This is a genomic window from Janthinobacterium sp. 13 (genome assembly GCF_002749695.1).
GTDB lineage: Bacteria > Pseudomonadota > Gammaproteobacteria > Burkholderiales > Burkholderiaceae_D > Janthinobacterium > Janthinobacterium kumbetense.
The window spans coordinates 2,231,953-2,288,866 of sequence record NZ_PEEQ01000001.1; the positions used below are offsets into that span (position 1 = coordinate 2,231,953).

The 56,914-nt window shown below is 62.9% G+C and carries 51 protein-coding genes and 1 riboswitch (2 of these 52 running past the window's edge); of the genes, 15 read left to right on the forward strand and 36 right to left on the reverse strand.

All coding sequences use genetic code 11. From position 1 onward, the window contains the following. Nucleotides 1–514: the 3' portion of a GNAT family N-acetyltransferase gene (locus CLU94_RS09770; protein WP_099665496.1), read on the forward strand. 11 nt of this gene lie to the left of the window's left edge; 514 of the gene's 525 nt are visible here — the last part of the coding sequence; the start codon falls outside the window, past its left edge; the stop codon is at nt 512–514. Between the two features lie 13 nt (nt 515–527). On the opposite strand, the gene CLU94_RS09775 is transcribed toward CLU94_RS09770, so the two are convergent. The 12 genes from CLU94_RS09775 to CLU94_RS09830 form a co-directional block, all read right to left on the reverse strand. Next, nucleotides 528–1,382, reverse strand: coding sequence for a hypothetical protein (locus CLU94_RS09775; RefSeq protein WP_143451388.1), 855 nt, complete (start codon nt 1,380–1,382; stop codon nt 528–530). Nucleotides 1,383–1,581: 199 nt separating this feature from the next. Next, nucleotides 1,582–2,688 (reverse strand): S-(hydroxymethyl)glutathione dehydrogenase/class III alcohol dehydrogenase, encoded by a 1,107-nt coding sequence (locus tag CLU94_RS09780; RefSeq protein ID WP_034749160.1) that lies wholly within the window; start codon nt 2,686–2,688, stop codon nt 1,582–1,584. A 126-nt stretch (nt 2,689–2,814) separates the two neighbouring features. After that, nucleotides 2,815–3,447 (reverse strand): ANTAR domain-containing response regulator, encoded by a 633-nt coding sequence (locus tag CLU94_RS09785; RefSeq protein ID WP_034749164.1) that lies wholly within the window; start codon nt 3,445–3,447, stop codon nt 2,815–2,817. Between the two features lie 67 nt (nt 3,448–3,514). Continuing rightward, a complete protein-coding gene (thiE, locus tag CLU94_RS09790; protein WP_099668243.1) occupies nt 3,515–4,150 on the reverse strand; it encodes a thiamine phosphate synthase in 636 nt (211 codons plus the stop codon). A 10-nt stretch (nt 4,151–4,160) separates the two neighbouring features. After that, complete coding sequence (gene thiD / locus CLU94_RS09795; protein ID WP_099665498.1) at nt 4,161–4,925, reverse strand: bifunctional hydroxymethylpyrimidine kinase/phosphomethylpyrimidine kinase; 765 nt, start codon at nt 4,923–4,925, stop codon at nt 4,161–4,163. After that, nucleotides 4,925–5,719 carry a thiazole synthase gene (locus tag CLU94_RS09800; RefSeq protein WP_099665499.1) on the reverse strand — a complete coding sequence of 265 codons (795 nt, stop codon included), beginning with the start codon at nt 5,717–5,719 and terminating at the stop codon, nt 4,925–4,927. The genes thiD and CLU94_RS09800 overlap by 1 nt, the downstream gene beginning before the upstream one ends. 25 nt (nt 5,720–5,744) lie before the next feature. Then, on the reverse strand, nt 5,745–5,948 hold the full coding sequence (gene thiS / locus CLU94_RS09805; RefSeq protein WP_099668244.1) for a sulfur carrier protein ThiS: 204 nt from the start codon (nt 5,946–5,948) through the stop codon (nt 5,745–5,747). A 20-nt stretch (nt 5,949–5,968) separates the two neighbouring features. Further along, nucleotides 5,969–7,882: a phosphomethylpyrimidine synthase ThiC gene (thiC, locus tag CLU94_RS09810; protein WP_099665500.1), complete on the reverse strand. Its 1,914-nt coding sequence runs from the start codon at nt 7,880–7,882 to the stop codon at nt 5,969–5,971. Between the two features lie 79 nt (nt 7,883–7,961). Next, a riboswitch (TPP riboswitch) is annotated at nt 7,962–8,077 on the reverse strand. Between the two features lie 108 nt (nt 8,078–8,185). After that, complete coding sequence (locus tag CLU94_RS09815) at nt 8,186–8,440, reverse strand: hypothetical protein (RefSeq protein ID WP_099665501.1); 255 nt, start codon at nt 8,438–8,440, stop codon at nt 8,186–8,188. 38 nt (nt 8,441–8,478) lie between these two features. Further along, nucleotides 8,479–9,285: a response regulator gene (locus tag CLU94_RS09820; RefSeq protein ID WP_099665502.1), complete on the reverse strand. Its 807-nt coding sequence runs from the start codon at nt 9,283–9,285 to the stop codon at nt 8,479–8,481. Nucleotides 9,286–9,313: 28 nt separating this feature from the next. Further along, the gene (locus tag CLU94_RS09825) at nt 9,314–11,218 is read right to left on the reverse strand and encodes a hybrid sensor histidine kinase/response regulator (protein WP_257218745.1); all 1,905 of its coding nucleotides are present in this window, start codon (nt 11,216–11,218) and stop codon (nt 9,314–9,316) included. A gap of 49 nt (nt 11,219–11,267) precedes the next feature. Next, complete coding sequence (locus tag CLU94_RS09830) at nt 11,268–12,008, reverse strand: Crp/Fnr family transcriptional regulator (protein WP_099665503.1); 741 nt, start codon at nt 12,006–12,008, stop codon at nt 11,268–11,270. 237 nt (nt 12,009–12,245) lie between these two features. On the opposite strand from CLU94_RS09830, the gene CLU94_RS09835 reads away from it, so the two are divergent. Then, nucleotides 12,246–14,330 carry a putative bifunctional diguanylate cyclase/phosphodiesterase gene (locus CLU94_RS09835; protein WP_099665504.1) on the forward strand — a complete coding sequence of 695 codons (2,085 nt, stop codon included), beginning with the start codon at nt 12,246–12,248 and terminating at the stop codon, nt 14,328–14,330. Here CLU94_RS09835 and CLU94_RS09840 read toward each other — a convergent pair. Continuing rightward, nucleotides 14,327–15,406 carry a porin gene (locus CLU94_RS09840; protein ID WP_099665505.1) on the reverse strand — a complete coding sequence of 360 codons (1,080 nt, stop codon included), beginning with the start codon at nt 15,404–15,406 and terminating at the stop codon, nt 14,327–14,329. The genes CLU94_RS09835 and CLU94_RS09840 overlap by 4 nt on opposite strands. Before the next feature lie 488 nt (nt 15,407–15,894). Next, a complete protein-coding gene (locus CLU94_RS09845) occupies nt 15,895–19,710 on the reverse strand; it encodes an ankyrin repeat domain-containing protein (RefSeq protein ID WP_143451389.1) in 3,816 nt (1,271 codons plus the stop codon). 170 nt (nt 19,711–19,880) lie between these two features. Here CLU94_RS09845 and CLU94_RS09850 point away from each other — a divergent pair, with 170 nt between their 5' ends. The 4 genes from CLU94_RS09850 (at nt 19,881) to CLU94_RS09865 (ending at nt 26,216) form a co-directional block, all read left to right on the forward strand. Continuing rightward, nucleotides 19,881–22,688, forward strand: coding sequence for a valine--tRNA ligase (locus CLU94_RS09850; protein ID WP_099665507.1), 2,808 nt, complete (start codon nt 19,881–19,883; stop codon nt 22,686–22,688). 115 nt (nt 22,689–22,803) lie between these two features. Next, complete coding sequence (locus tag CLU94_RS09855) at nt 22,804–23,271, forward strand: DUF2147 domain-containing protein (RefSeq protein ID WP_099665508.1); 468 nt, start codon at nt 22,804–22,806, stop codon at nt 23,269–23,271. Nucleotides 23,272–23,545: 274 nt separating this feature from the next. Beyond that, nucleotides 23,546–25,063, forward strand: a complete 1,518-nt coding sequence (locus CLU94_RS09860; RefSeq protein WP_099665509.1) for an ice-binding family protein — start codon at nt 23,546–23,548, stop codon at nt 25,061–25,063. A gap of 13 nt (nt 25,064–25,076) precedes the next feature. Then, entirely contained in the window at nt 25,077–26,216 is a 1,140-nt protein-coding gene (locus tag CLU94_RS09865; protein WP_099668246.1) for an OmpA family protein, read from the forward strand. A gap of 54 nt (nt 26,217–26,270) precedes the next feature. Here the strand turns inward: CLU94_RS09865 and CLU94_RS09870 are convergent, their stop codons facing one another. From CLU94_RS09870 to tyrS, 11 genes are all read right to left on the reverse strand, one after another. Next, nucleotides 26,271–26,729 carry a YaiI/YqxD family protein gene (locus tag CLU94_RS09870; protein WP_099668247.1) on the reverse strand — a complete coding sequence of 153 codons (459 nt, stop codon included), beginning with the start codon at nt 26,727–26,729 and terminating at the stop codon, nt 26,271–26,273. A 32-nt stretch (nt 26,730–26,761) separates the two neighbouring features. After that, nucleotides 26,762–27,817 carry a Holliday junction branch migration DNA helicase RuvB gene (ruvB, locus tag CLU94_RS09875; protein WP_034749202.1) on the reverse strand — a complete coding sequence of 352 codons (1,056 nt, stop codon included), beginning with the start codon at nt 27,815–27,817 and terminating at the stop codon, nt 26,762–26,764. Nucleotides 27,818–27,823: 6 nt separating this feature from the next. Beyond that, entirely contained in the window at nt 27,824–28,402 is a 579-nt protein-coding gene (gene ruvA / locus CLU94_RS09880) for a Holliday junction branch migration protein RuvA (protein ID WP_034784779.1), read from the reverse strand. Between the two features lie 61 nt (nt 28,403–28,463). After that, nucleotides 28,464–29,003: a crossover junction endodeoxyribonuclease RuvC gene (gene ruvC / locus CLU94_RS09885; RefSeq protein WP_099665510.1), complete on the reverse strand. Its 540-nt coding sequence runs from the start codon at nt 29,001–29,003 to the stop codon at nt 28,464–28,466. Nucleotides 29,004–29,102: 99 nt separating this feature from the next. Further along, nucleotides 29,103–30,689 (reverse strand): bifunctional phosphoribosylaminoimidazolecarboxamide formyltransferase/IMP cyclohydrolase, encoded by a 1,587-nt coding sequence (gene purH / locus CLU94_RS09890; RefSeq protein WP_099665511.1) that lies wholly within the window; start codon nt 30,687–30,689, stop codon nt 29,103–29,105. Nucleotides 30,690–30,791: 102 nt separating this feature from the next. Next, nucleotides 30,792–31,025, reverse strand: a complete 234-nt coding sequence (locus CLU94_RS09895) for a helix-turn-helix domain-containing protein (protein ID WP_008445162.1) — start codon at nt 31,023–31,025, stop codon at nt 30,792–30,794. 170 nt (nt 31,026–31,195) lie between these two features. Next, a complete protein-coding gene (dusB, locus tag CLU94_RS09900) occupies nt 31,196–32,248 on the reverse strand; it encodes a tRNA dihydrouridine synthase DusB (protein WP_099665512.1) in 1,053 nt (350 codons plus the stop codon). 105 nt (nt 32,249–32,353) lie between these two features. Further along, nucleotides 32,354–32,998, reverse strand: a complete 645-nt coding sequence (locus CLU94_RS09905) for a histidine phosphatase family protein (protein ID WP_099665513.1) — start codon at nt 32,996–32,998, stop codon at nt 32,354–32,356. A gap of 3 nt (nt 32,999–33,001) precedes the next feature. Beyond that, complete coding sequence (locus CLU94_RS09910; RefSeq protein ID WP_099665514.1) at nt 33,002–33,640, reverse strand: YbhB/YbcL family Raf kinase inhibitor-like protein; 639 nt, start codon at nt 33,638–33,640, stop codon at nt 33,002–33,004. A gap of 18 nt (nt 33,641–33,658) precedes the next feature. Continuing rightward, nucleotides 33,659–34,108: a D-aminoacyl-tRNA deacylase gene (dtd, locus tag CLU94_RS09915; RefSeq protein WP_099665515.1), complete on the reverse strand. Its 450-nt coding sequence runs from the start codon at nt 34,106–34,108 to the stop codon at nt 33,659–33,661. After that, a complete protein-coding gene (gene tyrS, locus CLU94_RS09920) occupies nt 34,105–35,370 on the reverse strand; it encodes a tyrosine--tRNA ligase (protein ID WP_099665516.1) in 1,266 nt (421 codons plus the stop codon). Before tyrS ends, dtd begins: the two co-directional genes overlap by 4 nt. A gap of 154 nt (nt 35,371–35,524) precedes the next feature. Here tyrS and CLU94_RS09925 point away from each other — a divergent pair, with 154 nt between their 5' ends. After that, nucleotides 35,525–36,892: a M23 family metallopeptidase gene (locus CLU94_RS09925; RefSeq protein ID WP_099379945.1), complete on the forward strand. Its 1,368-nt coding sequence runs from the start codon at nt 35,525–35,527 to the stop codon at nt 36,890–36,892. A gap of 157 nt (nt 36,893–37,049) precedes the next feature. Further along, complete coding sequence (locus CLU94_RS09930) at nt 37,050–38,141, forward strand: anhydro-N-acetylmuramic acid kinase (RefSeq protein ID WP_099665517.1); 1,092 nt, start codon at nt 37,050–37,052, stop codon at nt 38,139–38,141. 185 nt (nt 38,142–38,326) lie between these two features. Here the strand turns inward: CLU94_RS09930 and erpA are convergent, their stop codons facing one another. The 5 genes from erpA to rplM all read right to left on the reverse strand — a co-directional run bounded on the left by erpA (nt 38,327) and on the right by rplM (nt 41,301). Further along, entirely contained in the window at nt 38,327–38,689 is a 363-nt protein-coding gene (gene erpA, locus CLU94_RS09935; protein ID WP_029496047.1) for an iron-sulfur cluster insertion protein ErpA, read from the reverse strand. Nucleotides 38,690–38,783: 94 nt separating this feature from the next. Next, complete coding sequence (locus CLU94_RS09940) at nt 38,784–39,173, reverse strand: bactofilin family protein (RefSeq protein ID WP_077408960.1); 390 nt, start codon at nt 39,171–39,173, stop codon at nt 38,784–38,786. A 90-nt stretch (nt 39,174–39,263) separates the two neighbouring features. Then, nucleotides 39,264–40,301, reverse strand: coding sequence for an N-acetyl-gamma-glutamyl-phosphate reductase (gene argC / locus CLU94_RS09945; protein WP_099665518.1), 1,038 nt, complete (start codon nt 40,299–40,301; stop codon nt 39,264–39,266). Between the two features lie 169 nt (nt 40,302–40,470). Continuing rightward, a complete protein-coding gene (gene rpsI / locus CLU94_RS09950) occupies nt 40,471–40,863 on the reverse strand; it encodes a 30S ribosomal protein S9 (RefSeq protein WP_010393285.1) in 393 nt (130 codons plus the stop codon). Between the two features lie 9 nt (nt 40,864–40,872). After that, a complete protein-coding gene (gene rplM, locus CLU94_RS09955) occupies nt 40,873–41,301 on the reverse strand; it encodes a 50S ribosomal protein L13 (RefSeq protein ID WP_010393282.1) in 429 nt (142 codons plus the stop codon). Between the two features lie 225 nt (nt 41,302–41,526). On the opposite strand from rplM, the gene CLU94_RS09960 reads away from it, so the two are divergent. Next, nucleotides 41,527–41,955: an OsmC family protein gene (locus CLU94_RS09960; RefSeq protein ID WP_070278278.1), complete on the forward strand. Its 429-nt coding sequence runs from the start codon at nt 41,527–41,529 to the stop codon at nt 41,953–41,955. A 160-nt stretch (nt 41,956–42,115) separates the two neighbouring features. Here the strand turns inward: CLU94_RS09960 and coq7 are convergent, their stop codons facing one another. Together coq7 and CLU94_RS09970 are read right to left on the reverse strand one after the other, a co-directional pair. Next, nucleotides 42,116–42,760 (reverse strand): 2-polyprenyl-3-methyl-6-methoxy-1,4-benzoquinone monooxygenase, encoded by a 645-nt coding sequence (gene coq7, locus CLU94_RS09965; protein WP_099665519.1) that lies wholly within the window; start codon nt 42,758–42,760, stop codon nt 42,116–42,118. A gap of 85 nt (nt 42,761–42,845) precedes the next feature. Beyond that, nucleotides 42,846–43,277, reverse strand: coding sequence for a hypothetical protein (locus CLU94_RS09970; protein ID WP_077399521.1), 432 nt, complete (start codon nt 43,275–43,277; stop codon nt 42,846–42,848). A gap of 148 nt (nt 43,278–43,425) precedes the next feature. Here CLU94_RS09970 and CLU94_RS09975 point away from each other — a divergent pair, with 148 nt between their 5' ends. The 4 genes from CLU94_RS09975 (at nt 43,426) to CLU94_RS09990 (ending at nt 50,091) form a co-directional block, all read left to right on the forward strand. Beyond that, the gene (locus tag CLU94_RS09975; RefSeq protein WP_099668248.1) at nt 43,426–44,205 is read left to right on the forward strand and encodes an ABC transporter ATP-binding protein; all 780 of its coding nucleotides are present in this window, start codon (nt 43,426–43,428) and stop codon (nt 44,203–44,205) included. Nucleotides 44,206–44,208: 3 nt separating this feature from the next. Continuing rightward, nucleotides 44,209–45,405, forward strand: a complete 1,197-nt coding sequence (locus tag CLU94_RS09980) for an ABC transporter permease (protein ID WP_077399518.1) — start codon at nt 44,209–44,211, stop codon at nt 45,403–45,405. Nucleotides 45,406–45,608: 203 nt separating this feature from the next. After that, nucleotides 45,609–46,502: an ABC transporter ATP-binding protein gene (locus CLU94_RS09985; RefSeq protein ID WP_035824559.1), complete on the forward strand. Its 894-nt coding sequence runs from the start codon at nt 45,609–45,611 to the stop codon at nt 46,500–46,502. Between the two features lie 10 nt (nt 46,503–46,512). Further along, nucleotides 46,513–50,091: an ABC transporter permease/M1 family aminopeptidase gene (locus CLU94_RS09990; RefSeq protein WP_099668249.1), complete on the forward strand. Its 3,579-nt coding sequence runs from the start codon at nt 46,513–46,515 to the stop codon at nt 50,089–50,091. Nucleotides 50,092–50,144: 53 nt separating this feature from the next. On the opposite strand, the gene CLU94_RS09995 is transcribed toward CLU94_RS09990, so the two are convergent. From CLU94_RS09995 to CLU94_RS10010, 4 genes are all read right to left on the reverse strand, one after another. After that, a complete protein-coding gene (locus CLU94_RS09995; RefSeq protein ID WP_099665520.1) occupies nt 50,145–50,528 on the reverse strand; it encodes a hypothetical protein in 384 nt (127 codons plus the stop codon). Between the two features lie 170 nt (nt 50,529–50,698). After that, nucleotides 50,699–52,162, reverse strand: coding sequence for a catalase (locus CLU94_RS10000; protein WP_099665521.1), 1,464 nt, complete (start codon nt 52,160–52,162; stop codon nt 50,699–50,701). Nucleotides 52,163–52,255: 93 nt separating this feature from the next. After that, nucleotides 52,256–52,912, reverse strand: coding sequence for a DsbA family protein (locus CLU94_RS10005; RefSeq protein ID WP_099665522.1), 657 nt, complete (start codon nt 52,910–52,912; stop codon nt 52,256–52,258). 20 nt (nt 52,913–52,932) lie between these two features. After that, nucleotides 52,933–53,802, reverse strand: a complete 870-nt coding sequence (locus CLU94_RS10010; RefSeq protein ID WP_180278626.1) for an MBL fold metallo-hydrolase — start codon at nt 53,800–53,802, stop codon at nt 52,933–52,935. Between the two features lie 269 nt (nt 53,803–54,071). On the opposite strand from CLU94_RS10010, the gene CLU94_RS10015 reads away from it, so the two are divergent. Together CLU94_RS10015 and CLU94_RS10020 are read left to right on the forward strand one after the other, a co-directional pair. After that, nucleotides 54,072–55,523: an alkaline phosphatase gene (locus CLU94_RS10015; protein ID WP_180278627.1), complete on the forward strand. Its 1,452-nt coding sequence runs from the start codon at nt 54,072–54,074 to the stop codon at nt 55,521–55,523. 80 nt (nt 55,524–55,603) lie between these two features. Beyond that, nucleotides 55,604–56,914 carry the 5' portion of an alkaline phosphatase gene (locus CLU94_RS10020; RefSeq protein ID WP_257219059.1) on the forward strand. Its footprint extends 63 nt past the window's final position, so 1,311 of the gene's 1,374 nt are visible here — the first part of the coding sequence; it begins with the start codon at nt 55,604–55,606; its stop codon lies off the right edge, out of view.

Here is a 56,914-nt window from a genome sequence, read left to right on the forward strand (position 1 = left end):
CATCCGCACAGCCAGCAGCGCCGACCTGCCCCTGCTGGCCCAGGTCGAGCGCAGCGCCGCGGCCCTGTTTGCGCAGGCCGGCCCCGGACTGGCGTGGCTGGCGCAGGGAGAACCCTTACCATTGAGCACCTTACAGGCGCTGCAGCGCGAGGGCGGCGTATGGGTGGCCGCCGATGAGCACGCTGCGCCGGCAGGCTTCCTGGCCGCCGAACCGCTCGACGGGCAACTGTTCATCGTGGAATTGTCCGTTGCCCTGCCGCATCAACGGCAGGGCGTGGGCGCGCGCTTGCTCGACGCGGCAGCGGCCCATGCCCGGGCGCAGGGCTGCGCCGGCCTGACGCTCAGCACGTATCGCCACCTGCCATGGAACGCACCCTACTATGCGCGCCATGGTTTCAGCGAAATCGGGGCCGCGGCGCTGGGCGCAGGCCACGCGCTCAAGCTGGCGCGCGAAGCGCAGGACGGACACGATCCGGCGCTGCGCTGCCTGATGCGCAAGCCACTGGCCTGCTAATTGAGCACATCCTTCAGCGCACCAGCTTGGCCTTGCCCTCGCTGAGCGCCTGGGCGATCACCTGGCGCGTGGTCTTGTCCGCGATCTTGACGACTTTTTCCTGCTGGCGGCCCAGGTCGCCCATTTGCTTGCCCAGCGCTTCCATCGGCTTGCCGCGCTGCTCCATCTGGCGCGACATCTGCTCCATTTTCTCGGCCTCCCGCTCGTGTACGTCGGCGATGCGGTCGTTGATCTCTTCCATTTTGTCCTGCGCATCTTCCATCTGCTGCTGCAGGCCTTCCACGTCGCGCTCGGCCGCGCGACGCGCCGTGTCGCTCGTCGCCAGCGCCTGGCGGCGCGAGGCGTCGCCGAGCTTGCGGCCCAGCTCCTGCTGCTGGCGGCCCAGCAAGCGCAGCTGTTCCGATTCGCGCGCGCTACCCTTTTCCAGGCTGCGGGCGCCCATCTTGCGGCCCATTTCACCCATGGCCTTGCCATGCGCGCCCATTTGATCGCCAAGCGCGCTCATCTCCTTGCCCAGCTGTTTCGAGGGTTCCCATGCCGTGCGCACCTTGCCCAGCAAGGCCGCATCCTGCAGCACATAGGCCTGCCCCTGGTCGCGGAACCACAGGAACGGCCCCTTGATCGAGCGCTTGAGTTTTTCCACCTGCTCCGAGTGAATATCGCTGTCGATGACGATGACGCCCTCGCTATCCCTGGTGCCATCGACCAGCGCATAGCTTTCGCCCTTGTCGAGCGAACGGCTGACCTGCACGCTGGGCGCGGCCGGCGGGGCCGGGGGCGCGGGCGGTTGCGGCGGCTGCACGGCCAGCGCGCTGCCGCCAAGCAGGATACCGGCCAGGCTGAGGATCAAACGATGGGAAGTGGTCATGGCTGCCTCGTCGCAAAAGTGGTGGAGCGTTGACTGTAGCGGCAAGCGGACCTGGCCTCCAGCGCCGTGCGACAGGCTGCAAAAAGGCCTGCCTGGATGGCAAGCACGGACGATGGATGGCATCCGGACAAAAAAAACGGAGGCCGCAGCCTCCGCAAAAACGCCGTGGTACGGCGTATTTCAATTAAATTTCAATTAATTAATACAGCACGACGGAGCGGATCGATTCACCGCTCTTCATCAAGTCGAAACCTTGATTGATATCATCGAGCTTCAGCCTGTGTGTGATCAAATCATCGATATTGAGCTTGCCTTCCATGTACCAGTCGACGATCTTCGGCACGTCCGTGCGGCCGCGCGCGCCGCCGAAGGCGGAACCTTTCCACACGCGCCCCGTCACCAGCTGGAACGGACGCGTGGAAATTTCCTGGCCGGCCGCCGCCACGCCGATGATGATGGACTGGCCCCAGCCCTTGTGGCAGCACTCGAGCGACTGGCGCATGGTGGTGGTGTTGCCGATGCATTCGAACGAATAGTCGGCGCCGCCGTCCGTCAGCTGCACGATGGTATCGACAACGTTTTCCACCTCGTTGGCGTTGACGAAATGCGTCATGCCGAACTTGCGCGCGATGGCCTGGCGCGCCGGGTTGATGTCCACGCCGATAATTTTGTCGGCGCCGACCATCTTGGCCGCCTGGATCACGTTCAAGCCGATGCCGCCCAGGCCGAACACGACCACGTTGGCGCCCGCCTCGACCTTGGCCGTGAACAGCACGGCGCCCACGCCCGTCGTCACGCCGCAGCCGATGTAGCAGACTTTATCGAAAGGCGCGTCTTCGCGGATCTTCGCCAGGGCGATTTCCGGCACGACGATGTAGTTCGAGAAGGTGGACGTGCCCATGTAGTGGAAGATGGGCTTGCCGTCGATGGAAAAGCGCGACGTCGCGTCCGGCATCAGGCCGCGGCCCTGGGTCGAGCGGATCGACTGGCACAGGTTGGTCTTTTGCGACAGGCAGAATTTGCACTGGCGGCATTCCGGCGTGTACAGGGGGATGACGTGGTCATCCTTCTTCAGGCTTTTCACGCCAGGACCCACGTCGACGACGATGCCCGCGCCTTCATGGCCGAGGATGGATGGGAAGATGCCTTCCGGATCGGCGCCCGACAGGGTGTAGTAATCGGTGTGGCAAATGCCGGTGGCCTTGATCTCGACCAGTACCTCGCCCTCGCGCGGGCCGGCCAGGTCGACTTCCTCGATGGTCAAAGGCGCGCCCGCCTTCCATGCAATCGCTGCTTTGGTTTTCATGTGTGTCCTGTGTATGGTTGAACCAGGCGCGCCAGCGCGCCGTATCGTCACATCATAACAAGGCAGGCGCCGACGTGCCACGCCGGCGCCGGTGCAACGCTTACTTGAAACACTTACTTGAAACTCTTACTTGGTTTTCGCCCGGTTCAAAAACGCGCCGTGCAAGCCGTTCAGGGTTTCCTCGGCCAGCAGCAGCTGGCTGGCGATTTCATTGATCTTGCGGCGGCTGGAGCGGGCGTGGTCGCGCAGCACTTCGAACGCCGTGTTGCGGTCCGTCTGGAACTTGCCCATCAGCAAACCGACGGCCAGGCTCGTTTCGCGGCCGGCGGCCAGGGCCGCATTCAGGTTCAGCTCGGTGCGGCGCAGCTGGCGGATTTCATCGGCGCGCGCCAGGCCCGCTTCGAACGCCGGCATCAAGCGGCCTTCGTCGACGGGTTTGACGACATAGCCGACGGCGCCGTAGGCGGCCGCCTGCTTGCCCGATTCGCTGTCGCCGCTGCCGGACAGGAACATGAATGGCACGGCCGTTTCGCCGTGCAGGCGCTTGGCCAGTTCCAGGCCGGACATACCCGGCATGTGGATGTCGAGCAAGGCCAGGTCAGGCTCGCGCTGGGCGATCAGCTGCAGCGCCACTTCGGCCGAATGGGCCAGGGCCGTCTCGTAGCCGGCATGGCGCAGGACTTCGCCAAGGAATTCCAACAGGAGCTGGTCATCGTCAACGATCAGGATAAGGCGTTTCGCGGCGGCTGGCTGACTCATGGGTAAAGGGACCTCGGTAATGAATGATGCCCTTATTATATGCCGATTATTCGCCAAATCCGCCCCCTCACGCCTCCCCGGCCTGCGCAAACAGCAGATTGAATTGCTGCACTGCAATATCCACATCGTCCGCCTGATATCCCTTGCCAAATACGCTGCTGATCGCCGCCACCATGTCGGCCCCGCGCGCGACCAGCGGCGCCGCGTTCTCCGGCGTCATGCCGCCGATCACCACGCAGGGCAAGGCGATTTCGCGTTTCGCCTGCAGCACGATATCCAGGGGCGTCGTCACCGGATACTTTTTCACCAGCGATGGATAAAAGCCGCCGAAGGCCACGTAGCTGGCGCCGCCCTCTGCTGCCGTGCGCGCCAGGGCCATGTCGCCATAGCAGGAAGCGCCGACGATCTTGCCGCTCCCCAGGCGCGCGCGTACCTGCGCCACGGACGCATCCGTGCCGCCCACGTGCACGCCGTCCGCGTCCAGCTCTTCGCACAGCTCGAGAAAATCGTTGACGATGAAAGGCACGCCATACTTGCGGGCCAGGGCCAGCAAGGCGCCCGCCTGTTCGCGCCGCTGGTCCGCGTCGGCGCTCTTGTGGCGGTATTGCAGCAGGGCCACGCCGCCGTGCAAAGCCTGCTCCGTGATATCGAGCAGGCGGTCGGTGTCATCCCAGTTCGGGGTGACCAGATACAGTCCACGCATGATGTTTTCCTTATTCAATGAATCGTTGCGGCATGAGTTGACCTGGCGCAATCGCATACGCGCCGGCCAAGGCCGCATGGCAATAGCTTTGCGCGCCATCAAGCGCTTCGGGCAATGCCTGGCCCAGCGCCAGGCGCGCCGCGATGGCGGACGCCAACGTGCAGCCGCTGCCGTGGAATTCGCCGGGCAGGCGCGGCCAGCGCCACTCGCGCGCGCGCCCGTCACCGTCCAGCCAGCGGTTGACGATCTCCTCGCCGTCGCCATGGCCGCCCGTCACCAGCACGTGTCCACAGCCTTGCGCGCGCAAGTTGTCTGCGCCGCCGAGGGCCAGCGCTTCCGGCCCGTTCGGTACGATGACGGTCGTCACGGGCAGCAAGGGCGCCAGCGCCAGCACGGCGTCGTCCCGGCTGAGCACGTCGCCATGGCCGCTGGCCAGCACGGGATCGAGCACGACGGGCAAGCTTGGGCGGGACAACCGCAATTGGGCGATCAGTTGCGCGATGACGGCCGCATTCGCCGCGCTGCCGGGGATGCCGATTTTCACGGCATCGATGGCGACCTTGGCGATCAGCGCCTGCGCCTGTCGGCGCAGCAATTCCGGCGCCACAGGCTCGACAGCAAACACGCGGTCGTTGTCCTGCACCGTCAGCGCCGTGATGACGGGCAAGGCATGCGCGCCCTGCGCCGCAATCGCTAGAATATCGGCGGCGATGCCGGCGCCGCCCGACGGGTCGGCGCCGGCAAACACGAGCACGGTGCGACGTTGCAGCGCCATCACGCCAGCCGGCCCGCCATCGGCGACGAAGGCGAGGCGGCGAACTTGCGCGGCATGCGCCCCGCCAAAAACGCTTCGCGCCCGGCCCGCACAGCCAGCTTCATCGCATGCGCCATGCGCACGGGGTCGCGCGCGCCGGCAATCGCTGTATTCATCAGCACGCCATCGCAACCGAGTTCCATGGCGATGGCCGCGTCCGACGCCGTGCCCACGCCCGCATCGACGAGCACGGGCACTTTCGCCTGGTCTATGATCAAGGACAAGTTCCACGGATTCAAGATGCCCATGCCCGAGCCGATCAGTGACGCCAGCGGCATGACGGCCACGCAGCCGATGTCTTCCAGAATCTTCGCCTGGATGGGGTCGTCGCTGCAGTAGACCATCACGTCGAAGCCATCCTTGACCAGCGCTTCGGCCGCGACCAGGGTTTCCGGCATGTGCGGAAACAGCGTCTTTTCATCGCCCAGCACTTCCAGTTTCACCAGATTGCGCCCGCCCAGGAGTTCGCGCGCCAGTTGCAGGGTGTACACGGCATCCTTGGCGTTGTAGCAGCCGGCCGTGTTCGGCAAAATCGTGTACTGGTCGGGCGGCACGAAATCGAGCAGGCTGGGCGCGTTCGGATCTTGCCCGATATTCACCCTGCGGATCGCCACCGTGATGATCTGCGCCTCGGCCGCGTCCGTTGCCTCGCGCGTCTGCGGCAAATCCTTGTACTTGCCGCTGCCCACCAGCAGGCGCGATCGATACTGTTTTCCCGCGATGGTCAGCAGGTCGTTGTTTGTTGCGGTATTCATGTGCGTTTCCTTGTCTATTCTCAACTTAACCGCCGCCAATCGCGCGTACGATTTCCACCTGGTCTTGAATTTCCAGGACCCGGTCGTGCCACGCCTTGCGCGGCACGACGCTGCGGTTGACGGCCAGCGCCAGCGCCTGGTTTTCCAGCGACAACGCGGCGATCAATTGGTCCAGGGTTTGCCCCGGCGGCACCTGGTGCGGCGCGCCGTTGAGCGTGATGTCGATCAATGCAGTCATCACGCCCTCCTTCAGACCTTGCGGTACAGCTCGGCGCCGTTCTTGATGAATTCGATGGCTTTCACCTCCATCCCCTGCTGCAGCGCCTTGTCTTCCGCGATGCCCATGCCGGCCGCGTATTCGCGCACTTCCTGCGTGATCTTCATCGAGCAGAAATGCGGGCCGCACATGGAGCAGAAATGCGCCACCTTGGCCGAATCCTTGGGCAAGGTTTCATCGTGGAATTCGCGCGCCTTGTCCGGGTCCAGGCCGATGTTGAACTGGTCGTCCCAGCGGAATTCGAAACGGGCTTTCGACAGCGCGTTGTCGCGGATTTGCGCGCCCGGATGGCCTTTCGCCAGGTCGGCCGCGTGCGCGGCGATCTTGTACGTGATGATGCCGTCCTTGACGTCCGCCTTGTTCGGCAAGCCCAGGTGTTCCTTCGGCGTCACGTAACACAGCATGGCCGTGCCATACCAGCCGATCATGGCCGCGCCGATGCCCGAGGTGATGTGGTCGTAGCCGGGCGCGATATCCGTCGTCAGCGGCCCCAAGGTGTAGAACGGCGCCTCGCCGCACTGTTCCAGCTGCAAGTCCATGTTTTCCTTGATCAATTGCATGGGCACGTGGCCCGGACCTTCGATCATCACTTGCACGTCGTGCTTCCAGGCAACTTGCGTCAGCTCGCCCAGGGTTTTCAGTTCGCCCAGCTGCGCTTCGTCGTTGGCGTCGTAGATGGAGCCGGGGCGCAAGCCGTCACCCAGCGAGAACGACACGTCATACGCCTTCATGATTTCGCAAATTTCTTCGAAATGCGTGTAGAGGAACGATTCCTGGTGGTGCGCCAGACACCATTTCGCCATGATGGAGCCGCCGCGCGAAACGATGCCCGTCAGGCGCTTGGCTGTCATCGGCACATAGCGCAGCAGCACGCCCGCGTGGATGGTGAAATAATCGACGCCCTGCTCGGCCTGCTCGATCAGGGTGTCGCGGAAGATTTCCCACGTCAGATCTTCCGCCTTGCCATTGACCTTTTCCAGCGCCTGGTAGATGGGCACGGTGCCGATGGGCACGGGGCTGTTGCGCACGATCCATTCGCGCGTCTCGTGGATGTGCTTGCCGGTCGACAAGTCCATCACGTTATCGCCGCCCCAGCGGATGGCCCAGGTCATCTTTTCCACTTCCTCGCCGATGGAAGAGGTTACGGCGGAATTGCCGATATTCGCATTGATTTTCACCAGGAAATTGCGGCCGATAATCATCGGCTCCACTTCCGGGTGATTGATATTGGCGGGGATGATGGCGCGGCCGCGGGCGATTTCCTCGCGCACGAATTCCGGCGTGATTTCGACCGGGATGCTGGCGCCGAAGGACTGGCCCGGATGCTGGCGGCCCATCAGGTCGGCCAGGCGCTCGCCCATGGGGCCGGAAGCCTTGAGCTCGCGCAAATACTCCTGGCGGCGCATGTTTTCGCGGATGGCGACGAATTCCATTTCCGGCGTGATGATGCCTTGGCGCGCGTAATGCATCTGCGTCACGTTCTTGCCGGCGATGGCGCGGCGCGGCTTGCGGTGCAAATTGAAACGCAGCTCGGCCAGCTTCGGGTCCGCCAGGCGGGCGATGCCGTAGTCGGAAGTGGGACCGGGCAATTCTTCCGTGTCGGCACGCTCCATGATCCATGGCAGGCGCGGCGTATCGAGGCCGGAGCGGATGTCGATGTTCACGTCCGGGTCCGTGTACGGGCCGGATGTGTCGTAGACGTAGATCGGCGGATTCTTTTCGCCGCCGAACGACGCTTCCGTGTCGGACTGGCTGATCTCGCGCATGGGCACGCGGATGTCGGGACGGCTGCCTTGCACGTAAATCTTGCGCGAATTGGGCAGCGGCGCGATGGCGGCTTCGTCGACCGTGGCGGTGGCGGAGAGGAATTTCGGGTTGGCGTTCATTTTGGCTCCTTGGCTAGACTATTTTTAAGCCTGGAGCCAGCTAAGGAGGTTCGGAATTGCGCACGCGGAAAAGCGGGGTGCAGTCATCCTAAAGCTTCCCTTCGCTGGCATTATCCAGATCAGGTTCGGAGGGTATTTCTCACCCGCGCTTGCACCGTGTTTCCACAGCGAAAGGCAGGACCCCTAGCGTTTGCCGCCTTGCGGCAGCGAGCCAATTATACGCGGTTCGCGCCGCGTGGCCAGATGATTTCTTGCAGGTGTCGTCTTTGCGCATCTGCTGCATTGCAACAGACGGCAGCGCGCTTATTTCTTCTTGCCCCAGCGCCAGCTGGTCGGTTCGCCCTTCAGCTGGCAGATGAAAATGAGCACGGCAACGATGGCCACTTCATAGACGATGTAGCCGACCAGCATGGTTTGCGGGGGGAACAGGAAGGCGCCGCAGGCGAACAGCGCCAGCGCGACCAGGAACACCAGCCAGCCCTGCCAGGTGATGGGCAAGCCCCAGCCCCAGCCATAGGTCTTGGCGGGGAACCAGTAGGAGGGAGATTTGTCGGTCATGATTTTTCCTGGTCTGTATCGATGGCGCCCAGTATAAATCAGGCACTGCGATGGCGCTCCGTGACATCGAGGCCGATGCCGCGGTAGCCGATGAAGCGGCTGCCCGTGTCGAACATCGGTTCGCCGCTCACCTGCAGGTATTGCGTGCTGCCGTCGAGGTTGGCGCGGCTGTAGATAAAGTCGAGAAACGGTTCCCTTGCGGCAATCTTGGCGTCGAGCAAGGCGCGTTCGGCCGCGTTCCAGCGCTGCGGCTCTTCCTCGCTGCCGATACCCAGCATTTCAGCCACGGGGCCGGAAAAGCGCGTCAAGTTGCCCTGCGCATCCTGCTCCCAGTACCAGTCGGACGACAGTTCCGTGAAGCGCTGGAAGCGCGCTTCGCTTTCGCGCAACTCCGCCGTGCGCACTTCCACCATCTGTTCCAGCGACTTGTTGTATTCGGCCAGCTTCTGGTACAGCAATCGCACTTCCAGCATGTTGTGGATGCGCGTCTTGACTTCCACCAGGTCGAAGGGCTTGCTGACGAAATCCTTGGCGCCCGCCTGCAGCGCGCGCAGCTTGTGGCCCGGCTGGGCCGTGATCACCAGCACGGGCAGATAGCTGCCCGCCTCGAGGTCGCGCAAGCCTTCCATGACTTCAAAACCATCCATTTCCGGCATCTGCAAGTCGAGCAGGATCAGGTCGTAGCGGTGCTGCTGGTGCAGCGCGCGCACGGCTTGCGGGTCCATGGTGGAGGTGATGCGCGTATAGCCGGCATTGCGCAGCACCTGTTCCAGCAGCATGACGTTGGCCTCCTGGTCATCGACGATGAGGATGCTGGCGTTCAGGATCTCGGTGGCTTGAAGCATGGCGGTATTCCTAAAAATAGATGCTGAATTAGCGTACTGCATGAGTGTCGTCGGCCAGGCCGTGCGCGGCCGCATGGTGCAGGGCCACGTCGAGCGCATCCATGAATTCGACGACCTTGATCGGCTTGGTCAGGTAGCGGAAGAAGCCCGCTTCCAGGCCCTTTTCGATGTCGCGCGGCACGGCGTTGGCCGACAGGGCCATCACGGGAATATGTTTCGTGAGCGGATCGTCGTGCAGGATATGCAGGGCGCCATAGCCGCTGATGCCGGGCAGGTTGATATCCATCAAGATCACGTCCGGCTGATACGTGCGCGCCAGGTCGATGCCCAGGTGCGCATCGATGGCCGTGAGCAGCTTCAAGTCGCTGCGGCGGGCGATCAATTGCTCCACCAGCGCCAGGTTGGCGGGATTGTCTTCCACGTACAGCAAGGTGCGCTGGCTTTCCTGCGCCTCCTGCGCCTGCGGCAGCGCGTCGCCGTCGCCCAGCATCAGTGCCGGCGCGCTGCTGGCGGCCAGCTCGAACCAGAAGGTGGTGCCCACGCCGACCGTGCTGTCGACGCCGATGGTGCCGCCCATCAATTCAATCAGCTGCTTGGTGACGACGAGGCCGATGCCCGTGCCCTCTTCCGTGCTGTTTTCCTGTCCCAGGCGGTTGAAAGGCTGGAACAACTGCGCCACCTGCCCCGCATCGAGGCCGGCGCCGCTGTCGCGCACGCTGACGCGCACCTTGGCGCCGCGCTGGCTGCAGTCGACGGTGACGGAACCGCCGCCCTGGTTGTATTTGATGGCGTTCGACAACAGGTTGATCATCACCTGTTTTACGCGCGTGCGGTCCGCATGCACGAAGTAGGCTTCGCCGCAGCGGGGGAAATGCAGGCTGATGCCTCGTTTTTCCGCCTGCGGCGCGATCATCGCCTGGCAATCCTGCAGCACGTCGAGCAGGGACATCGCTTCCTGCGACAACGTCACCTTGCCCGATTCGATCATGGCCAGGTCGAGGATTTCATTGATCAAGCGCAAGAGATACCAGCCGCCCTTGAGGATCTGTTCGATCGAGCGCTGCTGCGGCACGGTGGGCGGCGGCACGTCGGACGCCATCAGCTGCGCAAAGCCCAGCACGGCATTCAGCGGCGTGCGCAATTCGTGGCTCATGCTCGACAGGAATTCGGACTTGGCGCGGTTGGCCTTTTCCGCCACCAGGCGCGCCTTCTTCAGTTCGGCATTGTTGGTCTCGACGAGCGAGCGCGTGTACGCCTGCTGTTCGCGCAGGCGCTGGTCCAGCAGCGCCTGTTCCGCCTCGACCTGCTTGCGTGCCGTATTGTCGGTGCCGATCAGCAAGTAGCCGATGACCTTGCTCTGCGCATCGCGCAAGGCCGTCACGGAAACGATGGCGGGGAAGCGGCTGCCATCGTTGCGGATGTAGGTCAGTTCATAGATGTCTTCGATGCCGCGCGTGGCCTTGAAGACGAGCGCTTCCACGCCCGGCGTGATGACGGTGTCGAGTTCGGCGCTGAGGGCGGCCGCGCGCGCGACGATTTCTTGCGCATCGGAAATGCCGGCCGGCGTCAGCTTGTCGACCACGTCGCTCGCCGCATAACCGAGCATGCGTTCGGCGCCCACATTGAAAATCTGGATCACGCCCTGCGCATCGGTGGCGATGCACGAGAAATTGGCGCTGTTGAAGATCGCATCCTGCAAGGCACCCGCCTTGAGCAGTTGGCGCGGCAGGCTGGCCGCCACCGTGCGCCGGTACAGCGCCACGAGCAGCATCAGCAGCAAGAAGACCAGCGCGTCGATGACGCAAGCCGTCTCGAACGGCGCGCGCCAGGCCAGCACGCCGACGGCCAGCAGCGCGACGGCGCTGAAGGAAAACGCCAGCGCCATGGGCCAGCGCGACGGTGCGCGCGGGGGAATGTTTTCGACAGATTGCATGAGGTAGCCCGGGCTATGACAACGATAAGAATACGAGGCAGTGCGGTCTTCAGGAAGACTGGCGCTGGCGCACGTCCGACAGCAGGCGCGCAAATTCCTTTTTGACCACGCCATAGCATTCGCACACATGGCCTTCGAGGCCGGCGCGGTCCAGCACGGAAATATGGCCGCGCCGGTAGCTGATGAAGCCGCGCTGCTGCAGGCGCCCGGCCGCTTCCGTCACGCCTTCGCGGCGCACGCCCAGCATGTTGGCGATCAACTCCTGCGTCATCGTCAGCTCGCGGTTCGGCAAGCGGTCCATGGTCAGCAGCAGCCAGCGGCACAGCTGCTGCTCCACCGTATGGTGGCGGTTGCACACGGCCGTCTGCGACATTTGCGTGATCAGCGCCTGCGTATAGCGCAGCAGCAAGCGCATGACGGGCCCCGCGCGGTCGAACTCTTCCATCAGCAAATGGGCCTTCAGCCGGTAGCCGACGCCGCCCGTCTGCACGACGGCGCGGCTCGGTGTCGAGTTGCCGCCCATAAACAGCGACACGCCCACGACGCCTTCATTGCCGACACCGGCAATTTCCGACGAACCGCCATTTTCCAGCAGGTAATGAATGGAAACGATGGCCGTGGTGGGGAAATACACATGCTGCAGCTTGTCGCCCGAATCGTAGATCACGTCGCCGAGCAGCATCGACACTTGCTCCAGGTACGGGGCCAGGCGCGCGAAATCGGCGTCGAGCATGGCCGCAAGCAAATGGTTTTGATTCGGGTTGTGCAGCTGGGCATGCGGACTCGACATGGGCAGGTTTCCTGGTTTCCAGTCGTCAGCTAGGGGATCGATGAAAGGCGTCCGAACGAGGGCCGCCATGTGGTGCAGCGTAACACAGCGCTGGCACGGTGCCCCGACTATATTTCTTGCTGGCATGGCCGTCCGTTCGGTAGCGAACGGACGGTATTTCGCCGCCCGCCCTACAGTCAGTCACTGCCCGGCCTGCCTGATCATGGATCGGCACCGGCGCTGCCACGGGACGTCACCATGCAATCATTCTTCAAGCGCATCTCCATTTCCGTTTCCACTTCGGCCCTGCTCACCCTGGCGTTCGGACTGTGTTTGACGGCCCTGTGCTACGCCTCGGCGCGCCAGATCGAGTCGGAAAGCACCCGGCTGCTGCTGCAGTACCACGCCAGCGCGCATACCCTGGGCGCCGCCCTGCTGCCGGCCAAAGGCATGGGCCTGGACGCCAACCACCGCGGCTCGCTGTATGTGCTGCTGGGCGGTTTGCTGTCGAGCCTGCTGGCGGCCGCGTATGTGTATCAGCTGGTGTCGCGCAATTCCGTGATTGCCCGCATCACGGGCGAACGCACGGCGGCGCTGCAGTTTGCCAATTTGCGCCTGTCCGAAGACATCGCCGCGCGCATGCACAATGAAAAGTCGCTGCGGCTGCGCGAACGCATCATCGAAGTATCGGCCAATGCCATCATCCTGTGCAGCGCCGACGCGCCCGGCTACCTGATCGAATATGTCAACCCCGCCTTCGAACGCATCACCGGCTATGCGGCCGGCGAAGTCATCGGCCAGCGTCTGGAAGACTTGCAAGGTCCCGAGCAAGGGCGGCAAGACATGCACGCCATTACGGCGGCCCTGCGCGAACAGCGCGAAGGCAAGGCCATCGTGCGCAATTTCCGCAAGGATGGCAGCTGCTACTGGAGCGAGCTGTTCGTCGCTCCCGTGCGCGACGATGGCGATGGCCCCGTCAGCCACTTTGTCGTAGCGCAATACGACATCAGCACCGTCATGCGTTTCGAACAGGAACTGGAATTCCAGGCCAGGCACGATATCCTGACGGGCCTGGCCAACCGGGCCCTGCTGCGCGAAAGGCTGGAGCAGGCGATGGCCGTGACGCGGCGCAGCGGCCTGCCCCTGTGGGTGGTTTTCATCGACCTCGACCGTTTTAAATTCGTCAACGATACCCTGGGCCACGATGCGGGCGACCTGGTGCTGAAAAGCGTGGCCGAGCGCCTGCGCGACGCGACGCGCGAAGTCGACACGGTGGCGCGCCTGGGCGGCGACGAATTCGTGCTGCTGCTGCCCCAGCATGGCAATGGCGAACCGGGCGTGGCCATCCTGCAGCGCATCCAGGACGCCGTGACGCAACCGCTGCAACTGGGTGAATATGAATTTTTCCTCAGCTGCTGCATGGGCGTGGCCGTGTATCCCGACGATGGCGACGATGCCGACACGCTGATCAAGCACGCCGACATCGCCATGTACCGCGCGAAGGAACAGGGACGGGGCCACTGGCAATTCTATGCCGCGAGCATGAATACGGGCACCCTGGAACGGCTGGGACTGGAGAGCGAGTTGCGCCATGCCCTGGAGCGGGGGCAATTCCACCTCGAATACCAGCCCCAGCTGGACCTGGCCAGCGGCACGGTGGTGGGCATGGAAGCGCTGCTGCGCTGGACCCACCCGCAGCTGGGACGGATTCCGCCGGCCAGCTTCATCGGCCTGGCCGAGGAAATGGGCTTGATCACGCCCATCGGCGACTGGGTGCTGCGCACGGCATGCGCCCAGGCGCGCGCCTGGCAGCTGGCCGGCCATGGCCCGCTGCGCCTGGCCGTCAACCTGTCGGCGAGGCAATTCAAGCAAAAGAACCTGCTGCACGCGGTGGCGCAGGCGCTGGCGGACACGGGACTCGCCGCGGCCCATCTGGAACTGGAGTTAACGGAAAGCATGGTCATGCATGACGTGGAACAAGCCACGGTCATCATGGCCAAGCTGAAGGGACTGGGCGTGCAACTGTCCATCGATGACTTCGGCACCGGCTATTCCAGCCTGGCCTACCTGCGCCACTTCCCCATCGACGTATTGAAAATCGACAAAACCTTCGTCAGCGACATCACGCACAGTGACGATGACGCGGCCATCGTGCGCGCCATCATTTCACTGGCGCACAGCCTGCGCCTGAAAGTGATCGCCGAAGGCGTGGAAACGGCGCAGCAGCTGGACTTCCTGCGCCAGCACGACTGCGACCAGATGCAGGGCTATTTGTTCAGCCGCCCCCTGGCCGCCGCCGCTTTCGAGACATTGCTGCTCGAAGGCAACATGCTGCCCGCTTAAAACGCGTGGCGCAAGCCGATGTTGAAGGCGCGGTTGCCGCTGCCCACTTCCGTTGCATTGCCCACCATGTAGGCGGCGTCGTTGCGGTTGCGGATATGCGCGTAGGCAACATACACCTTGCTGCGCTTGGACAAGGCATACGTGGCGCCGATGGCCAGCTGCTGCGCGTCGCGGTTGGCCGCATCGCGGTCATCCTTGCGCACATACGAGGCCAGCAGTGTCGTCGCGCCGAGCGGCACGGAGACGCCGACGATGGCGTCGCGGCTGTCGGTGGACTGGGCCGGCGCCTGCGCTGCGCCGTACGGATTTTCCGCAAAGAACATGCTGCTGCCATCGCCCGTGTTGCGGCCATAGCCGGCAAACGCCGTGGCCACGCCAAAGTTGTAATTGCCGGCCAGAATGGTGTTATTCACGTCGGCCTTGCCCGGCTCGCCGGCACGGCTCTGGCGCGCCAGGCGCAAGGTCAGGGGGCCGTTGACATAACCCAATGCCAGGCCCAGCGAACGTTGATCTGCCGCAATCCCTGTGTGCTCGCCGGCACCATACATGACGGTGCCCGTCACGCCGCGCCATTCCGGCGAGGTGTAGCGCACGGTATTGTCGATGCGCGTGGCCGAATAGCCGGCCAGGTTGGTCGCCGCGCCGGCCAGGCCGCCCTCGAACGGATCGGCCACGTCGGTCAGCGCCTGGCTTTGCAGGTTGTACTGGCGGCCCACGGTCAGCATGCCCAGCGGGCTGTCGATGCCGACAAACGCCTGGCGGCCGAACAATTGCCCCGCCTGGTCGGAGCGGCCCGAGTCGCTCAGGACGCCCGCTTCCAAGGTGAACACGGCGTGCAAGCCATTGCCCAGGGATTCCGTGCCGCGCAAGCCCAGGCGCGAGCCGGCCGATACGCCGCTGGTGAGCTTGCTGACGCCGCCTTCCTGCACCAAGCCCGCATCCATCAAGCCATACATGGTGACTGACGACGGGGTGACTGATGACGGGCCGGCGGACGACTGGGCGTGGGCGGCAGGCAAGGCGCCCAGGGTGGCGATGGTCGAAACGAGGCCGACACTGATCGAGAGTTTTTTCATGCTGGTTTCCTTGTAAAGGCAAAACCGGGAAAGCGCGCGGCCATGGCGCGGCCACAGGCGTCAAGGCGCGCCGTAGTTACATGCCGTATCGAAAGACGACGGGCCAGATAACAACATTCCTGGCTAAGCTGTGGCGGCGCGGCCGATAGAGACGATGGCGCGCGGTATTCCGCCGTGAATGGTGCACCGCTGGCGGTGCGCGTGGCTCAGGCGCCCGGCCCGAAGGGGACGCGCTGAAGGTGGCTGGCATCGCGGATGCGCTGGCCTTGAGACGCGGGCGCGTGTTGGATATGAAACGTTGATACAACCGCGTCTGCAGGCGCCGTCCGCAAGGATGAGGCAGGAGGCGCCGAGGCCGGCATTATAGCATCGGCAGCGCCTTGATCCCCGTTCTGTTGCAGTAAAACGACTCGCCAGGCCGCCAAAACACGGGCTTACGGCCCCCTCCCGATGCCGGGACGGTCGCCCTGCCCAGGCGACGGCCGCGCTTACTTCACCTTGTCGTACGACAGCATTTGCCCGTCGCGATTCCAGGCCAGCTGGCCCTCCTCTATGCCGATGACGGCGTGGAAATCGCGCATGCCCGGGCGCGGCGGATACAGCGCAAAACGCAACAGGCCTTGCCGGGCCGGCAGCGCCACCGTGGCGATGCCCGCTTCCGGATGGGACAGCACCAGATGCCGTAGCGGCCCGCCAAACGGCACCTGCCACGGCTGCTTGCCGCTGACGCCTTTGGCAAACGCGGGCGCGTCGCCCAGCGCCGCCAGGCCGATATCGGCTACGGCCTCGTCGCGATACTCGACGATGATGCGGGCCGGGCCGGTGGTGGCGTCGCCCGGGCGCGGCGGCAACAACGCAAATGGCGCATCGGGCGATGCCCCATCGCCCTGCAGCAGCAACTCGCCGTCCAGCACCGACCAGCGCCCCTGCGCAGCTTGCTCATCGACGCCATACACCATCCCGTAGCTGAAACGCCCGTCGGCGCGCAGGACGATCTGCGACGCGACCTCGGTCTTGCGCCCCAGCGCATAGCGCCCCGGCAAACGCCGTTGCAGCGCCTGGTCGGCAGCCTTGTCCTTGTGTACGGGCGCGGCCGCAACCGCGGCCGGCGGCACCCGCCAGCCGCCGGCCGCCAGGATGGCCAGCATGTCGTCGCGCCCCGCGGTGCGCAGCGCGCTCCAGTCCTGCGGCGAGAGTTGCCGCAGGCCGCCGGCCAGGCGCGGCAGGCGCGCGGCAAAGCGCTGGCCCAGCCAGCCGGCCAGTATGCCCCCCGGCTCGTCGGCAAAGGCGGTGATCAGGCGCGGCGCCATGGCGTGCTCGCACTGTTGCGGCGCGGCGGCAAAACCCTGCTGGAGCAGCAAGTTCCAGTACGCGTCGGATGCGTTCATGACGATGTTGACCAGGTTCGACGTGTCCGGCAGGCACACCTTGTCCAGCAGCAGCGTCGAGCCGCGCGTGACGAGGGCCAGCATATCGGCGTCGAGGCTGGCGGCAGCCAGGTCCAGCGCGCCGCCCCATGCGTGCCCCGTGCTGTCATCGATCCGCGCGCCGCGCGCGATGAACAGGCGCACGGCCTCGGTCTCGCCGCTGACGATGGCTTGCTCCAGCGCACTCTTCTGATTGGCGCCGCGCCAGTTCGGGTCCAGCCCCAGGTCCAGCAGAGGCGGCAGCAGATCGGCGCGCCGCGCCCGCAGCGCCTGGCGCAGCACCGCCGCATCGCCCGGCGCGCGCCGCACGCCGTCGGCGCGCCGCAACATGCCGTGCTCCAGCAACAGCGGCGCCAGTGCGCGCTGCGGCGACGCCACGGCGAACAAGGCGGCGTTATTGCTCAACTGGCTGGCCGGCAAGCCGGCCGCCAGCATCAGGCGTACCCGCTCGACGCCGGCCGCATCGCGCACGGAACGCAGCGCCTCGTCCAGCGGCGACCACTTGAGGTCTGCTGGCGGCTGGCGCGCCGCGACGGCCACCAGCAGCTGGGTCAGCACGGTATTGTTTTCCGGCGTCGGCTTCAGTTTCAGCGCCATCCGCAAGACGGGGAATTCCCCGCCCAGCGGATCGGCGCCCAAGTCCAGCAGCAGCTTGACCATTGCCGCATCGCCATTTTCGACGGCCGCCAGCAAGGGGGGGCGATAGCCGTCGCTGACGACGGGCGCGCCCATCGCGGCCAGGCGGGCGACCCAGTCGGGCCGCTGGCTGCGCACGGCATGCCACAGCAGCGTCTCCGTTTCCAGGTGCAGCGTATCGAGCGTCGTCAGTTTTCTCATGTGCAACCCTTCGGCTGCGGGGCCGACTTGCGCCCACGGCATGCCGGGCATCACCAACTGGCGCAGCACGTCCTCGGACGCCGGCTGGTGCTGGTACATGGCGCGCATCGCGGCATCGAGCCAGCGGTCATTGCCTTTTGCATCATGCCGGGGCACGCGCTGCTTGAGCCAGTCCAGCGCGCCGGCGTTGCCCGCTTCGGCGGCGTAGGCGTACAGCGACTTGCCCTTGTCGTCGATCTCGGGCGTGGTGCCGGTGGCCAGCATTTTATCGAGCACTTCGGTGCCGCGCGTCAGGCCCAGCAAGCGGCTCCACAGCACGTCATCGGCCTGCGGCCGTTCGGCCGGCCGCGCCGCGCCGTCTTTCGTCTTCTGTGCCTGGCGCAGCTCTGCCATGCGCTGGTCGCCCACCAGATACGGCAGGCCGGAACCCGCGTCCAGCAAGGCGACCATGTTCGCCGTACGCTCATCCGCGTCGAGCAATTCCGGCAGAGTGTCCGCAGCTTCCTGCTGCAGCGCGTATTCCAGCGGCGCCAAGGTGTCGTTTCCGGCGCCATAGTGCCGGACGTCGGCGCCATGGGCCAGCAACAGCCGCACCATCGCGGCGTTGCCATACATGGCCGCCAGGTGCAGGGGCGCGACGCTCCTGCCCCCGGTGCCTTCATCGACCGGCACGCCGCGCTGCAACAGCAGCGTCATCATGCGCAGCCTGGCCGGCAGCAGCGCGGCGTGCCGCTCGCGTTGCGCCTCGCGGTGCGCCCGCCGCTGCATCTGTTGCAGCAACTCATCGTCCAGACGCGGTTGCGCCTTCTGCCACGCCTGTTCCGCTTCGACCAGGCTGTACGCGGGCAAGATCAAGACGTGCAGCAAGGTATTCTCGCCGCTCCGGTAGGCGCCCGGCGAAGCGACGCCGGCCAGCAGCTTGCCGAAAGCGGCTTCATCGCCCTCGCTGGCGGCGTCGAACAGCGCTCGCACCTCGGGCGTCGGCGGCAGCTTGTCGCGCGCCTCGCGCACATAATGGATCACCCGTTCCATGCCGTGCACGGTAAGCTGCGGCAGCGGCATGCCCACCTTCCACGCCCGCGCCAGCTGGTCCGCCTCGGCGTTTTGCGCCGCGTTCATCGCCTTTGCCCAGCCGGCCACGGCGGCGGCGGCCCCCGCTTCCCCGCCCGCCGCCGCCAGCTGGCTCAGCATGGAAGCGAGCACATAGTCCTGCGGCACGCCCCGATCCAGGCCGTACACCGTGGCCAGCTGCAGCTGGGCCTTGGCGTTGCCGCTTTCGGCCGCCTTGCGCAGCCAGCGGGCGGCCTCCTTTTCATCCAGGCCATCTGCCCCGTTGCAGCACAGCATGCCCAGCTGGTAGGCGGCGTCCATGTCGCCGCCCTCGGCGGCGCGGCGGTACCAGTCCTGCGGCGAGCGCCGTCCCGTCTGCGACGTCGCCGGCAGGGACGCGCCGCGCTTCCAGCGGCCGGCCAGGCGCACGGCCTCGTCGACCTGGTCCGGCGACATCGCGCGGCGGCGCGCCGGCAGATACGTCTCCAGCTCGGCCGCGCCCTTCCATTTCTTGTCTTGCAGCGCCAGCAGTCTGAGCGCATACGACACCACCTTGTCGGCCGGCACGCCTTCGCCCCGTTCATACATTTGCGCCAGTTGCGCCATCGGTTCGCCGGCGCCCTGCGATGCCAGACTGCGCAGCCAGGGCAGCGCGCGCGCCGGATTGCGCAGGCTGCCCGACCAGCTCGTATACAGGGAAACCAGTGCCTCCTGCGCAACGCGATCGCCGCCCTTGGCCGCCAGCAGATACCAGCGCCCGGCTTCGGCATCGCTGCGCGCCACGTCCGCACATCGCTCCTCGCCCAGGTAGATATCGCCGAGAACCTTTTGCGCCTTGATATTGCCGCCCAGTGCCGGTCCCCGCAATTGCGCCACGGCATCGATGCAACGCCCGCGCTGGAAAGCCGCCATCCCCTCAGGAACGCCGGCGCATGCTTCCCCGGCAGCCAACCCGGCGCCGAGCACGGCCAATTGCCACAATTTCTTCATGATCTTCTGGACTTTCAAATAATGTTGCAAAGATGATAGCTTAGAAAAAATACAATGAAGCAATATTGCTCAATCGTGCGCGGCTTTTCGGGTCATCCAGGGCCGCTATTTGCTGCGCATGCTTTATGCACCCCTTATAATGGTTCCTTTTGCCAATCACACGCCAAATCATGGAATTAGCCAAGTCTTTCGAGCCCGCCGACATTGAACAATTCTGGCGCACCGAGTGGGAACAGCGCGGTTACTTCACCGCCACCCTCGATGCCGGAAAACCTTCCTTCAGCATCCAGTTGCCGCCGCCGAACGTCACCGGCACCCTGCACATGGGCCATGCGTTCAACCAGACCATCATGGATGGCCTGACCCGCTACCACCGCATGCTGGGCCACAACACGGCCTGGATTCCCGGCACCGACCACGCGGGCATCGCCACGCAAATCGTCGTGCAACGCCAGCTGGACGCGCAAAAGATTTCGCGCCATGACCTGGGCCGCGAGAAATTCGTGGAAAAAGTGTGGGAATGGAAAGAAAAATCCGGTTCCATCATCACCGGCCAGATGCGCCGCCTGGGCGCGTCGGCCGACTGGCAGCGCGAATACTTCACGATGGATGAACCGCGCTCGAAAGTCGTCACCGACGTCTTCGTGCGCCTGTTCGAGCAAGGCTTGATCTACCGCGGCAAGCGCCTCGTCAACTGGGACCCCGTGCTGGGCACGGCTGTCTCGGACCTGGAAGTGGTGTCCGAGGAAGAAGACGGCTCCATGTGGTACATCAAGTACCCGCTGGCTGACGGCAGCGGTTTCTTGACGGTGGCCACGACCCGTCCTGAAACCATGCTGGGCGACGTGGCCGTGGCCATCGATCCGACGGACGAGCGCTACACGGCGCTGGTGGGCAAGATGCTGAAACTGCCGCTGACGGACCGCGAAATCCCCATCATCGCCGACGAATACGTCGACAAGGAATTCGGCACGGGCTGCGTGAAGATTACGCCTGCGCACGACATGAACGATTACGCCGTGGGCCAACGCCACAAGCTGGCGCAGATCGTCATCCTGACGCTGGACGCGAAGATCACGGACGATGCGCCCGAGGCCTACCGCGGCATGGACCGCTTCGCCGCGCGCAAGCAGATCGTCGCCGACCTCGATGCGCAAGGCTTGCTGGAACAGGTCAAGCCGCACAAGCTGATGGTGCCGCGCGGCGACCGCACGGGCGTCGTCATCGAGCCGATGCTGACGGACCAGTGGTTTGTCGCCATGAGCAAGCCGGCCCCGGAAGGTACTTTCTTCCCAGGCAAGTCGATCGCGGAAACGGCGCTGGACAAGGTTGCCAACGGCGAAATCAAGTTCGTGCCGGAAAACTGGAGCACCACCTACAACCAGTGGCTCAACAACATCCAGGACTGGTGCATCTCGCGCCAACTATGGTGGGGCCATCAAATCCCGGCGTGGTACGACGACGCCGGCAATATCTTTGTTGCGAAAACGCAAGCCGAAGCGGAAGCCAAGGCACTGGCCGCCGGCAGCACGGGTCCCTTGAAGCGCGACGACGACGTGCTCGACACGTGGTTCTCGTCGGCCCTGGTGCCGTTCTCGACCATGGGTTGGCCTGAAGAAACCCCGGACATGAAGGCCTTCCTGCCGTCGTCCGTGCTGGTGACGGGTTTCGACATCATCTTCTTCTGGGTCGCGCGCATGGTCATGATGACGGCACACTTCACGGGCAAGGTGCCGTTTGAAACCGTCTACGTGCACGGCCTCGTGCGCGATTCGACGGGGCAAAAGATGTCCAAGTCGAAGGGCAACACGCTGGACCCGATCGACTTGATCGACGGCATCGACCTGGAAGGCTTGATCGTCAAGCGCACCACGGGCCTGATGAACCCGCGCGACGCGGAAAAGATCACCAAGGCGACGCGCAAGGAATTCCCGGAAGGCATTTCGGCCTACGGCACGGACGCCGTGCGCTTCACCATGGCCAGCTATGCATCGCTGGGCCGCAACATCAATTTCGACCTGGGCCGCTGCGAAGGCTACCGCAACTTCTGCAACAAGATGTGGAACGCCACCCGTTTCGTCATGATGAACACGGAAGGCAAGGATTGCACGGCGAACGACGTTGATCTGTCGCAAGCGGACAAGTGGATTATTTCCCTGCTGCAAAAGGCCGAACTGGACGTGGCCAAGGGCTTCGAAGACTTCCGTTTCGACAATATCGCCGCATCGATCTACAAATTCGTGTGGGACGAGTATTGCGACTGGTACCTGGAAGTCGCCAAGGTGCAAGTACAGCAAGGTACGGAAGGCCAGCAGCGCGCCACCCGCCACACCCTGCTGCGCGTGCTGGAAGTGGTGCTGCGCCTGGCCCATCCGATCATCCCCTTCGTCACGGAAGCGTTGTGGCAAACGGTGGCGCCACTGGCCGGCAAGACGCTCAAGCCAGAGGGCGATTCGATCATGATGCAGCCGTATCCTATCGCCAACACCGACAAGATCGATGAATCGGCCGAAGCGTGGATGCAGCAGCTGAAAGCCTTGACGGACGCGACGCGCAACCTGCGCGGCGAAATGCAGATCTCGCCATCCGTGCGCGTGCCGCTGATCGTCGAGGCAGGCAATGCCAGCGAGAAAGAAGCGCTGGCGTCGTACGCACCGTACATCCAGTCGCTGGGCAAGCTGGCCGAAGTGCAGATCGTCGATGCACTGCCGGATTCGCCAGCGGCCGTCGCCATCGTCGGCACCACCAAGCTGATGCTGAAAGTGGAAATCGACGTGGCCGCCGAACGCGAGCGCCTGGGCAAGGAAATCGCCCGCATCGAAGCGGAAATTGCCAAGGTCAACAGCAAGTTGGGCAATGAAAGCTTCGTCGCGCGCGCCCCTGCCGCCATCGTTGCGCAAGAAAACGAGCGTTTGCTCAGTTTTTCGGCGACAATTGAAAAACTGCGCGAACAGTTTGCTAAACTAGCCAGCGCATAAGGCAAGTTTGGAAGGATTGCGCGGCGTCATCCGTGACGCCGCGCAGGATGGCTGGTCTTGCCTTGGTATATACACTGTTCGTGACCCGATCAAAAAAAACCATTGGAGACTAGCAATGCATAAAATTTTCAAAGCAAGCGTCACAGCAAGCATCATGATGGCCGCCCTGGCCATCGCCGGCAGCGCCGCCGCGCGCGACGGCAACTACACCCCTGTCGGCACGTGGAAAACCATCGACGACGCCAGCGGCAAGCCGAAATCCCTCGTCGTCATCACGGAAAGCAACGGCGTCTTGCAAGGCAAGATCGAAAAGCTGTTCCGCGGCCCAAATGAAGAGCAAAATCCCAAGTGCGACAAGTGCACGGGCGCCAACAAGGACCAGCCCATCATCGGCCTGGTGATCCTGTCCGGCCTGAAATATGACGGCAAGGAATGGACGGGCGGCGAAATCACGGACCCGGCCAGCGGCAAGGTCTACAAGAGCAAGGCCGAGCTGATCGAAGGCGGCACCAAGCTGCAAGTGCGCGGCTATGTCGGCGTGCCGATGTTTGGCCGCTCGCAAACATGGGTGCGCGAAGAGTAATCAACGCCCGCCCTGCCCTGATGAAGCCGGCCCTGAGCCGGCTTTTTTGCGTCCCCCTGCGGCAAACCTGTTGTTTTCCAGGCCAAATTCCTCCCATTCTGGCGTATTTCCACGTGCGGGCAAGCTATGCGCGCCACCGAACATACTTGAAGTTTCCTAAATGAAATAGTGCATGCCTGTGACGCCATCGCCCTGTAGCGAAAGGCGGCATGGCTCTGCCGGATGACCCCATCCGCGGATGCCCGGCAATGACTGCCATGCACAAAGGAACTATATGAATCTCTTCAAGCGATATCTGACCCCGCTGCTCGTCTCGGCAGGTTTGTTGGCCATGACCGCCCTCGCCGGTTGCGGCGGCGGTGACCAGGGACGCGATCCCATCCTCGGCTTGCCGGGCGCCACCCTGTCCAGCCTGGCAGTCACGCCCGCCACGGCCACCATCGCCATCGGCGCGGGCCAGCAATTCACGGCCATCGCCACGTACAGCGACGGCTCGGCGCAAGACGTCAGCGCCAAGGCGGCCTGGACGTCGGCCACGCCGGCCAATGCCACCGTCAATGGCGCCACGGGCTTGAGCACCGGCATTGCTGCCGGCACTTCGGCCATCGCTGCCGCATTTGGCGGCAAGAGCGCCAGCAGCATGTTGACCGTCACGCCAGCGACCTTGCTGGCTATTGCCGTCACGCCGCAAAACCCCATCATCCCCGTCGCCGCGACGCGCCAGCTGGCCGTCCTTGCCACGTATTCGGATGGCAGCACCGCCGACGTCACGGCCGGCAGCAGCTTCGTTGCCGCCACGCCCGCTTTCGCCAGCGTCGCCAGCAATGGCCTCGTCACCGGCGTTGCCTTTGGTAGCAGCGTCATGAATGCCAGCTTCAACGGCAAGATGGCCAGCACCACCGTCACCGTCCCTGCCGCCACCATCGTCAGCATCGCCGTCACGCCGGCCACCGCCAGCATCGCTGTCGGCGCCACGCAGCAATTCGTTGCCACGGCAACGTATTCGGACAGCTCGAACGCCATCATCACCGGCAGCGCCGCCTGGACCTCGGGCACCGTCGCCAATGCCACGGTATTGAACACGGGCGTCGCCACGGGCATCGCCGCCGGCACCAGCAACATCACGGCCACGGCCGGCGGCCAGTCGGGCAGCGCGCTGCTGACCGTCACCGCCGTCGCCATCCCGCCCGTCCTGAACCCGATCATCCTGGGCCGCGCGGCGCCATTCGGCGTGCTGGCCGGCACCTCGATCACGAACAATTCGGGCGGCACCACCCTGATCACGGGCGACGTCGGTGCGCCGTCGCAAACGGTCGACCCGACCCAGGCGGCAGGTTTTACCAACTACAAATCGGGCGCCATCCTGGCCGGCGCCATGACGGATTTGCAAGCGGCGATCACGGACGGCAATAGCCGCACTTGCGACGTCAGCTTTGCCGGCGGCATCGACCTTGGCGGCCAGACCTTCGGCCCCGGCGTGTATTGCTATGCGGGCGCCATCAGCATTACGGGTACCTTGACCCTGAACGGCCCCGGCGTGTACATCTTCCGCACGGCGCTGACCTTGAATTCGACCGTCAATTCAGTGGTTGCCCTGAACAATGGCGCCACGGCCGACAACGTCAGCTGGCTGCCCGTCGGCCCCACCACCCTGGCCGCGAACAGTGTCTTCAAGGGCAATATCCTGGGCCAGTCGGCCGCCATCACGGTGGGCGACAACACGACCCTGCTCAACGGCCGCGTGCTGACGGCTGCCGCCGTTACCCTGCGCAACAACCAGATCACCAAATAACCGGGACATGACCATGACTATCGCACACACACTGGGCGCCCTGAGCGTGATGGCCGGCGCCTTGCTGGCAGCGCAATCGGCGCAGGCGCAGGACAACACTTTCATCAACCCGGACTGGGCCAACAGCGCCTGGTACCTCGGCGCGGGCGTAGGCCAGTCGCGCGCCACCATCGACGAGCCGCGCCTGCGCGCCAGCCTGGCCGCCAACGGCGAAACCGTCACCGGTTTTGCCAAGGACCAGCGCGACACGGGCTATAAACTGTTTGTCGGCCGGCAACTGAACCAGTACTTCGCCGTGGAAGGCGGTTACTTTGACCTGGGCAAGTTCAATTTCCAGTCGACCACCAGCGGCAACGGCGTGCTGAACGGGCAAGCGGGCTTTCGCGGCGTGAACCTGGACTTGCTGGGCCAGCTGCCGCTGTCGCAGCGCCTGTCCCTGCTGGGCCGGGTCGGCATGCACTACACCAAGACGAGTACGGAGTTCAGCGGCAACCGCCTGCTGGGTTCGGCCAATACGCATGCCAGCGAGCGCAAGCTCAACGCCAAGCTGGGCCTGGGCCTGGAATACAAGTTCAGCGAAGCGCTGGCCCTGCGCGGCGAAGTCGAGCGTTATCGCTTGAACGACGCCGTGGGCAACCGCGGCAATGCGGACCTGTATTCCGTCAGCCTCGTGTATAAACTGGGCCGCCCGGCCAGCGCCACGCCCGCCTACCAGCCGGCCCCCGAAGTCGCCCCTGTCGTCGCGATGCCGGCGCCTGTCATCGTGGCCGCACCGGCGCCAACACCGGTAGCGGAAAAAGTGTCGTTTGCTTCGGAGGCATTGTTTGATTTCGATCAATCGACGCTCAAGCCGCAAGGCAAGGCGGCGCTGGACCAGTTGCTGGGCCAGTTGAATGGCATGGACCTGGAAGTCATCGTCACGGTGGGCCATACGGATGCCGTCGGTCCGGACGCCTACAACCAGAAACTGTCGCAGCGCCGCGCCGAAGCCGTCAAGGCTTACCTGGTGGCGCAAGGCGTGGAAACGAACCGCGTCTACACGGAAGGCAAGGGAGAAACGCAGCCCGTGGCCGACAACACGAGCGCCGCCGGGCGCGCCAAGAACCGCCGCGTGACGGTGGAAGTGGTGGGTACGAGAAAAGTTGTGCGCTAGATCAAACTGGCTTTAAAAAAACCGGCTTGCGCCGGTTTTTTTTCGCCTGCCGCTTTACGCCGGCTTGCGGTGATGCTTGCTCAAATGCCGGTCCAGGCTGTTGGCGAACTGTTGCCGGTCCGACTGGCTGAAGGCGGCCGGGCCGCCCGTGTCGACGCCGCCGCTGCGCAATTCTTCCATGAAGGCGCGCATCGTCAGTTGCTGGGCGATATTGTCCTTCGTGTAAAACTCGCCGCGCGGGTTCAGCGCAAAACCGCCCTTCGTCAGCACGTCGGCGGCCAGCGGGATGTCGCCCGTGATGACGAGGTCGCCCGGATTGAGCAGGCGCACGATTTCCTGGTCGGCCACGTCGGCGCCGGACGGCACTTGCACGGTGCGGATGAAACGCGAGGGCGGCACGCGCAAGCCCTGGTTGGCCACCAGGGTGAGCGGCAACTCCAGGCGGTCGGCGACTCTGTACAAAATTTCCTTGATGACGACGGGACAGGCATCGGCGTCGATCCAGATCTGCATGCCCGGCGCGGTCTGCTGGCTGCCTTCCGCCATCACAGTTCCCACGCTTCGCCGCCGGGACCCATGCGCGGGGCGCTGACGCCGAAGTGCAGGTACGCGGCCGGCGTGGCGACACGCCCACGGGGCGTGCGCTGCAGGAAACCTTGCTGTATCAGGTATGGTTCCAGCACGTCTTCGATGGTATCGGCCGCTTCGCCGATGGCCGCCGCCAGGTTGCCGATGCCGACGGGGCCGCCGCCGAACTTGAACAGCACGGCTTCGAGCAGCTTGCGGTCCATCACATCAAAGCCGGCGGAATCGACGTCGAGCATGGCCAGCGCCCTGTCGGCCACCACCTTGGTGATCTCGCCATTGCTTTTGACTTCCGCGAAATCGCGCACGCGGCGCAGCAGGCGGTTGGCGATGCGGGGCGTGCCGCGCGCGCGCTGGGCGATTTCGTGCGCGCCTTCCGGATCGATGGGCGCCTTCAGCAAGGCGGCGCTGCGCGTGACGATCTTCGTCAACTCGCCCGTGTTGTAGAACTCCAGCCGCGCGACGATGCCGAAGCGGTCGCGCAGCGGGTTGGTCAGCATGCCGGCGCGCGTGGTGGCGCCCACTAATGTAAACGGTTGCAAATCGAGTTTCACGGAACGGGCGGCCGGGCCTTCGCCGATCATGATATCGATTTGATAATCCTCAAGCGCCGGATACAAAATCTCTTCCACGACAGGCGACAGGCGGTGGATTTCATCGATGAACAGGACGTCGTTCGCTTCCAGGTTCGTCAGGATCGCCGCCAGGTCGCCCGGACGCTCCAGCACGGGGCCGGAGGTCTGGCGCAGGTTGACGCCCATTTCGCGCGCGATGATGTGCGCCAGGGTCGTCTTGCCCAGGCCCGGCGGGCCGAACAATAAAGTGTGGTCGAGCGCTTCCTTGCGCTGGCGCGCGGCCGTGATGAAAATTTCCAGCTGGTCGCGGATCTTTTCCTGTCCCACATACTCGTCGAGCTGCTTCGGGCGCAAGGCCCGTTCGATGGCCTCTTCGTTGTGCGAAATGGGCGCCGCGTCGATGATGCGCTGTTCCGTGAAGCTGTCGGTCTGGATGCTCATGCCCTATCAGCCTTTCGACAGCGCTTTCAGCGCCAGTTTGATGCCATCGGACACGCCGCTGCCTGCCGGCACGTTTTTCACGGCCGCCAGCGCTTCCTTGTCCGAATAGCCGAGCGCCACCAGCGCGTTGAGGATATCCGATTGGGCATCCGGCGCCGCATGCGCGCCCAGCGGGCCAAGATCGGCACCGATCTTGCCCTTCAATTCCAGCAGCAGGCGCTCGGCCGTCTTCTTGCCGATACCCGGCACTTTCACGAGGCGGCCGGAATCCTGCAGGGTGATCGCTTGCGCCAGGTCGGCAATCGTCATGCCGGACAGGATGGACAGGGCCATGCGCGCGCCCACGCCCGTGATCTTGATCAACTGGCGGAATACGGCACGCTCGGCCGCATTGCCAAAGCCAAACAGCAAATGCGCATCTTCGCGGATGGCCTGGTGCGTGAACAGCACTACTTTTTCGCCCACGTGGGGCAAGTTATAAAAAGTGCTCATCGGCACGTCGACTTCATAGCCGACGCCCTGGCAATCGACCAGCAATTGTGGCGGATTCTTTTCAAGCAAAATACCGGAGAGACGGCCTATCATCGCGTGTTCCTAATGTTGTGTATCGTTGTTTCTATTGACATATGAGGGGCATATGGCGCGCCTAGCCTACCAGACGGCCGCGCTTCATGCGCAAGCCCTGCAGCTGGGGCGCCAGCGCGCCGATCATGGCCAGCGCATCGATGCTGTTGGCGTGGCAAATGGCCACGCCCAGGGCATCGGCCGCATCCGTGCCGGGCAAGCCGGGCAAGGACAGCAGCCGCGACACCATGTCCTGCACCTGTTCCTTGGCCGCCTTGCCATGGCCCGTGACGGCCTGCTTCACTTGCAGCGCCGTGTATTCGGCCACCGACAGGTCGGCGTTGACGAGCGCGCAAATGGCCGCGCCACGCGCCTGGCCCAGCAGCAGGGTCGATTGGGGATTGACGTTGACAAACACTTTTTCGATGGCCGCGCAATCGGGCCGGTAGGTGCCGACGATTTCGCCCACGCCTTGCAGGATGACCTTCAGGCGCGGCGGCAATTCCCCTTCGGAACCCGTCTTGACGGTACCCGACGCGATATAGCGCAGCTTGTTGCCGTGTTTTTCAATGACCCCAAAGCCGGTCGTGCGCAGGCCAGGATCGATGCCAAGAATAATCATCGCCAGATTCTATAATGAATACGGCAGGCACCGGTGAATAACCGGTGCCTGCCGCTGAGTTACTGCCAGCCGGGGTATTGAATCCCGGCCTGTTCCAGATCAATGACGGAAGTGACGGGTTCCGGTATACAACATGACAACGCCGCGCTCGTCCGCCGCATCGATCACTTCCTGGTCGCGCATGGAGCCGCCCGGGTGGATGACGCAGGTCGCGCCCGCGTCGACGACGACGTCGAGGCCGTCGCGGAAGGGGAAGAAGGCGTCCGACGCCACCACGGAGCCGGTCAGGCTCAGGCCGGCGTTTTGCGCCTTGATGGACGCGATGCGGGCCGAGTCGATACGGCTCATCTGGCCTGCGCCCACGCCCAGGGTCATGTTATTGCCGCAGAAGACGATGGCGTTCGACTTGACGAATTTCGCCACTTTCCAGGCGAACATCAGGTCGGCCAGTTGCTGCGGCGTTGGCTGCAGCTTGCTGACCACGCGCAAGTCGCCGATACCGACGTTTTTCGCGTCCGGCGATTGCACCAGCAAGCCGCCACCGACGCGCTTGAAGTCCATGGCGTGCACGCCGCCGCCCAGCGGGATTTCCAGCATGCGCACGTTTTGCTTGCTCGACAGAATCTGTTTCGCTTCGGCGGAGAACGATGGAGCGATCAGCACTTCGACGAACAGCTTGGCGATTTCGCCGGCGGTGGCGCCGTCGAGTTCGGTATTAAACGCGATGATGCCGCCGAATGCCGAGGTCGGGTCCGTCTGCAGGGCGCGCGCATACGCTTCCGCCGCATTCTTGCCCAGCGCTACGCCGCATGGGTTCGCGTGCTTGACGATGACGCAAGCGGCGCTTTGCTCGAAGCCGCCCATGCTCTTCACGCATTCCCAGGCCGCATCCGCATCGGCAATGTTGTTGTACGACAATTCCTTGCCTTGCAGCTGGCGGTAGTTGGCCAGCGCGCCATCGGTGGTGACCAGGTCGCGGTAGAAGGCGGCGCTCTGGTGCGGGTTTTCACCGTAGCGCATGTCTTGCACTTTCTCAAATGCAACGTTCAGGATGTGCGGGTAGGCGCCGCGCTCGGCGTGCACTTTCGTCGGGCCCAGGCTGGTCAGGTAGTTGGTGATGGCGCCATCGTATTGCGCCGTGTGCGCAAAGACTTTTTTCGCCAGCATGAATTTGGTGTCGTAGCTCACGTCGCCCGCCTTGCCGTCGGCAGAGCGCATTTCCGCCAGCACGGCGTCGTAGTCGCTCGGGTCGCAGATAACGACCACGTCCTTGTGGTTCTTGGCCGCCGAACGCAGCATGGTCGGGCCGCCGATATCGATGTTTTCGATCGCATCTTCCAGGGTGCAATCGGCCTTGGCGACCGTGCCCTGGAACGGGTACAGGTTGACCACCACCATGTCGATGGTCGGCATGTCGTGCTCGACCAGTTTCGACATGTGCTCAGGGAAATCGCGGCGCGCCAGGATACCGCCGTGCACTTTCGGGTGCAGGGTCTTCACACGGCCATCGAGCATCTCCGGGAAACCCGTGTAATCGGCAACTTCCGTGACGGGAACACCGTTGTCTGCCAGCAATTTTGCGGTACCGCCCGTGGACAGGAGGTTGACGCCAAGGGCGGACAGGGCGCGGGCGAATTCGAGAACGCCGGTCTTGTCGGAAACGGAGAGGAGAGCTTGTTTGATCATGGCTGTGGCTAGGTGGTTAAGTGTTCTTGGCGAATGGCGCCGCTCAGTCGTCTGGCTGAGGCGGCGGCGGATTCAAATCTTGGCGTCACTTGCATGCCGGCATTACAGCAAACCGTGCTCCTGCAATTTCTTGCGCAGGGTATTGCGGTTGATGCCCAGCATCTGCGCGGCGTGCGACTGGTTGCCATCGGCGCGTGTCATCACGACTTCCAGGATGGGCTTTTCCACGGTCAGCACGACCATGTCATAGATATTCGATGCTTGCTGTTCGCCCAGGTCATTGAAGTAATCTTCTAGACTTTTCTGTACGACTTCCTGAATGCTTTCTTTGCTCATTTGTATGCTTCAACCGGCTGAACACCTGGCTATCCGGTGCCGCGTCGCTCATGCGGTCCGCGTGCTGCCCTCTTGCCTCGGTGTTGTAATTAATATTGCATGACGCTCTGTATATAGGCGCTCGCCCTTGTACTGCTGGTCACTGATTTATGCTGCTTGCTGCTATCTGCTCATGCTGCCGTGGCCGCAGGTTCGATCACATCGATCAGGCCACTTTCACTGGATTCGGAAAGGCGGTATTGTAACCGTTCGCCAAATTTCCATTGCGACTCAAAAAATTGATCGACGGCCAGCAACTGCGCTTCCGTCGACTCCAGCAAGTTCATTTGCTGTCGGAACGCTTCGCCGCCTTCCAGATCCTTGACATACCAGCCGATGTGCTTGCGCGCCGTGCGCACGCCGAGAAATTCCCCATAAAACGCGTAATGGGCGCGCAAATGCTCATCCATCAGGGTGCGGACTTCATCCACGTAAGGCGCCGGCAACAAGGTGCCGGTGCGCAGGAAGTGGTCGATCTCGCGGCAAATCCACGGCCGGCCCTGCGCCGCGCGGCCGATCATGACGGCATCGGCGCCCGTTTGATCCAGCACAAAGCGGGCCTTCTCAGGACTGGTAATGTCGCCGTTGGCCACCACGGGAATGCCCACCGATGCTTTCACGGCGGCAATAGTTTCATATTCGGCATCACCCTTGTAGCCATCGGCGCGCGTGCGGCCGTGCAGGGTCAGCATCTGGATGCCGGCTTGCTCGGCGATGCGGGCGATTTTCAGGGCATTCTTGTTTTCGCGGTTCCAGCCCGTGCGAAATTTCAGGGTGACGGGCACGTCGACGGCGTTGACGACGGCGTGCAAGATCCTTTCGACCAGGCTTTCGTTTTGCAACAAGGCCGAACCGCACCAGCTGTTGCACACCTTTTTGACGGGGCAACCCATGTTGATGTCGATGATCTGCGCGCCCCGGTCCACGTTGAACTTGGCGCAGTCGGCCAGGTCTTGCGGATCGGCGCCGGCGATCTGCACGGCCTTTGGCTCCATTTCGCCCGCATGGTCCGTGCGGCGCGAGCTTTTTTCCGTCGCCCACAGGCGCGGATTCGACGCCGCCATCTCCGACACGGCGTAACCGGCGCCCAACTGCTTGCACAACTGGCGGAAAGGCCGATCCGTCACGCCCGCCATGGGAGCGACGAAAACGTTGTTGCGCAGAATGTGAGGGCCGATTTGCACTGAAGAACCTGGAATGGACGGAGGAACCTGCTATTTTAACCGATTCCCTGCCTAATTAATAAGCACTATTTTTTTGCTCAGTGCGTCAGAGTGAGGAGGGGCCGCTTAGCCCAGTTCGTCCATCGCGGGCGCGCTCAAGTGTTCGATATTTCCCCAGTGCACCAAATGCAGCTTGCCGTCGGCGTAAGAAAAACGGTTGACGCTGGCATTCTTGACCTGGAAGTCGCGCGGACTGTCGAGCGTCATGCCGACCGCCTCGCGGTAGGCGCACTCGAGCACGCCGCCATGGGCCACGATGGCGATCGTCTGGCCGTCATATTGCCGGGCCCAGCGGGCGATGGCGCCATTTGCGCGCGCATAGAACTGGCGGAAGCTTTCGGCCTGGCGCTCGCCCGACGGCATCACGGCGTCGATCTGGCGCGATTGCCACTGTGCATACTCGTGCGGATAGCGCGCGGCGATGTCCGCATACAGCAAGCCTTCGAAGGCGCCGTAGCAGCGCTCGCGCAGCAAGGAATCCGTTTGCACGGGTAAATCTTTCACGTCGGCAACGGCTTGCGCCGTCTGCTGCGCGCGTTGCAAGTCGCTGGCGATGATGGCGGCCAGCGGTTCGTCCGCCAGCGCCTGCCCCAGCGCCCCCGCTTGCGCCAGGCCCGCCTCGTTCAGGGCGATGTCGATATGGCCCTGCAGACGGCGGCCCGCATTCCAGGCCGTTTCGCCATGGCGTATCAGTAAAATCGTGGTGCTCATGCGTTATTTCTTCAGGGTAAGTGCCAATTCGGGGTTGAGCGAATAGGCAACGACGAGCTGGGCTTCGTCGAGGATGTGGCCGTACAGGGCGGCGTGGGCTTGCTGCCCCGTAAAACGCTCGGGCAAGGCCAGTTGCGGCACGTCGAGGGCATACAGGCGGAAAATGTAGTGGTGGATGCGCTCGTCATTCCACGGCGGGCACGGGCCATCGTAGCCGTAATAGTCGCCGGCCATGTCCGGGTCGGCGGCAAACCAGCCCGTGTAGTCGTTCAGGCCCTGGCGCAGCCCAGTAGCAGTCCCGGCAGCCTTGCCGCGCGGCGTGATGCCGCTGGAAAATTCTCCGGCGGCAATAACCCGCATGGCAGGCGGCAAGTCGAGCAAGCTCCAGTGATAAAAGTCGCCGCGCGGCGCCGTCAGCGGCAGGGCCTGGCCTTCAACATTGACCAGGCTGGCGTCTTGCGGCGCATCGGGGTCGATGCAGAACAGGGCCAGCGACTCGGTGCCGTTCGGCACCTCGTCCCAGGCCAGATGGGGATTGCGGTTGCCGGCGAGGCGCACGCGGCTGGCCGGATCGATCTCGGCAAAGGCATGATCGGCCGGCATCAGGCCGCCATCACGAAACGTCTCGCTCCACAATTTCATCGCTTGCTCCTCTTGTAGTTATTGTTTGGCGTTCACTTGCAGCCAGAAGGTCACCGGGCCGTCATTCGTCAGCGACACTTGCATGTCGGCGCCAAACTGCCCCGTCTGCACGGTCGCATGGCGGCTGCGCGCCTGGTCCACGAAATGCGTGAACAGGCGCAAGCCGTCCTGCGGCGCGGCCGCCGGCGTAAACGACGGGCGCGTGCCGGACTTGGTGTCGGCCGCCAAGGTGAACTGCGGCACCAGCAGCAAGCCGCCGGCCACGTCCGTCACGCTGCGGTTCATCTTGCCCGCGTCGTCGGCAAACACGCGATAGCCGAGCAACTTGGCCAGCAGGGCGTCCGCTTCCTTCTCCGTATCGCCCCGCTCCGCGCACACGAGCACCATCAGGCCGGCGTCGATGGCGCCGATGGTGGCGCCGGCCACGTCGACCTTCGCCTGCGTGACGCGCTGCAGCAGCGCGATCATGCCGTCAAGGTGACGCGCGCAAAGCTGCGCTTGCCAACTTGCAACACGAACTGACCGGCTGCCACTTGCAAGCCCTTGTCGCTGATGACGGTGCCGTCGATGCGCACGCCGCCCTGGTCGATCTTGCGCATGGCTTCCGACGCCGATGGGCACAGGCCCGCCTGTTTCAGCAGTTGCGAAATGCCCAGCGGCGCGCCGGCCAAGGTCACTTCCGGGATATCGTCGGGGATGCCGCCCTTCGAGCGGTTGACGAAGTCGGCCAGCGCATCTTCCGCCGCCTGCTGCGAGTGGAAGCGGGCGACGATCTCTTGCGCCAGCGCAACCTTGGCATCGCGCGGATTGCGGCCTTCCTCGACTTCGCGCCTCAGCTGCGCCAGTTCGGCGATCGAGCGCCACGACAGCAGCTCGTAGTAGCGCCACATCATGACGTCGGAAATGCTCATCAGCTTGGCGAACATGGTATTGCCCGGTTCCGTGATGCCGATGTAGTTATTCTTCGACTTGGACATTTTTTCCACGCCGTCCAAACCTTCCAGCAGAGGCATGGTCAAAATACACTGCTGCTCCTGTCCGTACTGCTTTTGCAGTTCGCGGCCCACCAGCAGGTTGAACTTCTGGTCTGTGCCGCCCAGTTCCAGGTCCGATTTCAAGGCCACCGAGTCGTAGCCCTGCATCAGCGGGTACAGGAATTCGTGTACGGAAATAGGAATGCCGCCCTGGAAGCGCTTGGTGAAGTCGTCGCGCTCGATCATGCGCGCCACCGTGTAGTGGGAAGCGAGCTGGATGATGCCGCGCGCGCCCAGCGGATCGCACCACTCGGAGTTATAGCGGATTTCGGTCTTGCTGGCGTCCAACACTAAAGATGCTTGCGCGAAATACGTCATCGCGTTAATCTCGATCTGTTCCTTGGTCAGGGGCGGACGCGTGACGTTGCGGCCCGAAGGATCACCGATCATGGACGTGAAGTCGCCGATGAGGAAAATGACTTGATGGCCGAGGTTTTGCAGCTGGCGCATCTTGTTCAGGACGACGGTATGGCCCAGATGCAAGTCGGGTGCGGTCGGGTCCAGGCCCAGTTTGATGCGCAGTGGAACACCGGTTTTCTCGGAGCGTGCTAATTTTTGCGCAAATTCGCTTTCGATCAAGAGTTCGTCGACGCCACGCTTGGTAATCGCGAGGGCTTCTTGTACTCTGTCCGACAGCGGAAGCGCGGTCTGAGCGGCGTTAGCCTTTGTAGGCGATGCGGTGGTGTTGATTTCCATAAAATTTGACTGTAGATCTCAAAATGGTAGTAGGTTTGCGGAGTTTGCTATAATGCTCGATCCCATCAATCTTGCCGTATGAAAACGAACCAAAATAACAATAACAAAGAGCACTAGTTCACGAATCGTTCAAGGGCAAATTTTAACTGATTGCATGAACCCTATACATAAAATCACAGGCTCACGCTTGTACACACAGCTGACGACGACACGCAAGGCACGCATTATCGGTGCCTCCGCAGTGCTGCTCGCCGTGGCCGCCTTCGGCGCGGTCGCTGTGTCGCCCATGGCGCCCGACGCATCCGATTTGCCGGTGACGTCCATCGCCCAAAACCTGGAAATGCCTGATCTCGCCTCGCAAATTTCCGCGATGGAACAGGTAGACCAGAATTTCACCCACGAAGAAAAAGTCCGCGCCGGCGATACCCTCGCCACCCTGCTGACCCGTCTCGGCGTGGATGATCCGGTGGCCGCCAATTTCATCAAAACCGACAAGATCGCGCGCGGCGTGATGTTGCTGAAATCGGGCAAGCGCGTGCAAGCGCAAACGTCCGAAAACGGCGACCTCAACTGGATGCGCGCCACCCTCGTCGACGGCACGGACAAATCGGTCAAGAACATCCTGATCACCCGCAAGGGCGACAAGTTCGTGGCCACGGAAGTGGCAGCCCAGCTGGAACGCCGCGTTGAAATGCACGCGCGCAAGATTACCTCCACCCTGTTCGCCGCCACCGACTCCAGCCTGGACGGCACCCGCCTGCCAGACTCGATTTCCGCGCAAATCGTGGAAATGTTCTCCACCAATATCGACTTCCGCTCCGACCTGAAACGCGGCGACTCGTTCAATGTTGTCTACGAAACATTCTGGCAAGATGGCGAATTTGTCCGAGCGGGCCGCATCCTGGCCGGTGAATTCACCAACCGCGGCACGACTTACCAGTCCGTTTGGTTCGAAGACCCAGCCAGCAAGCAAGGCGGCGGTTACTACAGTTTCGACGGCAAGTCCCTCAAAAAAGCCTTCCTGAAATCCCCCCTCGAATTCTCCCGCATCTCGTCCGGCTTCTCCATGCGCGTGCACCCGATTTCCGGCAACTGGAAAGCGCACAAGGGCATCGATTTCGCTGCAGCAACGGGCACGCCTATCCGCGCTTCGGGCGACGGCGTGGTCGATTCCGTCGGCAGCCAAAACGGCTACGGCAATGTTGTTGTCCTGAAACATTGGGCCAACTACACGACCGCCTATGCGCACATGAGCCGCTTCGCTTCGGGCCTGAAAAAAGGTCAAAAAGTGAGCCAGGGCGATGTGATCGGCTACGTCGGCACCACCGGCTGGTCCACGGGCGCCCATTTGCACTATGAATTCCGCGTTGGCGGCGTGGCGCAAGACCCAAGCAAGCTGAATGTGCAAGCCCAGGCGCCATTGACGGCCGCCGAGCTGAGCCGCTTCCGCATGGTGTCCAATGACATGATGCACCGCTTCACCCTGCTGCGTCCGAACGACACGGCCCTGGCGTCGCGTTAAGCAACACTGCCTTCGGGCAATATACAAAGGCACCGCCCATGCAGATGGCCGGTGCCTTTGTTTTTTCCTGCGCGCTTTTGTTTTTCCTGCGCGCTTTTGCGTGCGGCACAAATGCGGCACAATGCACTTCTTCACTGACGTATTCAAGGAAAACCCCATGCTGTATATCGGTTTAATGTCGGGTACCAGCCTCGATGGCGTCGACGGCGCGCTGGTCGACTTTTCCGACGAGGGCACGCGCAGCCTGGGCAATGCGTACATTCCCTTCCCCGCCAGCCTGCGCGCCGACCTGATGGCCTTGCAAAGTGCCGGCCAGAATGAAATCGAACGCGAAGCGCTGGCGGCCAATCAACTCGTGCGCCACTACGCCGAGTGCGTCGCCATGCTTTTAAGCAACGCGGGCATCGTCGCGGACGCCATCGCCGCCATCGGCGCGCATGGCCAGACCATCCGCCACCGCCCGGAACTGGGTTTTACGCGCCAGCTGAACAATCCGGCCCTGCTGGCCGAATTGACGGGCATCGACGTCATCGCGGACTTGCGCAGCCGCGACGTGGCGGCCGGCGGCCAGGGTGCGCCGCTGGTGCCGGCCTTTCACCAGGCCATCTTCAATCTGCCGGGCCACACGCGCGTGCTGGCCAATATCGGCGGCATCAGCAATATCAGCGTGCTGCATGCGGATGGCACGGCGACGGGCTACGACACGGGTCCCGGCAATGCGCTGATGGATGGCTGGGTCTTGCGGCACCTGGGCCAGCCCTACGACGCCAACGGCGCCTGGGCCGCCACGGGCCAGGTCATCCCCGCCCTGCTGGCGGATTTGCTCGATGAGCCCTATTTTGACTTGCCGGCACCGAAAAGCACGGGCCGCGACCTGTTCCATGCCGACTGGCTGAGCGCCAAGCTGGCCAATTACCCCACCGCCCTGCCCGCCGACGTGCAGGCGACGTTGACCCAGCTGACGGCCGCCAGCCTGGCGCGCGCCATCCTGCGCGACGGGGCGCAGGCGGAAACCGTGTATGTGTGCGGCGGGGGAGCGCAGAACGCCGGCCTGATGGCGGCGCTGGCCGCTGAATTGCCGGGCATGGCGGTGGAGTCCACGCAAGCATTGGGCGTGGCGCCCAGCCAGGTCGAGGCGCTGGCCTTTGCCTGGCTGGCCTGGCGCTTTACGCAGCGCAAGCCGGGCAACTTGCCGGCGGTAACGGGCGCGCAGGGCTTGCGGGTACTGGGCGCGCTATACCCGCGCTGATACCGCGTTGATCAGGAACAAGTGTTCCAGAAACACAAATAGCGGATCATCGATCCGCTATTTTTACGCTGCGCCTGTAAACCGGCGCGCCTGAAAAACGTCCAGGGCAAGACGCATTGCCGAAGACAGTACGAATAGTACGGCGAGGCAATGCAACGCCGCCATGGGCGTTTTCTCGGGTGTGCTTATACCGAGAAAGACGAACCGCAACCGCAGGTCGAGGTGGCTGTCGGATTCTTGATCACGAACTGCGCGCCTTCCAGGTCATCCTTGTAGTCGATTTCCGCGCCGACCAGGTACTGGTAGCTCATGGAATCGATCAACAGCTGGACGCCATTCTTGACCATGGTGGTGTCATCTTCGTTGACGATTTCGTCGAAGGTGAAGCCGTACTGGAAGCCGGAACAGCCGCCACCCTGCACGAACACGCGCAATTTCAGGTCGGGATTGCCTTCTTCCTCGATCAGCTGCGCGACTTTTTCGGCGGCGCTATCGGTAAAGATGATAGGCGAAGGGATCACATCTTGCATTTCAGCGACTGCATTCATTTCAGACTCCTCAGAAAACATAGCCTCATTATAGACTGTTGGCGCAAGTCACGCTGCGGCCGCCGCTGGCGCGGCTGGCGGGTGTTGTTCCTGCTCACATTTCCGACACGGCCAGGTGCAGCACGGGGTCGGCGCTGTCGTGGCGGCTGAGCTTGCCCTGGACTTGCGCGCCGCTGTGCATTTCCAGCACCTTGTAATAGACCTCTCCTACAATGCGGGCTTTTGGCTGGATTTCAAGCATTTCGGACACATACACGGGGCCGTTGATCTCGCCGCTGACGACCAGGCTCGAGCAGCGCACCTCGCCATCGATGCGGCCCGCCTCGCCCAGCACCACATAGGTGGGGTCGCCCGGCTCGCCCGTGACGTTGCCGCGCACATGGCCGTCGATGCGCAGACCGCCGCAAAACAGCAAGTCGCCCTCGATCCGCGTGGAAGCGCCGATCAGGGTATCGATGGGGTTTTTCGCGTTGCGCTCGAACATGAACGTCATCCTGTCGGGGTACGTGGCAGTCCAATTTATCACAGGTCCGGCAAAAAGGCGCCGGACCTGCGCAAACGCCTGTGCCTATATTTAAGGCATCACGGCGATATGTTGCAAACCGGCCGTTTCTTTCAGGCCAAACATCAAGTTCATGCATTGCACGGCCTGGCCCGCTGCACCCTTGACCAGGTTGTCCTGCACCACCAGCACGACGACGGTATTGCCGCCTTCGGGACGGTGCAAGGCCAGGCGCAACATGTTCGAGCCGCGCGTAGAGCGGGTTTCCGGGTGCGAGCCGAACGGCATCACGTCGACGAAGGGCTCATCCTTGTATTGCTCTTCGAACAAGGATTGCAATTCTTCATTGCTGACTTCCTTGTTCAGCTGCGCGTACAGGGTCGAATGCATGCCGCGGATCATCGGCACCAGGTGCGGCGTGAAGGTCAGCGCCACTTTCTCGTCCGTGAAACGCTGCAATTGCGCCGTCGTTTCCGGCAGGTGGCGGTGACCGGCCACGCCGTAGGCCTTGAAGCTGTCGCTTGCCTCCGAGAACAGGATGCCGATTTCCGCCTTGCGGCCGGCGCCGGACACGCCCGACTTGCAGTCAGCGATCAAGCCGCCCGCGTTGACCAGGCCCGCCTTGAGCAGCGGGTAAAAGCCCAGCTGCATGGTGGTCGGGTAGCAACCGGGGTTGGCAATCAGCTTCGCTTGCTTGATGTCTTCGCGGTTCAGTTCCGGCAAGCCGTACACGGCCTGGGCTATCAGTTCAGGCGCCGTGTGGGGAATCTTGTACCACTGCTCGAACTTGGCCTGGTCTTTCAGGCGGAAGTCGGCGGCCAGGTCGATGACTTTCACGCCGGCGGCCAGCAGGGCTGGAGCTTGCGCCATCGCAACACCGTGCGGGGTGGCAAAGAAGACCACGTCGCACTGCTCCAGGTTGGCTTTGTCGGGCGAGGAAAACGCCAGTTTCACGTGGCCACGCAGGGAAGGATACATGTCAGCAACGGGCAAGCCATCTTCCTTGCGCGAAGTAATCGCCGTCAACTCGACATCTGGATGGGTAGCGAGCAAGCGCAGCAATTCCACGCCCGTGTATCCAGTGCCGCCGACGATGCCAACTTTGATCATGTTCTTTCCTTGTGTATATATTGCATAAAGATGAAGGGAAATGCCCCCATGGGGGTTTTCCGCGTATTTTACAGCGCAACGCCGAGTCACGCTGAAATGCAAAAAAGCCGCGGGACCGAAGTCCAGCGGCTTTTCGACCAGCACCCCGGAAGGTGCTGTAGCGTAGAAATTAACGCTTCGAGAATTGCTTTGCGCGACGTGCTTTGCGCAGACCAACTTTTTTACGCTCGACTTCACGTGCATCGCGGGTCACGAAGCCGGCTTTCGCCAGTTCCGGTTTCAACGCTGCATCGTAGTCGATCAGAGCGCGGGTGATGCCGTGACGAACTGCACCAGCCTGGCCCGACTCACCGCCGCCATGGACGTTGACTTTGATGTCGAAACGCTCGACATTGCCGGTCAGTTCCAGTGGTTGACGGATGACCATCAGACCCGTTTCGCGCGAAAAGTATTCGTTTGCTGGTTTGCCGTTAACAACGATCAAGCCTGTGCCAACTTTGATAAAAACCCGAGCCACTGCACTTTTGCGACGGCCGGTTCCATAATTGTAATTACCGATCATGTCAGTTCCTTAGAGAACAAGTGCTTTAGGTTGCTGAGCAGCGTGCGGATGGGAACCTTCCGCGTACACTTTCAGCTTCTTGATCATTGCGTAGCCGAGTGGGCCTTTAGGCAGCATGCCTTTGACCGCTTTCTCAAGCGCGCGACCTGGAAAACGCTGTTGCATTTTCTGGAAGTTGGTTTCGTAGATGCCGCCTGGATAGCCAGAGTGACGGTAGTAAATTTTCTCAGTAGCTTTGGTACCGGTCACACGCAGTTTGCCTGCGTTGATGACGACGATGAAGTCGCCGGTATCGACGTGAGGAGTAAATTCTGGTTTGTGTTTGCCGCGCAGTCGGAGTGCCACTTCGCTGGCAACACGTCCGAGGACTTTGTCCGTCGCGTCAACCACGAACCAATCGCGCTGGACTTCATGTCCTTTAGCGGAAAATGTTTTCATGTTGACTTCCTAATAGATTACACGCTCAAATGGTGGTTCCGCCGATGCTGCTATGCGGACTCTGCCTTATTTACTTTTCCTGAGCGAACGGAAAGCCGACAAGTATAAGCGGCTTTGCCTTGCCGCGTCAAGCCGCAATCGAGGCCGGCTGCGGCCCGGCGGGTGGCACATGGATGGGCATTCCTCTATTACAATACAAAACGCTTACAATTTTCGGAGAGTACGATGGAATGCAAAGTCAGCTGGAATGGCCCGTCGGGCATGAGTTTTCGGGCAGAAACGGGTTCCGGCCACCTGGTGACCATGGATGGCGCGCCCGACGGCGGCGGCCACAACCTGGCGCCGCGCCCCATGGAAATGGTCTTGCTGGGCACGGGCGGCTGCACCGCCTATGACGTGGTGCTGATCCTGAAACGGGGCCGCGAAGCCGTCAGCGGCTGCGAAGTGACCCTGAAGGCCGACCGCGCCGACACCGATCCGAAAGTATTTACCAAGATCCACTTCCACTTCACCGTGCGCGGTAAGGCCCTGAAACCCACCGCCGTCGAACGGGCCGTGGCCTTGTCGCATGACAAATATTGCTCGGCGTCGATCATGCTGGCCAAGACGGCAGAGATTACACACTCCTTCGAGATCATCGAAGAAAGCGCCTGACCAAAACTACTGCGCGTCGGTATAGGCGGCCTGCGATGCTCACCGTGCTCCAGCACGGTTGCGCTTCTCGACCACCTCTCCCTTCCGCTCGCTACGGTTTTGTCAGGCGTTTCACGGCTCAGATATGGATAAAAAAGGCGCTCTTCGGAGCGCCTTTGTTTTAAATGTAATACGCGGTTTTCGTCATCACTTTGCCCATGATGCCCATCAGCGCCTTCACGGGCGCCGGGGTGTCGATGGCGCCCAGTCGCTGGGCGGCGGCGCCGTGCTCCACTTCGTCGATGGCCATCTGTTTCACAATGGCGCGCGACTTGGCGTCCTGCGGCGGCAATTCCTGCAAGTGGCTGGCCAGGTGCGCTTCCACCTGGCGTTCCGTTTCCACCACGAAACCCAGGCTGCGGCCGTCGCCCATGCGCGCGGCGATGGTGCCCAGCGCAAACGAACCCGCATACCACAGGGGATTGAGCAGGCTCAGACGCGAGCCCAGCTCCGTCAGGCGCTGCGCCGTCCAGGCCAGATGGTCTTCCTCTTCGCGTCCCGCTTCGTCGAACTGGGCGCGGATGGCCGGGCTGTGCGCATAGCGCGCCTGCGAGTTGTACAGGGCTTGCGCGCACACTTCGCCCACATGGTTGACGCGCATCAAGCCGGCGCTGTGGCGCTGTTCGGCCGGGCTCAGTTCCGCATCGGGCGCATGCGCGGCCGGCGTGGGGCGCGAGGCCGAGGCCACGCCCGCGATGACGCGCAAGGCCTTGTCGGCGCCAACAATCAAACGATCCAGGGGGTCAAAGTGGCGGTTCGCGGTCATCGTGGCTATTCATGTAAGGGAAAACATGGATTATAGGACGATCAGGGCCAGCCGTACCCACGCCGCGCGCAGGGTGAACGGGGCTTTATTGACTTGTGCGCGCTTTTTCCCGCTCGATCCAGTCCACCACGGGGCCGACGGCGTCCAGGCCGGACAGGCTTTTCGCCACGCCCAGGTTCAGTGAAATCAGGAAGGAAATGCTGTCGACGGGGATGTCCGGGCAATGTTCGGCAAACGCGGCGCGAAAACGCTCCGCTTGCAGCACGCGCAAGACTTTCTCGCCGCTCATGAATTGCAGCACGCTGGCGATGCTGTGCCCGCCACCTATCGAGTGGTAGATAAAACGGTTGTACTTCGCGTCGATCTGCTTGAAATCGAGGGTTTCCTCCGTCATCAGGCCCGCCAGGTAGTACAGCCCCAGGCTGACGCGGAAGAAACCGATGGCTTCGGCACTGGTCATGCCGGCGCGCGCCACGGCCAGTACCTTGTCCTGCATCGCCTGATCGATCGTTTGCATTGCGCTCTCCCGCGCCGTCCGCCGGCGCCCACCGGGCCAGCTTGCATGAAGATGCTGTTTTTTTCAATAGACCAAACGATATTTCCACCTTGCAAGTTACATTTTTTGCATGCTACTCTCGTTCTTCACCGTTAAATGGATGAAGCACATGATTGAGGTCAAGCACCTGGCAAAACGTTTCCGCATGCCGCCCCACAAGGGCAAGGCCGCGCACGTCAGCGATCCGCGCGAACACGAGGGCTGGTTTCACGCCGTGCGCGACGTCAGTTTCAGCTGCGCCCCCGGCGAAGTGCTGGGCCTGCTGGGCCCGAATGGCGCCGGCAAGACCACCACCCTGCGCCTGCTGTCGACGGCCTTGCAAGCGGACGCGGGCAGCGCCCTCGTCAACGGCGTCGACGTGCTGCGCCAGCCGCTGGTGGCGCGCCAGAGCATCGGCTTCCTGTCCGGCTCGACAGGCTTGTATGGCCGCCTGACGGCGCGCGAGAACGTGGAATATTTCGGCCGCCTGCATGGCATGCCGGCCGACAAGCTGAAACGCCGTTGCGACGAACTGTTTTCACTGCTGCAAATGGAAGAATACGGCGGTAAGCGGGCCGATCAATTGTCGACGGGCATGAAACAGAAGTGCGCGATCGCCCGCACCGTCGTGCACGAACCGCAGGTGGTGATCCTCGACGAACCGACGACGGGCCTGGACGTGATGTCGGCCAAGATCTTGCTCGACTTCATCGCCAGCTACAAGGCGCTGCGCGTGCCGCTGATCTTTTCCACGCACCACCTGCACGAGGTGGAAAAACTGTGCGACCGCGTCTGCATCATCAACCGCGGCACCACCGCCTTCAATGGTACGGTCAGCGAACTGCGCCACCTGGGCGGCAGCGCGGACTTGTACGACGCCTTTGTCAGCGTCATCAACCAGGGAGCCTGAGCCATGTGGACCATTTATGTGAAAGAGTTGCTGGAACTCACGCGCGACCGCAAGACGCTGATCTTCACCATCCTCATCCCCATCTTTGCCATGCCGCTGATCTTTGGCGGCTTCGCTTATGTTTCAAGCAATATGTTCAAGAACGCGAAAACGGCGGAAATGCGCTACGCCCTGTTCGGCAAGGACCATTCGCCGGGCTTGAGCGGGCGTTTTGCCCAACAGCACAACCTGCGCGAAGTGCCGCTGGCCAGCGAGGGCGACATCCGCCGCGCCATCGGCGACGACACCATCAAGTTCGCCGTCGTCATTCCGCCGCATTTTGAAGCATCGCTGCAGCAACAGCAGCAAACGAAGGTAGTGCTGCACTACAACAGCGCCAGCACGGTCGACGTGACCCAGCAGCGGGTGCGCGAGATCGTCGAGGCGTACAACGCCAGCCTGCGCGAAAGCGCGCTGTCGGCCCTGAACCTGAGTCCGGCCCAGCTGGCCTTTGCCCTGCACCCCATCGTGCTCGACAAACAGTCGACGGCCAACGAGCGCGAGCAGATGGGCGCCATCGTCGGCGGCATGCTGCCCTATTTGCTGCTGATGGTATGCCTGACGGCGGCCATGTATCCGGCCATCGACCTGGGCGCCGGCGAAAAGGAGCGTGGCACGCTGGAAACCCTGCTGTTGGCGCCCGTGCCGCGCAGCGCCATCGTGCTGGCCAAGTTCCTCGTGCTGTTTACGGTGGGTATGACCTCGGCCGTGCTGATGGTGGGCAGCATGGGCGCCCTGCTGGCCATCTTCGGCAGTTCGCTGGAAGGCAACATGGCCGTCATGGTGCGCAGCATCGGCTTGCCCGACCTGGCCATGGTGACCCTGATGCTGGTGCCCACGGCCGCCATCTTCGCCTCGCTGCTGCTGTCGATCTCGATCTACGCGAAAAGCTACAAGGAAGCGGCCGGCATGATCACGCCATTGATGCTGTTCGTCATCCTGCCCACGGTAGCGGCCATGCTGCCCGGCGTCGAGCTGAACTGGATGTGGGCCATGGTGCCGCTGACCAACGTGTCGCTGGCCATGAAGGAATTGGTCAAGGGCACCATGGATTACCGCATGTTCGGCGTGATCCTCGCCTCGACCACGGTGATCGCGGGCGCCCTGCTGATGCTGTGCCGCTGGTGGTTTAACCGCGAATCGGTGCTATTCCGTAATTGAAAGTCACGCGGCGCGCCAGCGGGGCGAAACGGCCCCCCACGGAAGCCCCATACGGGCGCGCCGTCCACCCCGCCCAATTGCACTCTGGTCACGCGAAAATGCCGTGTATCGCATGCAACTGCCCAGTACGTCTTAAATTCAATACAATGCCAGCATACAGAAGCCCTGCACCATCGGGCTGCAACGCATGAGTTAGGAGTTGTATGGAATTGCAGATTCGCAAATTGTCGAAGACCTACGCGAATGGCGTGGTGGCGCTGGATAACGTGTCGCTGACGATACCGCCCGGGATGTTTGGCTTGCTGGGCCCGAATGGCGCCGGCAAGTCGACCCTGATGCGCACCCTGGCCACCTTGCAGGAATGCGATTCCGGCTCCATTTTCTTCGGCGACTACGACGTGCTCGACGACAAGGACGAGATCCGCCGCATGCTCGGCTACCTGCCGCAAGACTTCGGCCTGTACCCGAAAGTGACGGCCTACGAGCTGCTCGACCACTTTGCCACCTTGAAAGGCCTGTCGCAGCGGGCGCGCCGGCGCGAGGTCGTCGATGGCCTGTTGCAGCAAACCAACCTGTTCGACGTGCGCCACCAGCGCCTGGGCAGCTTTTCCGGCGGCATGCGCCAGCGCTTCGGCATCGCGCAAGCCCTGCTGGGCGACCCGAAACTGATCATCGTCGACGAGCCGACGGCGGGCCTCGATCCGCAGGAAAGAGTCCGCTTCCATAACTTGCTGTCCGACATCGGCGAAGACAAGACGGTGATCCTGTCGACCCACATCGTGTCCGACGTGGCCGACCTGTGCGCCAACATGGCCATCATCAACAAGGGCCATTTGCTGCTGTGCGGCAAGACCCAGGAACTGATCGACGAAGTCAGCTGCAAGATCTGGGCGCGCTTCGTCGAGAAGAAGGAGCTGGCCAGCTTCCAGCAGCGCCACGCCGTCATTTCCACGCGCTTGCTGTCGGGCCGTACCTTGATCCACGTCTACAGCGACGACGACCCGGGCGACGGCTTCGAGGAAGCCATCGGCGACCTGGAAGACCTGTATTTCGCCACCATTGCCGGGCGCCACCGCGTCGCCCCGCAGTGCGACTGAGGGGCGCGCCATGTTTGCCATCGCCCGCTTTGAAGCGCGACAGCGGCTCAAGCTGCTGTCCACCTGGGTGTATTTCGCCATGTTCCTGGCGCTGGCCATGCTGTGGATGGCCGCCGCCGGCGGCGTCTTCAAGGAAGCGAGCATCAGTTTCGGCGGCAAGTTCCTGATCAACGCGCCCCGCTCGCTGGCGTTCACGTGCAGCCTGCTGGGCTGTTTCGGCGCCGTCGTGGTGGCCGCCATGATGGGCCGTTCGGTGCAGCAGGATTTCGAATACGGCATGCAGCATTTCTTCTTCAGCGCGCCGATCCGGAAATACCAGTACGTGTTCGGCCGCTTCCTTGGCGCCTGGCTGGTGCTGGCCGTCGTGTTTTCCAGCATCGTCATCGGTGCCTGGCTGGGCGCCTGGCTGCCCGGCATCGACCCGGAACGGCTGGGGCCGCAACGGGCGCTGGCCTACCTGATGCCGTATGTGTTTACCTTGCTGCCGAACCTGTTCATCTTTGGCGCCATCTTCTTCGTCATCGCGGCCCTGACGCGGCGCATGCTGCCCGTCTACATCAGCTCGGTGGTCATGCTGATTGGCTACCTGGTGGCCCCGTCCCTGGCGCGCGACCTCGACTACAAGACCCTGGCCGCCCTGATCGACCCCTTCGGCACCACGGCGCTGATACGCCTGACGGAATACTGGCCGAACGCGGAGCGCAACACGCGCCTGGTGACCCTGGAAGGCGTGTATTTGCTGAACCGCGCCATCTGGTCCGGCTTCGCCCTGGTGGCATTGCTGCTCGGCTACTGGCGCTTCCAGTTCCACGCCACGACGGACGCGGGCGCCGGCAAGCGCCGCAGCGAGGGCGACGTCCCGCTGCGCCTGTCGAACGCGTCGCTGTCCACGCAGGAAACACCGGACTTCGCGCAGCGCAACCTGGCCGCCCTGCTCCTCAAGATGAGCTGGCTGAATCTGCGCGAAACCATCAAGAACATCTATTTTGTCGTCATCGTGCTGGCCGGCGTGCTGACCATGTATGGCGGCGCGCTCGACATGGGCTCCATCTATGGCACGAATACGTATCCCGTGACGGAAAGGGTGCTGGACATGGTCAGCGCCTCGTTCGCCCTGTTCATGCTGATCATTACCACCTTCTATGCGGGCGAACTGGTGTGGCGCGAACGCGAAGCGGGCACGCACTTGATGCTCGACGCCCTGCCCGTGCCGAACTGGCTGCCTCTGCTGTCGAAGCTGTTTGCGCTGATCGGCCTGCAGGCCTTGCTGAGCCTGGTAATCATGCTGTGCGGCATGTCGATCCAGGTCTTCAAGGGTTATTACCGCCTCGACCCCGGCCTGTACCTGGAATCGCTGTTCCTGTCGCACCTGCCGTCCTACGCGCTGATCGCCGTGCTGGCCATCTTTTTGCAGGTGTTGATCAATCACAAGTATTTGGCGTATTTCGCCATGATCCTGTACCACATCGCCAGCATCAGCTTTTCCTCGCTGGGCCTGGGCGACCCGCTGCTGCTGTACGGAAACACGCCGGATTTCGTGTATTCGGCCATGAACGGCGCCGGCCACTATCTGTTGCGCGAACGCTGGTACTTGCTGTACTGGAGCGGCGCGGCCGTCATGCTGACGGTGCTGTCGCTGCTGTTCTGGCCCCGCGGCGCGCAGGACAGCTGGCGCATCCGCCTGCGCCTGGCACGCCACGGCCTGACGCAGGGCGTGCTGGCCAGCTTTGCCGGCGGTACCCTGATCTTCATCGGCGCCGGCACGGTCCTGTTCTACGTCTTCCACGTGGCCAACGATTACAAATCCGAATTCGCGCGCGATGCGGACCGCGCCACAGTCGAGCGCCAGTACCGCAAGTTTGCCGCCACGCCACAGCCGAGAATCACCGACGTGAAACTCGACGTGGCCATCTACCCGGCGCAGCGCACCCTGGCCGTCACGGGCCGCTATGTGCTGCAAAACAAGACCAGCCTGCCGATCAGCCATATTTTTGTGCAGCAAGATCCGAGCTCCACCATGCGCCTGCGTTTTGACGCGCGCGTGCATCCCGGCCTCGATGACGGCAAGCTGGGCTTTTACAGCTACCGCCTGGCCGCGCCGCTGGCGCCGGGCGCCACCCTGGGCCTCGATTTCGACGTCCGCTTTGCGCCGCGCGGCATCTTCGGCCTGGGCCAGGACACGCCCGTGGTGGCCAACGGCACCTTCTTCACGAATGCCGTGCTGCCCCACATCGGCTACCAGCCGCAGCAGGAATTGACGGACCCGCGCGACCGCAAGAAACACGGCTTGCCGGCGCGCGAACGGGCCTTGCCGCGCGACGATGCACGGGGGCTGGCCGACAATTACATCAGCAACGACGCCGACCGCATCAACTTCGACGCCACCGTCAGTACCGTCGACGGCCAGACGGCCATCGCGCCGGGCATGCTGGATAACGACTGGATCGCCAAGGGCCGCCATTACTTCCATTACACGATGGAACAGCCGATCCTGAATTTTTACGCGTTCCAGTCGGCCCGCTACGCCGTCAAGCACGAGCGCTGGCAAGACGTGGCCATCGACGTGTATTACCACCTGGGCCATGAATACAACCTCGATCGCTTCGTGCGCGGCAGCAAGGAAGCGCTCGAGTACTACACGAAGAACTTCGGCCCCTACCAGCACAAGGTCCTGCGCATCGTCGAATTCCCCCGCTACGCCACGTTTGCGCAATCGTTCCCGAACACGATACCGTACTCGGAAGGGCTGGGCTTCATCGCCAGGGTCGATGACAAGAATCCCAAGGATATCGATTATCCGTTCTACGTGACGGCGCATGAAGTGGCGCACCAGTGGTGGGCGCATCAATTGGTGGGCGGCAATACACGGGGCGCTACCGTGCTCAGCGAAACCCTGGCCGAATATTCAGCCCTGATGGTGATGAAGAAAACCGTGGGGCCGGCCAAGATGCGCCGCTTCCTGCGCTATGACCTGAATCAATACCTGATGGGGCGCAGCGAGGAACGCAAGAAGGAATTGCCGCTGGCCGAGAATGAAAACCAGCCCTACATCCACTACAACAAGGGCAGCCTGGCCATGTACTTGCTGCAAGACATCATCGGCGAAGACAAGGTCAACGGCGTGCTGCGCGAATTGCTGAAGACGCATGGCCAGAAAGGCCCGCCGTATGCCAGCGTGACGGCCCTGATCCAGGGCTTGCGCCAGGTCACGCCGCCCGAGCAAGCTTACCTGATCGACGACCTGTTCGAGAAAATCGTGCTGTTCGACAACCGTGCCCTGTCGGCCACGGCCACGAAACGCAGCGACGGCAAGTACGCCGTCACCGTGAAAGTGCAGGCGAGCAAGTTGACGGCCGGCGAACAGGGCGAGGAGCACGACGCGCCCCTGCACGACTGGATCGAGATCGGCGTCGACGACGCGAACGGCCATCCGCTGCTGCGCGAACGCCTGCGCATGACGGCGCGCGAAGCGAGCTATACCGTCATCGTGGGCAGCCGTCCCGGCAAGGCGGGCATCGATCCCGACAACAAGCTGATCGATCGCAAGCCCGATGACAATATGGTCACCGTCGACATCGCCGAACCATGACAAAAAATGGCCACCCTGGAAAGGTGGCCATTTTTTTTATTCTCAGGCGCTCATCAAGCCTCGGCGGAACGCGTCACCAGGCTCAGGCTGATGCCCATTTCGGTCAGGTGCTGCATGTCGGCCAGCGACAGGTCGAGCGGCGCGTCCTGCGTATCGTCGCCGTTCAACTCCAGTTGCAGTTCGGCCACGATACGCGGCATGGTGAAGCTGACGCCGCGCGAGCGGCATTCGGCCAGGTAGCTGCGTATGCGCGAGGGCAACACTTGCGATTTGGATGCCTGCGCGATCAGCACCTCGAAGCCGGAATCGAGGTGCACGCGGCCCGCGCCCTTCGCCTCGCCCTTGCGCCATTGCCGTTCCGGATCCGTGGGCAAGACTTCGAGGATGGATTTGAGCGTGGGGTCGTCCCCATGCACCGACAGCTTCGCCATATTCATATTACAAGACTTTCTAGTCAGGACGCTGCCAGGAAGGCCGCGCGATCATCAGACCGACAAGTCTACGCATGGGCGGCAAATATGTCCATACGGCAATATTTGGTATCTCCCTCTAATTTGTGCTGTATCAACAACAGGCGGAACAAGCTTGTTCCGCCTGCAACACATAATTACAGCACCACGCCACGCGCCTGCAAGGCGGCCCGCACGCCGGCGCCATACGCGGCATCGGCACGGTCGAAGTGGCCCAGCTGACGCTGCAAGGTTTCCGGCCGCACCTGGCTCAAGGGACCGGCCAGGTTGTCGAACAGGTTTTGCTTCGCCTGCACCGACATCAAGCGGAACAGATTGCCGGCTTGCGTGTAATCATCTTCCACGCCGCGGCCATCGTAGCGCGCCGCGCCGCCGGCCAGGTCCAGCGCCGGCTCGCCGTGGCCCAGCCCTTGCGGCTGCGTGCCGGCCGCCGCCACGTTCGCATAGTTGCGCGCCGCGCCGCCATTGTGGATCGCCATGCCGCCATCGCGCTGCTGGTTGTGGAAGGGGCAGCGGGCCGCATTCACAGGCAAGTGCTGGTGGTTCGTGCCGACCCGGTACAACTGGGCGTCGTGGTAGGCGAACAAGCGGCCTTGCAGCATCTTGTCCGGTGAATATCCCATGCCGGGCACGGCGTTGGCCGGCGAAAAGGCCGCTTGCTCGACTTCCGCGTGGTAATTGTCAGGGTTGCGGTTCAGCTCGAAAATACCGACTGGCAACAGCGGGAAGTCCGCATGCGGCCACACTTTCGTCAAATCGAACGGGTTCCAGCCCGTGCGCTGCTCCCATGCATCGAGTTGCTCCTGCGTCGCCACCTGCAGCTTGACTTCCCACTGGGGGAAATCGCCGCGCTCGATGGCGCCGAACAGGTCGCGCTGGGCGTAGTCGGGGTCGGCACCGGCCAGGCGGCCCGCTTCCGCGGCAGGCAGGTTCTTGATGCCCTGGCGCGTCTTGAAGTGCCATTTCACGTACACGCGCTGGCCGTCGGCATTGATCAGGCTATACGTGTGGCTGCCGAAGCCATCCATGTGGCGGTAGCCGTCCGGCGTGCCCCGGTCCGAGAACAGCATGGTGACCTGGTGCAAGCTTTCCGGCGCATGGCTCCAGAAATCGAACATCATTTCCGCCGATTTCAAGTTGCTTTGCGGATCGCGCTTTTGCGTGTGGACAAAGTCGGGGAACTTGATCGGGTCCTTGATGAAGAACATGGGCGTGTTGTTGCCAACCAAGTCCCAGTTGCCCTCTTCCGTATAGAAGCGCACGGCGAAACCGCGCGGGTCGCGTTCCGTGTCGGCGCTGCCGCGTTCGCCACCGACGGTGGAAAAGCGCGCGAAGGTGGCCGTCTGCTTGCCCACTTCACTGAACAGCTTGGCCTTGGTATGGCGCGAAATGTCGTGCGTGACGGTAAAGGTGCCGTAGGCGCCCGACCCTTTCGCGTGCACCACGCGCTCGGGAATGCGCTCGCGGTTGAAATGCTGGAGTTTTTCGATCAGGTGGAAGTCTTGCAGCAGCAAGGGGCCACGGGGGCCGGCGCTGAGGGAATTCTGGTTGTCGGCGACGGGGATGCCCGAGGCGGTACTGAATGGCGGCTGTTGGCTCATGGCTGCTTTTCCTTCGTTGTTGACTAATAGAACTAGTGTAACGAGGTCAACAACAAAGGAAAAGCTAATTGATTTTATCGAACCGATAGATATTTACAATGCACAACCTTGCGCATCGCACACGCCACCCAGTTGTGCCTGCAGTTTCGCCGGCTGGCCCAGGAAGCCGCCGATATCGATCACGGACAGCTTGCCGCTGCCATCGTCGAGCACGAAGGTAGGAAAGCCCTGTCCGCCCACCTGCGCCAGCAAGGCGCGGCTGGCCTCGATATGCCGCTGCGTGGCGGCGCCCGCCTGTTGCGCATATGCGGCCTGGAAGGCGGCGCCGTCCATGCCCAGTTCTTGCGCCAGCGCCACCAGCACGGGCAGGTCGGCGATGCGCAAGCCGTCCACGTAATGGGCGCGTTGCACGCGCTGCAGCATGTCCAGGCCCTTGCCGGCCAGCATTTCCGCCGCCAGGATGGCCGTGATCGGCGGTTCGGAATCCATCATGGCCGTGGTGTCGTTCAGCAAGCCGTTGATATAGGCGTCGCCAAACGGCTGGCCAGACAATTGCTCGATGCGCCGGTCATGCGGCAGCACATAGCCGCGCCAAGCGGGCGTGATCTGGCGGCGATTGCTGCCCGTCATCATGCCGCCGGCGTGGAAGGCCAGCGTCAGTCCGGGCACGGCGCGTGCCGCCTCGACCAGCGGCGCGGCGCCGTAGCACCAGCCGCACAGGGGATCGAAAATATAGTGCAGTGTGGGCATGCTTGACTCCTTGTTGCCGCTTACCATTTCATTTCGCCTTTGGCGACCTTCGCGCTGGTCTCCAGGGCGCCATCGAGGCCCAGGCTCGGGTAATGCTGTTTCATCGCTTCGATCAGGGCGGCCGAATTGGCGGCCTTGGCCGTTTCCGCTTCGAACGTCACCAGGTAGTCACGCGTAAAACCGATGCTGTCCGGCGTCAGGGGCGAACCGACCTTGAAGTGGCCTGGCACGACGGTGACGGGTTTCAGGGCGGCGATGCCGTCCAGGGTCTTGAGCCAGTCCTGGCGCGATTGCAGGCTTTGCGTATCGGCCGTCCACACGTGCAAGTTGCCAAACAGCACCACGCCACCGACGACGGCCTTGATCGATGGAATCCACACATAGGTGCGCGCTGGCGTCGGGCCGGCAATGTCCAGCGACTGGCCTTCCAGGCTGATGCGCTTGTCCTTCAGCGCGTCGGGGATGACGATGCCGTGCGGCGCGTTGTCTTTCAGGATCGGGCCCCAGTAGGCGACCTTGGCGTCGGCCTTGCGGCGGATTTCCGCGACGGTTTCTGGCGTGGCAACGATTTTCGCCTGCGGGAACGCAGCCTTGATCACGTCGAGGCCAAAGTAAAAATCGGGATCGCTGTGGCTGATGTACACGGTCGTCAGTTTCTTGCCGCTGGCGCGGATCTTTTCCACCAGTTTTTGCGCTTCGGCGCGCGAGAATTGCGCATCGATCAGCACGGCGTCATGCTTGCCCGCGACCAGCACGGAAGCGACGGGAAAGATGGCCGCTTCGCCCGGATTGAAGACTTCCAGGGTCAGGGGTGCGCTGGCGGCGGCCGAGGCGGCGCCGGCGGCAAACAGGGTGGAGACAAGAACGCTGCTGATGGATTTGGAGAACATGATGCGCCTTCACAAGATGATTGGGATGACTGCATCTTACGTTGCTCAAAGCGGTAGAAAAACTAGGTAAAGCGCAATAGTTTGTTGCTTATATCGATGCAATCACGCGATGACGAACACGCTACGGCGTATTTTTCCAACGACGGCGCGCGCCAAAGCCACGCCACTACGGCGGCGTAGTGCCGTCGCAAAATGTGTCACAGCGTCATGAGGGTGTCACATTGGATTGTTATCTTGCTAGCTCTTTCAAACCTAGCCGGATGAACCACATGACACGCAGAAAAATTTCCGTCGCTGGCTGCAGCGTCGCCATCACCCTGATGCTGGCCGCCTGCGGCAGCGACGCAAAAAAAGAAGAGGCAGTGGCTGAAGCGCCGCCGAAAAACGTCATCTTCTTCCTTGGCGATGGCATGGGCCTGACCACCATGACGGCCGCGCGCATCTATTCCGTGGGTGAAGAGGGTGCGCTGACCATGGACACCCTGCCGGAAACGGCCTTCGTGAAAACGTACTCGAACGACGCGCAAGTGACGGACAGCGCGCCATCGATGGCCGCCTACATGACCGGCGTCAAGATGAACAATGAAGTCATTTCCATGTCGGCCAACACGGTCGCCATCGATCCGGGCACGGATGCGAATAACAACAAGCTGGTCAACAAATGCGGCACCGGCAACGGCACGCCCGCCACCACCTTGCTGGAACTGGCCAAGGCCAAGGGCTTCGCCGCCGGCGTCGTCAGCACGGCGCGCGTGACGCACGCCACGCCGGCCGCGACCTACTCGCACATCTGCCACCGCGACCTGGAAAACGATATCGCCGCGGCCCTGGTGCCGGGCGGCACGGGCTACAACAGCGCCCTGGGCACCACCGGCCTGGAAGTGGTTCTCGGTGGCGGCGCGCAATTCTTCACGCAATTCAAGGATGGCGGCAAGCGTTCCGACGGCCGCGACCTGATCGCCGAATTGAAAGCCAAAAGCTACACGGTCGCCAACAACGCCACCGACTTCAAGGCCGTCGATGCGGCCAAGACGGACCGTTTGTTCGGCGTGTTCACGTCCAGCCACATGAGCTACGACCTGGACCGCGACGCAGCGAAGGAACCTAGCCTGGCGGAAATGACCACCAAGGCCATGGACGTGCTGGCCAAGAACAAGAAGGGTTACTTCCTGATGGTCGAAGGCGGCCGCATCGACCATGCGCTGCACGAAACGACCGCCAAGAAAGCGCTGCAAGACACCGTCGCGTTCGACAACGCCATCAAGGCCGCCATCGAAAAAGCCAAGCTGACCGATCCGACCCTGGCCAATACCCTGATCGTCGTCACGGCCGACCATGACCACACGCTGGTGCTGAACGGCTACGCCAAGCGCACGGGCAAGACGGCTGCCGGCAACCCTGGCGTGCTGGGCGTGGTGAAGAACTACGTGACCGGCGCGGTCGAGAAAGACCTGGATGGCGCACCGTACTCGATCATCGGCTTCGGCAATGGCGAAAACCGCACGCAATCGAGCCGCGCCGCCATGGCCAGCCTCGATGAAACCGTCACCAGCGCCAACAATTACCACCAGGAAGCAGTGATCCGCACCGCGGTCGGCAATGAAACCCACGGCGGCACCGACGTCTTCCTGGGCGCCATCGGCAAGGGTTCGGAAACCTTCCTTGGCACCATCGAAAACACCAAAGTATTCGGCCTGGTCAAGACCGCCGGCGGTCTGTAATCCCCAAGAGACAAGAATTGGACAAGCACATGAAACTTGCATCGACACCCGCCGCACTGAAATCGGCCCTGAAACTCTCCATGCTGACCACGCTCGTGGCCGCCAGCGTCGCCAGCGCCTACGCCGCCGACGCCAAGAACGTCATCTTCTTCCTCGGCGACGGCATGGGCCCGTCCGTCGTGACGGCAGCGCGCATCTACCAGTACCAGGAAGACGGCAACCTGACGATGGACACGCTGGAGCGCACGGCGCGCATCAAGACGTTCTCGAACGATGCGCAAACGACGGACAGCGCGCCATCGATGGCCGCCTACATGACCGGCGTCAAGATGAACAATGAAGTCATCTCGATGGCGCAGGACACCATCGCCAAGGAACCGAGCCGCGACGTCAACGGCAACCTGGGCGTGGACAACTGCCCGGCCGGCGGCAAGAGCGCGCCGACCATCCTGGAATTGGCGAAAGCCAAGGGCAAGGCCGTGGGCGCCATCACCACCACGGAACTGACGCACGCCACGCCGGCGACGACTTTCTCGCACATCTGCAACCGCAATGCGCAATACGCGATCGCCGCGCAAACGGTGCCGGGCGGCGCGGGCTACAACGCGGCCCTGGGCGACGGCGTCGACGTGCTGATGGGCGGCGGCCGCAACCACTTTACGCCTTGGTCGGCCAGCAACAAGTATGGCCGCGCCGATGGCCGCAACCTGTTGACGGAATTTGCCGCCAAGGGCTACACCGTGGCCGCCAACAAGGCGGAAATGGCTGCGGCGCAGAGCGGCAAGAAATTCATCGGCCTGTACAGCACCCGCAGCCACCTGGAATATGAACTGGACCGCACCGCCACGCCGCCGCTGGGCGAAGGCGCGACCCAGCCTAGCCTGTCGGAAATGACGCTGAAAGCCATCGACTTGCTGTCGAAAAACGCGAACGGCTACTTCCTGATGGTCGAAGGCGGCCGTATCGACCACGCCTTGCATGGCATCAACGCCAAGCGCGCGCTGACGGACACCATCGCCTTCGACGACGCCATCAAGGTGGCCATCGCCAAGATCAAGGAAACCGATCCGAAGCTGGAAAATACCCTGATCGTCGTCACGGCCGACCATGACCACACCCTGGCCTTCAACGGCTACGGCAAGCGCGGCAACCACATCCTCGACATCAACCGCGGCTACAAGGATAATCAGCCGAGCAAGGATGCCGATGGCAATACCTACACCACCCTGGTGTTCGGCAACGGCCCGAACCGCCCTGCCCTGCGCAGCAACGTCGACAGCGCCACGGCCCTGAAAGACAACTACCTGCAAGAAACAGGCGTGCGCCTGGCCAGCGAAACCCACGGCGGCGGCGACGTCAAGCTGCTGGCCACGGGCGCCGGCGCGAAGGCC

Bases quoted from the DNA above. Each gene is read 5' to 3' on its own strand.
- purH (WP_099665511.1), bottom strand. From the start codon at position 30,689: ATGATCAAACAAGCTCTCCTCTCCGTTTCCGACAAGACCGGCGTTCTC.
- erpA (WP_029496047.1), bottom strand. From the start codon at position 38,689: ATGAATGCAGTCGCTGAAATGCAAGATGTGATCCCTTCGCCTATCATC.
- thiC (WP_099665500.1), bottom strand. From the start codon at position 7,882: ATGAACGCCAACCCGAAATTCCTCTCCGCCACCGCCACGGTCGACGAA.
- CLU94_RS09925 (WP_099379945.1), top strand. From the start codon at position 35,525: ATGAACCCTATACATAAAATCACAGGCTCACGCTTGTACACACAGCTG.
- CLU94_RS09780 (WP_034749160.1), bottom strand. From the start codon at position 2,688: ATGAAAACCAAAGCAGCGATTGCATGGAAGGCGGGCGCGCCTTTGACC.
- CLU94_RS09910 (WP_099665514.1), bottom strand. From the start codon at position 33,640: ATGAAATTGTGGAGCGAGACGTTTCGTGATGGCGGCCTGATGCCGGCC.
- CLU94_RS09985 (WP_035824559.1), top strand. From the start codon at position 45,609: ATGGAATTGCAGATTCGCAAATTGTCGAAGACCTACGCGAATGGCGTG.
- CLU94_RS09980 (WP_077399518.1), top strand. From the start codon at position 44,209: ATGTGGACCATTTATGTGAAAGAGTTGCTGGAACTCACGCGCGACCGC.
- CLU94_RS09850 (WP_099665507.1), top strand. From the start codon at position 19,881: ATGGAATTAGCCAAGTCTTTCGAGCCCGCCGACATTGAACAATTCTGG.
- CLU94_RS09870 (WP_099668247.1), bottom strand. From the start codon at position 26,729: ATGCAGATCTGGATCGACGCCGATGCCTGTCCCGTCGTCATCAAGGAA.
- tyrS (WP_099665516.1), bottom strand. From the start codon at position 35,370: ATGGAAATCAACACCACCGCATCGCCTACAAAGGCTAACGCCGCTCAG.
- CLU94_RS09895 (WP_008445162.1), bottom strand. From the start codon at position 31,025: ATGAGCAAAGAAAGCATTCAGGAAGTCGTACAGAAAAGTCTAGAAGAT.
- thiD (WP_099665498.1), bottom strand. From the start codon at position 4,925: ATGGCGCTGCAACGTCGCACCGTGCTCGTGTTTGCCGGCGCCGACCCG.
- CLU94_RS09975 (WP_099668248.1), top strand. From the start codon at position 43,426: ATGATTGAGGTCAAGCACCTGGCAAAACGTTTCCGCATGCCGCCCCAC.
- CLU94_RS09800 (WP_099665499.1), bottom strand. From the start codon at position 5,719: ATGAATACCGCAACAAACAACGACCTGCTGACCATCGCGGGAAAACAG.
- CLU94_RS09785 (WP_034749164.1), bottom strand. From the start codon at position 3,447: ATGAGTCAGCCAGCCGCCGCGAAACGCCTTATCCTGATCGTTGACGAT.
- CLU94_RS09825 (WP_257218745.1), bottom strand. From the start codon at position 11,218: ATGCAATCTGTCGAAAACATTCCCCCGCGCGCACCGTCGCGCTGGCCC.
- CLU94_RS09835 (WP_099665504.1), top strand. From the start codon at position 12,246: ATGCAATCATTCTTCAAGCGCATCTCCATTTCCGTTTCCACTTCGGCC.
- CLU94_RS09990 (WP_099668249.1), top strand. From the start codon at position 46,513: ATGTTTGCCATCGCCCGCTTTGAAGCGCGACAGCGGCTCAAGCTGCTG.
- CLU94_RS09820 (WP_099665502.1), bottom strand. From the start codon at position 9,285: ATGCTTCAAGCCACCGAGATCCTGAACGCCAGCATCCTCATCGTCGAT.
- CLU94_RS09840 (WP_099665505.1), bottom strand. From the start codon at position 15,406: ATGAAAAAACTCTCGATCAGTGTCGGCCTCGTTTCGACCATCGCCACC.
- CLU94_RS10000 (WP_099665521.1), bottom strand. From the start codon at position 52,162: ATGAGCCAACAGCCGCCATTCAGTACCGCCTCGGGCATCCCCGTCGCC.
- ruvC (WP_099665510.1), bottom strand. From the start codon at position 29,003: ATGATTATTCTTGGCATCGATCCTGGCCTGCGCACGACCGGCTTTGGG.
- dtd (WP_099665515.1), bottom strand. From the start codon at position 34,108: ATGATCGCGCTGCTGCAGCGCGTCACGCAGGCGAAGGTCGACGTGGCC.
- CLU94_RS10005 (WP_099665522.1), bottom strand. From the start codon at position 52,912: ATGCCCACACTGCACTATATTTTCGATCCCCTGTGCGGCTGGTGCTAC.
- CLU94_RS09940 (WP_077408960.1), bottom strand. From the start codon at position 39,173: ATGTTCGAGCGCAACGCGAAAAACCCCATCGATACCCTGATCGGCGCT.
- CLU94_RS09970 (WP_077399521.1), bottom strand. From the start codon at position 43,277: ATGCAAACGATCGATCAGGCGATGCAGGACAAGGTACTGGCCGTGGCG.
- CLU94_RS09775 (WP_143451388.1), bottom strand. From the start codon at position 1,382: ATGACCACTTCCCATCGTTTGATCCTCAGCCTGGCCGGTATCCTGCTT.
- argC (WP_099665518.1), bottom strand. From the start codon at position 40,301: ATGATCAAAGTTGGCATCGTCGGCGGCACTGGATACACGGGCGTGGAA.
- CLU94_RS09845 (WP_143451389.1), bottom strand. From the start codon at position 19,710: ATGAAGAAATTGTGGCAATTGGCCGTGCTCGGCGCCGGGTTGGCTGCC.
- thiE (WP_099668243.1), bottom strand. From the start codon at position 4,150: ATGCGTGGACTGTATCTGGTCACCCCGAACTGGGATGACACCGACCGC.
- ruvB (WP_034749202.1), bottom strand. From the start codon at position 27,817: ATGAGCATCCAGACCGACAGCTTCACGGAACAGCGCATCATCGACGCG.
- CLU94_RS09855 (WP_099665508.1), top strand. From the start codon at position 22,804: ATGCATAAAATTTTCAAAGCAAGCGTCACAGCAAGCATCATGATGGCC.
- rplM (WP_010393282.1), bottom strand. From the start codon at position 41,301: ATGAAAACATTTTCCGCTAAAGGACATGAAGTCCAGCGCGATTGGTTC.
- CLU94_RS09995 (WP_099665520.1), bottom strand. From the start codon at position 50,528: ATGAATATGGCGAAGCTGTCGGTGCATGGGGACGACCCCACGCTCAAA.
- CLU94_RS09830 (WP_099665503.1), bottom strand. From the start codon at position 12,008: ATGTCGAGTCCGCATGCCCAGCTGCACAACCCGAATCAAAACCATTTG.
- coq7 (WP_099665519.1), bottom strand. From the start codon at position 42,760: ATGACCGCGAACCGCCACTTTGACCCCCTGGATCGTTTGATTGTTGGC.
- CLU94_RS09960 (WP_070278278.1), top strand. From the start codon at position 41,527: ATGGAATGCAAAGTCAGCTGGAATGGCCCGTCGGGCATGAGTTTTCGG.
- ruvA (WP_034784779.1), bottom strand. From the start codon at position 28,402: ATGATAGGCCGTCTCTCCGGTATTTTGCTTGAAAAGAATCCGCCACAA.
- rpsI (WP_010393285.1), bottom strand. From the start codon at position 40,863: ATGATCGGTAATTACAATTATGGAACCGGCCGTCGCAAAAGTGCAGTG.
- CLU94_RS09860 (WP_099665509.1), top strand. From the start codon at position 23,546: ATGAATCTCTTCAAGCGATATCTGACCCCGCTGCTCGTCTCGGCAGGT.
- CLU94_RS10010 (WP_180278626.1), bottom strand. From the start codon at position 53,802: ATGTTCTCCAAATCCATCAGCAGCGTTCTTGTCTCCACCCTGTTTGCC.
- CLU94_RS09865 (WP_099668246.1), top strand. From the start codon at position 25,077: ATGACTATCGCACACACACTGGGCGCCCTGAGCGTGATGGCCGGCGCC.
- CLU94_RS09930 (WP_099665517.1), top strand. From the start codon at position 37,050: ATGCTGTATATCGGTTTAATGTCGGGTACCAGCCTCGATGGCGTCGAC.
- CLU94_RS09815 (WP_099665501.1), bottom strand. From the start codon at position 8,440: ATGACCGACAAATCTCCCTCCTACTGGTTCCCCGCCAAGACCTATGGC.
- CLU94_RS10015 (WP_180278627.1), top strand. From the start codon at position 54,072: ATGACACGCAGAAAAATTTCCGTCGCTGGCTGCAGCGTCGCCATCACC.
- CLU94_RS09905 (WP_099665513.1), bottom strand. From the start codon at position 32,998: ATGAGCACCACGATTTTACTGATACGCCATGGCGAAACGGCCTGGAAT.